This is a genomic window from Sphingomonas sp. BE138, from assembly GCF_031456125.1.
Classification (GTDB): domain Bacteria; phylum Pseudomonadota; class Alphaproteobacteria; order Sphingomonadales; family Sphingomonadaceae; genus Sphingomonas.
Genome location: NZ_JAVDUC010000008.1, coordinates 54,372 through 110,326 on the forward strand (window position 1 = coordinate 54,372; position 55,955 = coordinate 110,326).

Consider the following 55,955-nt stretch of genomic DNA (forward strand, 5'->3'; position numbering starts at 1 on the left):
GGGAACGCCGAACTTGTTCTCCTTGCGCCCGGTCGAGATCTTGGCGTGGGTGCCGGCATCGACGTCGGGGTTGACGCGCAGCACCGCGCGCGCGGTCAGCCCGCGTTCGTGCGCGAGTTGCGCGAGGACGACGCCCTCTTCCTCCAGCTCGAGGTTGAACTGGCCGATCCCGGCCTCCAGCCCGCGCAGCAGCTCCGCACGCGTCTTGCCGACGCCCGAGAAGACGATCCCGTCGGCCGGGATGCCCGCCGCGAGCGCGCGCGCCATCTCGCCGCCCGAGACGACGTCGGCGCCATAGCCCTCGGCGGCGACGACGCGCAGCACCGCGACATTGGGGTTGGCCTTGATCGCATAGGCGAGGTGCACGTCGGGCACGCCCGACAACGCGTCGCGAAAGGCGCGCGCCTGGGCACGGAAGGCGGCCGCCGAATAGACGTAGACGGGGGTGCCGACCTCATCGGCGATGCGGGTCAGCGGCACCCCCTCGCACCAGAGGGCACCGTCGCGGTAGTGAAAATGGTCCATGGTCGGTCGTCCGGAAATCAGCGTGGGGGAAGGTCGAAGGGATCGGGCTCACGTTTCTGCGAGCTTCTCAACACTTCGCCCGTGCGCTGCGGACGCGCCTGGACCGAGGGGGTGAGCAGGTCGGCGACGACCGGCTGCTGCGGCGCGCCGTACGGCGTCACCGGCAGGGACTGTCCGGCGGCGGGCTTGAGCGCCTGCGTCGAGCCGCACCCCGCCAGCGGGAGCGCGGCGACCGCCAGCATGGGGATCAGCAGCGCCTTCATGCGCGTGCGGCCCGAATCGCGGCGCGGACGTTATCCGGCGCGGTGCCGCCGAAGCTCCGGCGGCTGGCGACCGAGGCATCGACCGACAGCACGCCGTAGACCGCTTGCGTGATCCGCGCGTCGATCGCCTGCAGATCGGCGAGCGGCACCTTGTCGAGCGTGCAGCCCAGCGCCTCCGCCCGCGCGACCGCGCGGCCGGTGATGTGGTGCGCCTCGCGGAACGGCACGTCGGCCTCGCGCACCAGCCAGTCGGCGAGATCGGTCGCGGTCGCGAAGCCGCTTTCAGCGAGCGCACGCATCCGGTCGGTACGGAAGGTCGCGCTTTCGATCATGCCGGTCATCGCCGCGATCGAGATCGCGAGCAGGTCGTGACATTCGAAGACCGGCGGCTTGTCGTCCTGCATGTCCTTCGAATAGGCGAGCGGCAGGCCCTTCATCGTCACCATCAGGCTGACGAGACAGCCCGAGATGCGGCCCGCATGGCCGCGCACCAGCTCGGCGGCGTCGGGGTTGCGCTTCTGCGGCATGATCGAGCTGCCGGTCGACCATTGGTCGCTCAAGGAGACGAAACCGAACGGCTGCGACGCCCACAGCACGAACTCCTCGGCCAGGCGGCTGAGGTGGAGCGAGCATTGCGCGGCGGCCATCAGGTAATCGAGCGCGAAGTCGCGGTCGCTGACCGAATCGAGGCTGTTGCGGGTCGGCCCGTCGAACCCGAGCGCCGCGGCCGTCGCGTGGCGATCGACCGGAAAGCCGGTGCCCGCCAGTGCCGCCGCGCCCAGCGGGCACAGGTTGCCGCGCGCGCGATTGTCGCGGAAGCGGCTGACGTCGCGGGACACCATCTCGTGATAGGCCATCAGGTGATGGCCGAGCGTCACGGGCTGCGCGGATTGCAGGTGGGTGAAGCCGGGCATCACGCTGTCGGCATGTTCCTCGGCGCGCGTCAGCAAGGCGGCGTCGAGCGCATCCAGCGCCGCCAGCACCTGGTCGGTGGCGTCGCGCACCCACAGGCGGAAGTCGGTCGCGACCTGGTCGTTGCGGCTGCGCGCGGTGTGGAGGCGACCGGCGGCGGGGCCGATCGCGGCCGACAGCCGTGCCTCGGTCAGCATATGGATGTCTTCCATCGCCAGATCGTCGGGGACGCCGGCGTCGGCATAATCCTCGGCGACCTGATCCAGACCGGCGCGGATCGCGGCGGCGTCGTCGGCGGAGACGATGCCCTGTTCGCCCAGCATCGTCACGTGCGCGCGGCTGCCGGCGATATCCTGTTTCCACATGCGCTTGTCGAAGGGGATCGACGCGTTTATCTCGCGCATCACCGCAGCCGGGCCTTCGGCGAAGCGCCCGCCCCACATCTGGTTGGAACCGCTCATGGCATCCCGCGTCGCGATCGTCTGTCTCCTCGGTACCGCGCTGGTGATCGCCGCGTGCGATAGGGCCTCGCCCGGCAACGAGCAAGCCAACGGGCAAGCGGGGGCGCAGGCCGAGGTTGCGGCGAGCAGCGACGAAGTGCCGGCGACGAACGCGCCGAAAGCCGACAAGATCGACCGCAGCCACAAGGGCGAGACCGCGCCCGACGTTTCCTTCACCCCCGCCGCGGGCGGCGCGGCGACGACGCTGGCGGCATTCAAGGGCAAGCCGGTGCTGGTCAACCTGTGGGCGACCTGGTGCGCGCCGTGCGTGAAGGAGATGCCGACGCTGGAGGCGGCCGCCGCGACGCTGGGCGACAAGGTGCCGGTGCTGGCGATCAGCCAGGACATGGAGCCGGCGAAGGCGACCGCGTTCCTGGCGGCGCGTACGTTCACGCATCTGCGCCCGTACCTCGATCCCAAGCTGGGGCTGAGCACCGGATACGGCGCGAACCTGCCGACGACGATCCTGTACGGCGCGGACGGCAAGGAGATCTGGCGCGTGACCGGCGACATGGACTGGACAGGGGCGGAAGCGAAGACGCTGCTGGCGGAGGCGGCGTAGCGCCGCCATCTCGGCAGGCCGTTCGCCCCGCCTCCATCGTCATCCCCGCGCAGGCGGGGATCCAGAACCTTTGACGTTTGTGGCTGCACGACAACCTGCGCGTCTGGATTCCCGCCTCCGCGGGAACGACGAGGAGGCTGCGGGAATGACGAAAGAGAGACCGACATGACCCGCCCCGTCTCCGGCAACAGCACCGCTCCCGCGCTGGTCGCGGTCGTCGTCGCGAATGCCGCGCTGGCGTTCGGGCCGCTGTTCGTGCGCGTCGCCGATACCGGGCCGGTCGCCGCCGCGTTCTGGCGGATGGCGCTGGCGGTACCGGTGCTCGCCGCGATCGCGATCGCGACGCGCCGCCCCGCCGCCGGCGACGCGCCGTCGCGGCGGATGTGGCTGTTCGTCGCGCTCGCCGGGGTCGCCTTCGCCGCCGATCTGGGAACGTGGCACCTCGGCATCCTGCACACGACGATGGCCAACGCCACCTTGCTCGGGAATTCGGCCACCTTCCTCTTTCCGCTGTGGGGGTTCCTCGTCGCGCGGGCGTGGCCGACGCGGATGCAGGGTGTCGCGCTGCTGCTGGCGGCGGCGGGGGCGGGGTTGCTGATGGGGCGGTCGTACCAGCTCGACCCGCGGCACCTGGCGGGCGACCTGCTGTGCGTGGTCGCAGGCGTGCTTTATGCGCTCTACTTCATCCTGATGAGCGACGTGCGCCGCGCGCTGGCGCCGTGGCCGGCGCTCGCGCTGTCGTCGCTGGCCTCGCTGCTGCCGCTCCTCGGCTATGCGCTGCTGCTGGGGGAGCGGGTCGTGCCGGGGCACTGGACCCCGCTGATCGCGCTGGCGGTGGTATGCCAGCTGATCGGGCAGGGGTGCATGATCTATGCGCTGGGCCGGCTGTCGCCACTGGTGATCGGGCTGGCGCTGCTTATTCAGCCGGCGGTCGCGGCGGCGGTGGGGTGGGTCGGGTTCGGCGAGGCGCTGGGCGCGCCCGACTTCGTGGGGATCGCGATGATCGCTGCGGCATTGGTGCTGGTGCGCGATCCGCGCCGCGATGCTACGAAGCCGCCACCCGCCAACCCGGTGCCGGAGGAGATGCGATGACCCCTGACCTTACACCGGGCGACGTGACCCCGGACGACCTGACGCTCGACGAAGTGCGCGCGCGCCTCGCCCCGGCGATCGCCGCCAACGCCGCCTTCGACGGGTGGAGCGACACCGCGCGCGACCTCGCCGCCGAGCAGGAGGGCGTCGATCCGGACGTCGCACGCGTCGCCTTCGCCGACGGGCCGGTGGCGATGATCGACGCCTGGTTCGCGCATGTCGATGCCGCGATGGCGCGCGCGCTGCCGCCCGAGGCACTGGCGGCGATGAAGATCCGCCAGCGGATCACCGCGCTGGTCGAGGCGCGGCTGGCGGTGCTGGCGCCCGACCGCGAGGCGCTGCGCCGCGCGCGCGCGATCCTGGCGCTGCCCACCAACGTCGCGCGCGCGGCGAAGCTCGGCTGGCGCAGCGTCGATGCGATGTGGCGGCTCGCCGGCGACACCGCGACCGACTACAATCACTATACCAAGCGGGCGATGCTGCTGGCGGTCTACACCGCGACGACCACCGTCTTCCTCGACGACGACAGCGAGGAGCAGGCGGACACGCGCGCGTTCCTTGGGCGGCGCATCGACGACATCATGCGCTTCGAGAAGACCAAGGCGCAGTTCGCGCGTCGCGCCAACCGGCGGCCGAGCCTGAGCCGGTTCGTCGGGCGGTTGCGCTACCCGGTGGTGTGATCGCGAATTGATAATCAATCTCACTGCCATTATAGAGGCGGGGTGACCACGCCCATCAGCCTCGAAACGCTCCCGCGGCACCAGGCCGCCGTCGTTGACGATATCGACTGGACGCGGCTCGCCACGCCCGAGGCGCGGCGGCTGCGCGAACTGGGGTTCGACCAGGGCGTGCCGGTGCAGGTGCTGCACCGTGCGCGGCTGGGCGGCGGACCGGTCGCGTGCCGGATCGGGCGGATGACGGTGGCGCTGCGCCGCGCGGTGGCAGGCGCGATTCGCGTGTCGGTCGACCCGCTGCCCGCCGAGTGAGGCGGCGGTCGCCGCTCCGCTGATGGAGATGCCCCCGCTGGTCGCGATGGTCGGCAACCCCAATGCCGGCAAGAGCGCGCTGTTCAACGCGCTGACCGGTGCGCGGCAGAAGGTCGGCAATTACCCCGGCGTCACCGTCGAGCGGCATTCGGGACGCCTCGCGCTCGACGACGGCCGCCCGGTCGAGCTGGTCGACCTGCCCGGTGCCTACAGCCTGGAGCCCTCCTCCCCCGACGAGCGCGTGACGCGCGACGTGCTGCTCGGCGCGCAGGCGGGCGAGCGGCGTCCCGACGCGCTGGTGGTGGTGCTCGACGCCGCCAATCTCGACAACCACCTGCGCTTCGCGATGCAGCTGATCGCACTCGGGCTGCCGGTCGTTGTCGCGCTCAACATGGTCGACCTAGCCGAGCGCGACGGGCTGGTGCTCGACCCCGAAGTGCTGGCGCGCGAGCTCGGCGTGCCGGTCGTCCCCACGGTCGCGGTGCGCCGGCGCGGGATCGACGTGCTGCGCGCGACGCTGACCGGGCTGGTCGGCAGGCCCGCCGCCGCGCCGGCCGCGGCCGAATCGATCGACGACATCCGCACGCTGCAACGCCGCGCGCGACAATTGTCGAAGGCGGCGACGATCAGCGAGACGCCGACGCGCCGCTGGCACCATGCGCTCGACGGCGTCGCGCTCCACCCGGTGTTCGGGCCGATCCTGCTCGTCGCGCTGCTGTTCGTGATGTTCCAGGCGGTGTTCAGCTGGTCCGAAGCGCCGATCGGCTGGATCGAGAACGGGTTCGCCGCGCTGGATGCCGCGATCGACGGGATGATGGCGCCCGGCTTCCTGCGCTCGCTGCTGACCGACGGCGTCATCGCCGGCGTCGGCGCGGTGGTCGTCTTCCTGCCGCAGATCCTGATCCTCTTCCTCTTCATCCTCGTGCTGGAAGCATCGGGCTATATGGTCCGCGCCGCGTTCCTGATGGACCGGTTGATGGCCGGCGTCGGCCTGTCGGGGCGCGCGTTCATCCCGCTCCTCTCCAGCTTCGCGTGCGCCGTCCCCGGCATCATGGCGACGCGCACGATCGACGACGAAAAGGACCGGCTGACCACGATCCTGATCGCGCCGCTGATGACCTGTTCGGCGCGGTTGCCGGTCTATACGATCATCATCGGCGCGTTCATCCCGGCGCGGCAGGTGGCGCCGTTCGTCGGATTGCAGGGACTGGTGCTGCTCGGCCTGTATCTGATGGGAATCGTCGGCGCGTTCGTCGCCGCGCTGCTGCTGCGCCGCACCGTCACCAAGGGCGAGTCGTCGGGCTTCATGATGGAGATGCCCAAGTACCAGCTGCCGCGCTTGCACGACATCGCGATCGGACTATGGAGCCGCGCGGCGATCTTCCTGAAGCGTGCCGGCACCACCATCGCGCTGACGACGGTGGTGCTCTGGGCGCTGCTCAGCTTCCCGCAGGCGCCCGCCGGCCAGAGCCAGACCGAATATTCGATCGCCGGACGGATCGCGAGCGGGCTGGAGGTCGTCGTGCGGCCGATCGGCTTCAACCACGACATCGCGCTGGCGCTGATCCCGGCGATGGCGGCGCGCGAGGTCGCGGTCGCGGCGATCGGTACCGCTTATGCCATTGACGACACGGAGGATGCAGCGGGAGCCAGGAGCCTGGTCGACCATCTGCGCGGGCGCTGGTCGCTGCCGACCGCGCTGGCCTTCCTGATGTGGTTCGTCTTCGCGCCGCAGTGCATCAGCACGATTGCGGTCACCCGGCGCGAGACGAACGGGTGGAAGTGGCCGGCGTTCATGTTGGCTTATCTGTTCGTGACCGCCTATGTCATGGCCGGAATCACGTTTTGGCTGGCGACGTTCGCCGGCCTCTAAGAGGGCTTCATGGCAGGCAGCGTCAACAAGGTCATTCTCGTCGGCAATCTCGGGCGCGATCCCGAGTCGCGGTCGTTCCAGAACGGCGGCAAGGTGGTGAACCTGCGCATCGCAACGTCCGAATCGTGGAAGGACCGCAACAGCGGCGAGCGCAAGGAAAAGACCGAGTGGCATTCGGTCGCGATCTTCAACGAAGGGCTGGCGAACGTCGCCGAGCGCTTCCTGCGCAAGGGCAGCAAGGTCTATATCGAGGGCCAGCTCCAGACGCGGAAGTGGCAGGACCAGCAGGGGCAGGACCGCTATTCCACCGAGGTGGTGCTGCAGGGCTTCAACTCGGTGCTGACGATGCTTGACGGCCCGGGTGGCGGTAATGGCGGCGGCGGGGGTCGCGACGACTTCGGCGGCGGCGACGACTTCGGTGGCGGCAGCGGCGGCGGTTACGGCGGCGGCGGATCGCGCGGCGGTGGCGGATCCCGCGGCGGCGGATCGGGCGGCAGCTCGGGCGGCGGTGCGCGCTCGGGCGGCGGCGGCAGCTATGGCGGCGGCTTCGCGGACGATCTCGACGACGACGTGCCGTTCTAGGATCCACGGCGATGAACGCGCCCTCCGCCACGCTCGACGGTTCCGTGCCGGCCGACCCCGGCCTGATCGACGAGTCGCAGCGGCGCGCCACGATCGATGCCTATAACCTCGTGGCGCTGCGCCGCGCCGCCGCGCTGAAGCAGATCACCGACTTCGCGGCCACGTTGTGCGACGCGCCGATGGCGTTGGTGTCGCTGGTCGAGGAGGACGAGCAATCGTTCCTGTCGGCGACCGGCACCGACCTGTGCGGCACGTCGCGCGCGATGTCGTTCTGCGCCCATGCGATGTGGCGCGACGACGTGATGGTCGTGCCCGACGCGACCCAGGACGAGCGGTTTCGCGACAATCCGCTGCTGGTCGATCCGGGCGTGCGCTTCTATGCCGGGGCGCCGCTGGTCACCGACGAAGGCGTGCCGCTGGGCGCGCTCTGCGTGCTCGACACCGCCTCGCGCCCGGACGGTTTGACCGCGGTGCAGCTCGAAGGATTGCGCGTGCTGGCCGCGGCGGTGATGGCGCGCGTGCACGGCTCGCGCGATCATGCGGTGACGCGCGCGGCCAAGGCCGATGCCGCCGACAGCGAGACGCGGTTTCGCGTTCTGGCCGACACCATGCCGCAGATGGTGTGGTCGACGCTGCCCGATGGCTATCACGATTATTACAACGCACGCTGGTACGACTTCACCGGCATGCCCGAGGGTTCGACCGACGGCGAGGCATGGAACGGGATGTTTCACGCCGCCGATCAGGATCGCGCCTGGGCGGCGTGGCGCCGCTCGCTGGCCACGGGCGAGCCGTATGAGATCGAGTACCGGCTGCGCCACCGCGACGGCACCTATCGCTGGGTGCTGGGCCGCGCGCTGCCGATCCGCGCCCGCGATGGGGCGATCACGCGCTGGTTCGGGACCTGCACCGACATCCACGAGCACAAGCTGGCGATGGAGGAGCGCGAGATCGTCAGCCAGGAGCTGAGCCACCGCATCAAGAACATCTTCTCGGTCGTCGCCGGGCTGATCCATCTCACCGGGCGTACGCACCCCGCGCTTGCCGAGTTGATGACCGAATTGCGCCAGCGCATCACCGCGTTGGGCCGTGCGCACGATTTCGTGCGGCCGCACAGCGACCGCTCGCGTCCGGCGCTGCGCCAGGACAGCCTGCACGGATTGCTGGAGGAACTGTTCGCCCCCTATCAGGCGCGCGCCGGCGAGCGGTTCGCGATCGAGGGCGCGGACGTCACGGTCGACGACCGCGCCGCCACGCCGCTGGCGCTGATCTTCCACGAACTGGCGACCAACGCGAGCAAGTATGGCGCGCTGTCGGCTCCGGGCGGGCACGTGGCGCTGACCATCGCGCATGACGGCGACGACGTGCTGCTGCGCTGGTGCGAGCGTGGCGGTCCGGCGATCCCGGGGTATCCTGAACAGCAGGGGTTCGGGTCGCAGCTGATCGAGATGAGCGCGGCGCGGCAGCTGGGCGGCGCGGTGACCCGGCGCTGGCCGGAGGACGGGCTGGAAGTCGATATCCGGGTGCCGCAGGTGGCGTTCAGCCGGCCGGCAACCACCGGATGAAGTCGGCATTGTCGGACGTGGCCCCGGCCTCGGCCGCGGTGTGCGCGGCGGCGAGGATCGCTTCCTCGTTGAACGGCTTGCGTACGTAGCCGAGCGCGGCGTCACGGTTGGTGATCTGCCCCGGATTGGCGGTGACGAACACCACCTTCACGCCGTAATCACGCGCGATCTGGTGCGCGATGTCGGGCCCGGTCGGTCCGTCGCGCAGATTGACGTCGACGAAGGCGAAGCGGCATCCCGGCGCTGCCCGTAGCGCGGAAGGCGCGTCCGCCGCGATCGCGGCGACCTGATAGCCGGCATCCTCCAGGATCCGCTCGAGATCCAGCGCGACAAAAATATCGTCTTCGACAATCAGCGCAGTCTTCGTCATAGGTCGGTCCCGGCAGCGCGCACCTTAACCCGCGTCAAGATTGCTTTGTTCCCGGCGCAGCAGGAACACCGCATGCTCGGCGAACATATTCGCGGCGGCACCGCCGGTGCGCTTGTCCCCGGAGAGGAACCACGCCCCCTCGACGATCACGCCGCGCTCGGCCAGATGCGCGCGGAAGTCGTCGATCGTCAGGTGATGGATGTTGGGCGTGTCGTACCAGCGTTCGGGCAGCAGCCGCGTCACCGGCATCCGCCCGCCCCATAGCAGCGACAGGCGCACCCGCCAGTGCGCGAAATTCGGGAAGCTGACGAAGGCGTAGCGGCCGATCCGCAGCAATTCGTCCAGCACCCGGTCGGGTGCGCGCGCGGTCTGCAACGTCTGGCTCAGGATCGCATAGTCGAAGCTCTGGTCGGGATAGCCGGCCAGGTCGACGTCGGCGTCGCCCTGGATCACCGACAGCCCGCGCCCCACCGCCGCGGCGACGTTGCCGGGATCGATCTCCAGCCCGCGCACGTCGACCTGGGCGTCGTCGCGCAGCGCCGCCATCAGCTCGCCGTCGCCGCAGCCGACGTCGAGCGCGCGTGCGCCGCGCGTCACATGCGCGGCGATGATCGCCAGATCGGGACGCAGGCTCATGCGCCGGCGCTCAGGAAGCCGTGCATGACGCGGTCGAGCTCGGGCGAATCGAGCAGGAACGCGTCGTGCCCGAACGGGCTCGACAATTCGACGAAGCTCGCCGGTGCCCCCGCCGCCATCAGGGCATGGACGATGCTGCGCGATTCGGCGGTGGGATAGAGCCAGTCGGTGTCGAAGCTGACCAGGCAGAACCGCGTCGCGGTGCCGCGGAAGGCGTTGGCGAGCAGCCCGCCATGCTCCTCGGCCAGATCGAAATAATCGAGCGCGCGGGTGATGTAGAGGTAGCTGTTGGCGTCGAAGCGGTCGGTGAACGCCAGCCCCTGGTGCCGAAGGTAGCTTTCGACCTGGAAATCGGCGTCGAAGCCGAACGACTTCTGCTCGCGCGCCTGCAGCCGCCGCCCGAACTTCTCGGTCAGCCCGGCCTCCGACAGATAGGTGATGTGCGCCGCCATCCGCGCCACCGCCAGCCCGGCGGCGGGCGGATCGCCGTCGTAATAATCGCCGCCGCGCCAGTTCGGATCGGCCATCACCGCCTGCCGCCCGACCTCGTGGAAGGCGATGTTCTGCGCCGAATGGCGCGCGGTCGAGGCGATGACGACGCATTTGGCGACCCGCTCCGGAAAGGTCGCCGCCCAGCTGAGCGCCTGCATCCCGCCCATCGACCCGCCGACCACCGCCGCCAGCCGCTCGACGCCGAGATGATCGAGCAGCAGCGCCTGCGCCCGCACCATGTCGCGGATCGTGATGACCGGGAACGCCATCGCATACGGCCGCCCGGTCGCGGGATCGATGCTCGCCGGTCCCGACGATCCCATGCACGATCCGAGCACGTTGGTGCAGATCACGAAGAAGCGGTCGGTGTCGATCGGCTTGCCCGGTCCCACCATGCGTTGCCACCAGCCCGGCTTGCCGGTGCGCGGGTGCGCGCTGGCGAGATGCTGGTCGCCGGTCAACGCGTGGCAGACCAGCATCGCATTGCTGCCGTCGGGCGCCAGCGTGCCGTAGGTTTCGTACGCGATCTCGACCGGCGCGAGCAACGCACCGCCGTCGAGCCGCAGCGGCCCGGGCAGCACGACGCGCCGCGACAGGCCGAACCGCTGATCGAGCGAGGAAGGCGTGGTGAGCATCGAGCCCCGGCCTTTACCCGGCGCGCGGGTGGAGTGTCGAGATGGCGATCGGCGACGGCACCGCGATCGCTGCGTCCTGCCCGGCCGGCTTTCAGATCCACGTTGCGCAGTTCACCCGGCGCGTTGACCAATCGGTAAGGACTGCTGCCTAGCTCCCGGGCGAGGGCACGGAGGCCATATGGGACTATTGGATTCACTCGCCGGCTTCATCGACAACGAAGGTCTTGCCGAGGCGTTTGCGGTCAAGCCCGACGATCCCGCCAAGGCGCGCCGTCCGCTGCTCGAGGGCATCCAGCGCACGCGCGAACAATATGCGGAACGCACCCCGGGCAGCGTCAAGGCCGGGGGGCGGTGGTGGCAGGTCCAGAACGGTATCGTCGCCTTCACCGTGAAGCTGCCGGGCGGCCCGCTGCCGCTCAACGGATCGGTGACGAACCACCTGCCCGAGGCCATGTTCGCCGCGTTCCTCGACAAGCTGGAGCAGGCAGTGGAGGCCGGCGAGCTCGACGATGCGTTGAAGGTGCATCAGGAGGAACGCGCCCGCTCGCAACCCGCGGGCGGGGGCGCTTCCCGCCGGAAGGAGCGTAGCGGCGAGCGCCACCCCGGCAACGACCGTGAGGATTGGGACACGCTCACCTGGGCGCAACGCCAAAAGGTCAACGCGCTCTACCGTGAAGGCAGGAACCCGGACGGCAGCGTGATCGCCGATGTCGGCTACAAGCCCGACGCGCCGCTCTGACGCGACGAAGGGGGCGATCTGCATCACCGCCCCCTTCCCCCGCGCCCGCCCGCACGCTACCCGCGTCGGCCATGACGAACGCGCCCGTACCCAAGCCCTGGATCATGGACATCGCCCCCTACATCCCGGGGCGCTCGACCACCGACGACGGTCGGACGGTCGCCAAATTGTCCTCGAACGAAAATCCGCTCGGCACCTCGCCTGCCGCACGTGCGGCCTTTGCCTCGGCCGCTGACACGCTGGAACGCTACCCCGACGCCAGCGGGGCGATCGTGCGCGAGGCGATCGCGGCGCGGTTCGGGCTCGACGCCGCCCGCATCATCTACGGCAACGGATCGGACGAGATCCTCCACCTTGCGGCGGGTGCCTTCGCCGGGCCGGGCGACGAGGTAATCTTCGTCCGCTACGGCTTTGCGGTCTACGAGATCGCGGCGCGGCGCGTCGGCGCGACCCCGGTGATCGCGCCCGACCGTGATTACGCCACCGACGTCGACGCGATCCTCGCCTGCGTCACCGAGCGAACCCGCCTGGTCTATGTCGCCAACCCCAACAACCCGACCGGCACCTTCGCGCCCGCCGCCGAGATCGCGCGGCTCCATGCCGCGCTGCCGGCGCACGTGCTGCTGGTGCTCGACCAGGCCTATGCCGAATATCTCGCCGACGCGGACGACGACGGCGGGCTGGCGCTGGCGAAGACCGCACGCAACGTGCTGGTGACGCGCACCTTTTCCAAGATCCACGGGCTCGCCGCCGAGCGGATCGGCTGGGGCTATGCGCATGCCGACATCGTCCAGGCGCTGCACCGCATCCGCCTGCCGTTCAACATCACGATCGGCGGACAGCGTGCCGCCGTCGCCGCGATCGAGGATCGCGCGTTCGTCGAGCACACCCGCGCGCACAATGCCGAGTGGCGCGCATGGTTCGCCGGCGAGATCGGCAAGATGGGCAATGCCGGGCTGCGCGCGATCCCCAGCGAAGCGAACTTCGTGCTGGTGGTGTTCGAGGGCGAGCTGACCGCCGAGACCGCGTACAAGGGGCTGATGGACGCGGGCTATATCGTCCGCTGGCTTCCCGGTCAGGGGCTCGCGCAGGGGCTGCGGATCACGATCGGCACCGAGGAGGAGACGCGCGGCGTCGCCGCGGCGCTGCGCGCGCTGGTCGAGCGGGGTGCGGCGCCGGCACATGCCACCGCCCCCGATATCGGACCGGACGGGGGCATCGAGCGCGGCTGATGCTTCCGTTCTCGCGCGTTTCGATCATCGGCCTCGGGCTGATCGGTTCCTCGATCGCGCGCGCGGTGCGGCAATATATGCCGACCGTCCGGCTGACCGGGCATGACGCAGACGCGACCGTGCGCGAGACCGCGCGGCGCATCGACCTGCTCGACGACGTCGCCGACCATGCCGGGGCGGCGGTGACCGATGCCGACCTGGTCATTCTGTGCGTGCCGGTCGGCGCGATGGGCGCGGTCGCCGCAGAGATCGCCGCGGACCTGCCCACCGACGCGATCGTCAGCGACGTGGGCAGTTGCAAGGGCTCGGTCGCGCAGGCGCTCTCGGCCGTGCTGCCCGCCGCACGCGTCGTTCCCGCGCACCCGGTCGCGGGCACCGAGCAGAGCGGGCCGGAGGCGGGGTTTGCGACGCTGTTCCGCCGCCGCTGGTGCATCGTCACCCCGCTGGCGGACAGCGACGAGGCGGCGACGGTCCGGGTCGAGGAATTCTGGCGGCGGCTGGGCGCGGATGTCGAGCGGATGGCGCCCGATCACCACGACCTGGTGCTGGCGGTCACCAGCCATTTGCCGCACCTGATCGCCTATACGATCGTCGGCACCGCGGACGACCTGCAACAGGTGACCCAGTCGGAGGTCATCAAGTTTTCCGCGGGCGGATTCCGCGACTTCACCCGCATCGCCGCGTCGGACCCGGTGATGTGGCGCGACGTGTTCCTGTCGAACAAGGAAGCGGTGCTGGAGATGCTCCAGCGGTTCAGCGAGGACCTGAGCCAGTTGCAGCGTGCGATCCGCTGGGGCGACGGCGACGCGCTCCACGACCGCTTCGCGAAAACGCGCGCGATCCGGCGGTCGATCGTCGATCAGGGGCAGGATGATGCGGCGGCGGACTTCGGGCGCAGGCACGACTGAACTTCCGCTCCTCGTCCGTTCGTGCCGAGCCTGTCGAAGCACGTGCCCAAGGGGGCGCCCTTCGACGAGCTCACAGCGAACGGAGTAGATCGCTCAGATCAGCGCCAGTTCGCTCAGCTTCCCAACCAGCGCAGGGGGCATCGCGGCCAGCCCGTCGGCAGCGTCACCCCCAAGGTCGACCGGCGCATCGCCTGCCTCCAGGTACCGCCAGCCCTGATGCGCGCGGCGCGGTTGCGCCAGCACCAGCCGCAAGTCGGGGTCGATATGGATCGCGACCCGTCCGCCCTCCGCGTCGCCGAACGCCAGGATCGGCGAGCGTGCGACCAGCTGGTGCTTGATGATCCAGTAGAGCGATCCCTGCCCCGCGACCTCCGCGTGGCGCTTGGGCAGGTAGCGCGTGGTCAGGAACACCGGCCCGGCGACGGCGCGCGCCCGCAGGCGCTCGGCGAGCAGGTCGACGCTCGCCGCCCCGAACGCGACCTTGGTGAGATGAAGCGGCATGGAGCCGGCGATGTGGGTCGCAGCCCCTCGGGCCGCAAGATCAGCGCAGCGGCGTCGCGACCAGCCGCGCGATCTTCGCCTTCATCGCGCGGATCGTCGCGGCGGGCAGCGTCTGCAGGCTGCTCATCGAGATCGCGCGCGGGTTCACCGGGCGGCCGTTCTGCCACACTTCCCAATGCAGGTGCGGGCCGGTCGAGATGCCGGTGGACCCGACATAGCCGATCACCTGCCCGCGCCGCACGCGCGCGCCGGTGCCGACCGCGAAGCGGCTCATATGGCCGTAGCCGCTCGCCAGCCCGCCGGCATGCGCCAGCTTGACGAAATTGCCGTACCCGCCCGAGCGCCCCGCGAATTGCACCACCCCGTCCATCGCGGCGTAGATCGGGCTGCCATAAGGCGCGCCGATGTCGGTGCCCTTGTGCATCCGCATGAAGCCGAGCAGCGGGTGCATCCGCATCCCGAAGGTGGAGGTGACGCGTCCGGCGACCGGCATCCCCATCGTGCCCTGCCGCTCCACCTGCCCGCCGGGATCGGTCAGCGTCCCGCCCTCGCCCCCGTCATCATCGGCGCGGTCGCCCCAGCGCACCAGCGTGACCTTGCGGCGGCCCTGGTCGAGCCCGGCATATTGCAGCGCGCCGACCTCGACCTCGCCGGTCGCGGCGCGCTGCTGGTCGGCGACGATGTCGAACGTGTCGCTGGCGGCGATACGCTCGATCGGCATATGCGCGCCGAGCGCCTTGAGGTAGCTCTCGACCACCCGCGCCGGCACCCCCGCCGCGCGTGCCGAGCGGTAGAGGCTCGCCCCGACGATCCCGCGGACGTGGAGCGGGGTGCGGTCGATCGCGATCGGGCGATGCACGACGGTCAGGCCGTCGCCGGCGCGCAGCACCGTCATGTTCAGGTCGAACGCGGCGCGGAAATCGAGCTTTTCGAGCGGCCGCGGCTGGTACTTCGTCGGCCGCCGACCGAGCGTCAGCGACAGCACCGTGCCCGGACGCGGCGCCGCACCGCCGACCAGCGCCGCGACGCGCGCCGCCTCGCGCCCGCCGACCCCGGCGCGCTGCAAGGCACCGGGCAGCGTGTCGCCGTCCGCGATCGCGGCGGTCAGCTCGATCTGCGGCCGCTCGGGCGTTTCGGCGAGCGGGCGCACCAGCGCGCCGGCCGCCATCCGCCGCCCGGTGGTGGCGCCGAGCGCCAGCGGCGCGAACGACTGCGTCCGCGCTTCCTCGAACGCCGCCTCCGTCATGGCCGGCGCGCCCGCCCCGACGATCGGCCGCCATCCGGGCGACAGCCACCACGCGCCCGCGCACAAGGCGGTGCAGGTGGCCAGGCCGCGCCACCACGTCCGGCTGCCGATGTCGCGGCCCAGATCGGGTACCCAGTCGGTCTGCGTCGCGCCGACGCGCACCCGCTCGCGCAGCCGCTCGCGCAACGGATGCTGCGCCGGTGCCGCGGGGAAGCGCGTCGCGGCAGCGCCCGCGCCGCCGGCGCCCGCGCCGCCGGCGCCCGCCCATTCCAGCCCCTGTTGCTCGCGCAAGAACACGTCGGCCTTCAGCCCCGCTACCGAAAAAGCCCGCCGGTCCGGCGGCCTGTGGTTCGCCCAGCGTTGTGGACGCGATTCGCTAAAGTCAAATTAACCGCCGCCGCCGGAGCGTCGCGCTGCGGTGAGACGTTCGTCGCCAGCGGCGAAGTGGCGACTGCTGACATGCGACGATTGCAACCGCGCGCCGCGCATCCGATGTAGGGCGGGTCATGGTGGCTTTCGACCGACCCCGCGTGACCGCCGTGCTGGGTCCGACCAACACCGGCAAGACGCATCTCGCAATCGAGCGGATGTGCGCGCATTCCAGCGGCATGATCGGCTTTCCGCTGCGACTGCTGGCGCGCGAGGTCTACGACCGCGTCGTCGCGATCAAGGGCGCGGACCGCGTCGCGCTGATCACCGGCGAGGAACGGATCGTGCCGAAGGACGCGCGCTGGTTCCTGTGCACCGCCGAGAGCATGCCGCTCCAGCGCGAGGTCGCGTTCGTCGCGCTGGACGAGGCGCAACTGGGCAGCGACCGCGAGCGCGGGCACGTCTTCACCGACCGCATCCTGCGCGCGCGCGGCCGCGAGGAGACGATGATCCTCGGCTCGGAAGCGCTGCGCCCGGTGCTGCGCGCGCTGGTGCCCGGCATCGAGATCGTCGAGCGGCCGCGTTTCTCGACGCTCAGCTATGCGGGCGCCAAGAAGCTGTCGCGGCTCCCGCGCCGCTCGGCCATCGTCGCCTTCTCGGCGGAGGAGGTCTATGCCACCGCCGAGATGCTGCGGCGCCTGCGCGGCGGGGCGGCGGTGGTGATGGGGGCGCTTTCCCCGCGCACCCGCAACGCGCAGGTGGCGATGTTCCAGGCCGGCGAGGTCGACTATCTGGTCGCCACCGACGCGATCGGCATGGGGCTGAACCTCGACGTCGGTCATGTCGCCTTCGCCGGGCTCCACAAGTTCGACGGACAGCAGCGGCGCCGCCTGCGCGTCGCGGAGATGGCGCAGATCGCCGGCCGCGCCGGGCGTCACCAGCGCGACGGAACGTTCGGCGCGCTGACCGAGGAAGGGCCGGATGCGTTCGAGCCCGAGGAAGTCGCGGCGATCGAGGGCCATCGCTTCCCCCGGCTCGACTGGCTCTACTGGCGCAACGGCACCCCCGACCTGTCGAGCATCGAGGCGCTGGTCGCCAGTCTGGCCGAGCGCCCCGACGATCTCGCGCTGCGCGCCGCTCCCGAGGCGCTCGACCTCAAGATCCTGAAGCGGCTTGCCGAGGAGCCGGGCGTCCGCGACCGTGCGCGCGGCGGCAACGTCGCACGGCTGTGGGCAGCGTGCGGCATCCCCGATTTCGCCAAGCTCGGGCTCGACCCGCACGCGCGCTTCGTCGGGCGCGTCTTCGGCTATCTCGCGCACGGCCATATTCCGCACCAGTGGTTCGCCGACGAGGTCGCTCGGCTCGACCGTACCGAGGGCGACGTCGAGACGATCGCCGGGCGGATCGCCGCCATCCGCAGCTGGGCCTATATCGCGCAGCGCCCCGACTGGCTCGCCGATCCGCAGCACTGGGCCGAACGCACGCTGGCGATCGAGGAGCGGCTGTCCGACGCGCTCCACGCCGGGCTGACGCAGCGCTTCGTCGACAAGCGCACCACCGCGCTGGCGCGCAAGATCGGCGGCGGGGTCGGCGCGTTGCCGGTCGAGATCGACGCGCAGGGCGAAGTGACGATCGACACCCACACGATCGGGCGGCTCGACGGCTTCCGCTTCGTCGTCGCTCCCGATGCGCGCGCGCACGACAAGCGGCTGCTGCTCGCCACCGCCGAGAAGCGGCTGGCGGGGGAGCGCCGCCGCCGCGCCGAGGCGCTGATCGCCAGCACCGACGCGCAGTTGGCGCTGGTCGAGGGCGGCGCGATCGCGGTCGACGGGCTGGCGGTCGCGCGGCTGGCGCGCGGCACGTCGCTCGCGCGCCCGCAAGTGGTGCTCGACGACGCGCTCGACTGTCTCGACCCTGCGCTGCGGACGCGGGTGACCGAGCGGCTGCGCCGCTGGACCGCCGCCACGATCGCGGCGACGCTGCCCGCGGTCACGGCGCTGGCCGACGCCGCGCGCGCCCCCGACGCGGGCCCCGCGCTGCGCAGCATCGCCGCGGCGATGGAGGCCGGCGCGGGCTTTGCCGAACGCCTGCCGTTGCGCGACGCGATCGAGGCGCTGTCGAGCGGGAACCGTCATTGGCTGCGGCGGCAGCGGGTGACGATCGGCGCGCTCGACCTGTTCGACCCGCGCCTGCTGAAGCCGGCGGCGCAGGCGTGGCGCCGTGCGTTGCTCGCCGCCGCGGGCACGACCCCGCCGCCGGCGCCCCCCGCGGGCGCCACCGCGCTCCCGCGCGGCGCGTCCGGCGCGGTGCCGATCATGGGCTTCCGCCCGCTGGGCGGACAGGCGGTGCGGATCGACCTGGTGGAGCGGATCGCGCGCGCCGCGCATGACGCGCGCGGACCCGGCGGGCGTACGCCGTTCGCACCCGATCCGGCGCTGGCGGTGTCGATCGGGCTGGAGCCCGGCACGATCGCGCGGCTGATGGCCGAACTCGGCTTCCGCCCGGTTGCCGCCACCGACGACGCGCCGCCGCGTTACGTCTGGCGCGGCCGCGCGCGCGCCAAGGTCGCCGCTCCCGATCCTGCCAACGCCTTCGCCGCGCTCGCCGGGCTGGTCGGACGATGAGCGACGCGGAGACGATGCGGCTCGACCGCTTCCTGTGGTTCGCCCGGCTCGCCAAGACCCGCGACGTCGCGCAGGCGCTGGCGTGCGACGGGCATCTCCGGCTGGACGGCCGCGCGATCGACCGCGCGCATGCGCCGGTGCGCGTCGGCAATATCCTCACCTTCTTCCACGGCGGGCGCGTGCGCGTGCTGCGCATCGAGGCGCTGCCGCGGCGGCGCGGCCCCGCACCGGAGGCGCAGGGCTGTTATCAGGAACTGGCACTCGCTGCGCCGGTTTCTGACCCGCAAGCGTTGACGAGTGCGCCAAGCGGCGCGAAAGCGGCGCCCGAGAATTAGGGAATAGCCGACCATGACCTATGTCGTCACCGACGCCTGCATCCGCTGCAAGTACATGGACTGCGTGGAAGTATGTCCGGTCGACTGCTTCTATGAGGGCGAGAACATGCTCGTCATCAACCCGTCGGAGTGCATCGACTGCGGCGTGTGCGAGCCCGAATGCCCGGCCGAGGCGATCCTGCCCGATACCGAAAGCGGGCTGGAGCAATGGCTGGAGCTGAACAACACCTTCTCCGCCCAATGGCCCAACGTCACCCGCAAGCTCGACCAGACTCCGCCCGACGCGGACGAGATGAAGGGTGTCGAGGGCAAGTACGACAAGTTCTTCTCGCCCGAACCCGGCAAGGGCGACTGACGCCGATGCGGATGTCGCGGCGCGCGCTGCTGGCCGGCGGCGCCGCGGCGCTGGCGCCGCTGCCCGCGCTCGCCCGCGAGGCGCAGTATCCGCGCCCCGATCGCGAGGCGATGCTCCCGGTCCCCGGCGGGCGGGTCTATGTCCGCGTCAACGGCGACCTGAACGGCCCGCGCGCGCCGCTGGTACTGATCCACGGCGGCCCCGGCGGCACGCACACGAGCATGCTCGACGCACTGGCGCTTGCCGACGAGCGCGCGGTGATCCTCTACGACCAACTCGACAGCGGCCGCTCGGACTGGCCGCAGGACCCCGCCAACTGGCGCGTGCCGCGCTTCGTCGACGAACTGGAGGCGATCCGCCTGGGGCTGAACGTCCCGCGATGGCACGTCTGCGGGATCAGCTGGGGCGGGACGATCGCGCTCGAATATGCCGCCCGCCGTCCGCGCGCGCTGGTCAGCACGGTGCTGGGCGGACCGTTGATCGCGACGCGCGCATGGATCGCCGACGCCGACGCGCTCCGCGCCGAGCTGCCGCCCGCGACCCGCGACACGCTGCTGGCGTGCGAGCGCCTGCCGCCACCCGCACCCGCCGCGTGCGACGCGGCGACCGCCGTCTTCTACCGCCACTACAATCGCCGCGAGGACGCGCCGCCCGCGATGCGCGACGCCGCGCGTGCGCCGGGCAATCGCGGCTCGAACCAACGGCTCTACGAGACGATGTGGGGCAAGAGCGAGTTCGTCGCGACCGGTACCTTGCGCGATTACGACGGCACGCCGCTGCTGGCGACGCTGGACGGCGCACGCACGCTGTTCATGGTCGGGCAGTATGACGAGGCGCGCCCCGTCACCGCGCTGGGCTTCGCCGCGCGCGTGCCTGGCGGAGCGGAAGTGGCGGTGATCCCCGGTGCCGCGCACGGCACGCTGTCCGATCGTCCGGCGGAGACGACCGGCGTGCTGCGCGGCTGGCTGCACCGTCATGACACGCCCGCCTTGTAAAAAAGTTCCAGCTTGTCAGCGCCGCTGCCCTAAACAGGCTGGAAATTTTATTGCGGATCGATTATAAACGTCCGGCACGGGCGCTTCCTTAGCGTCCGCCGGAGACGTCCAACTTTATCGCCCCAGCCCGACCTTCAATCGCGGCGCTTGCGCCACGGGTCGGGTCCATTGGGGCCACAACATTGGAAAGGCCACCCATGGCTGCCAAGGCTCTGCATTTCGATGTCGGCGACTATGTCGTTTATCCCAAGCATGGCGTCGGGCGCGTCATCGAGTTGCAGAAACAGGAAATCGCCGGAATGCAGCTGGAGCTGTACGTCCTGCGGTTCGAAAAGGAGCGCATGACGCTCCGCGTCCCCACCAACAAGGCCGAGTCGGTCGGCATGCGCAAGCTGTCCTCGGACAAGACGATGCGCGAGGCGATGGAGACGCTCAAGGGCAAGCCCAAGGTGAAGCGCACCATGTGGTCGCGCCGTGCGCAGGAATATGAGGCGAAGATCAACTCGGGCGACCTGGCGTCGATCGCCGAGGTGGTCCGCGACCTGTTCCGCGCCGACGACCAGCCCGAGCAGAGCTATTCCGAGCGGCAGATCTTCGAGGGCGCCTGCAGCCGCCTCGCGCGCGAGCTCGCCGCGATGGAGCAGATCGACGAGCCCGCCGCGCAGGAAAAGATCCTCGAGATCCTCCGCAAGGCCGCGGCCATCTACAACAAGGAGAAGGTGCCCGCCTGACGCGGTCACCACCCCTGTTGCGTGCGGAAGGGGCGGCCGGCGACGGTCGCCTCTTTTCGTTTGTGCGCCCCGCCGCCGTGTATTAATGATGCAATACACAATCGAGGGAGATGCGCGATGCGTTGGGCGGCCTTGCTGGCGTTGGTTCCGCTGATGGCGTGCGGTGCGGGGGACGACGCGGATGCCGCGCCGGCGCAGGGCACCGGCAGCACGCGCAGCTACGACCTGCGCGACTTCACCGCGGTGCAGCTGGCGGGCAGCGACGATGTGGACGTGCGCGTCGGCGGCGACTTCTCGGTCCGCGCCGAGGGCGATCCGGCGATCCTCGACAAATTGCGGATTTCGAAGAAGGGCGACCGCCTGATCGTGTCGCGCGACTGGACCACCGCGCGCGGCGAGGCGCGCATCCATGTCACGCTGCCGGTGCTGACCGCCGTCGCCCTTAACGGATCGGGCGACCTGTCGGTCGATCGCGTGCGAACCCAGCGCTTCGAGGCGGCGCTTGCGGGGTCCGGCGACCTGCGGCTGGCGCAGGTCGAGGCGGGCGACCTGTCGCTGTCGATCGCCGGGTCCGGCGACATCGCCGCGGCGGGCGCCGCGCAGACGCTGCGCGTGAGCATCGCGGGCTCGGGCGATCTGAGCGCGGGGTCGCTGGTGGCGACGCGCGCCGAGGTCCGCGTTGCCGGATCGGGCGATGTCCGTGCCACGGTGCGCGGACCGGCGACGGTCTCGTCGGTCGGCTCGGGCGACGTCGATCTCGGCCCCGACGCGCGCTGCACCGTCCGCAAGGCGGGGTCGGGCGAGGTGCGGTGCGGCGGCTGATCGCGCCCGTTGTTCTCGCCGCCGCGCTGCTGTCCGCGCCCGCGCAGGCGGCCGAGCGTCGTTGGCCGGTCGGCAGCGTCGAGCGGGTGCGCGTCGAGGCGCCGGTCAAGGTGCGGATCGTCACCGGCGGCGGGAATGGCGTGCGCGCGACCGGCGCCGATCGCGCGGTGCTCGATGCGCTCGACCTGCGTACCGATGGCGCGACGCTGACGATCCGCGCATTGCGCAAGGGACCGCTCGCCGCCGGGATGCCCGCCGAGATCCTGGTCGCGACGCCGCGGCTCGACACGCTCGCGCTCTTCGCCCCCGCGACGGTCACCGTCGACGCACTGCGCGGCGCGCGTGCCAGCGTCTCGGTGGCGGGTGCGGGCGACGTCACGATCGCGCGGGTCGACGCCGACACCTTCGTGGCGACGCTGGTCGGCGAGGGCACGATCACCGCCGCCGGCCGCGCGCGCGAGGTGCGGCTCGCCGGCAACGGCCCCGGCACGCTCGACGCAGGCCGGCTGCTGGCCGAGCGCGCGCAGGTCCAGGCCGCCGGCGACATCATCATCCGCGCCGCCGCGCGCTCGACCGCGCAGGTCACCGCCGGCCCCGACGCGCAGGTCAGCGTCGAAGGCCGCCCGCAATGCACGATCCGCGCCGCGAAGCCGGCCGCCGTGCGCTGTTAGGTCAATCCCCGTCCGGCCCCAAGGCCGGGTCGACGTCGCGTGGCCGCACGAACCGGATCAGCCGCCCCCGACCCGCCGCCACCGCGCCCCAGTCGTCGCCGTCGAAGGTGATCTCGGCAAGCGTCGCGGTCGGATATTTCTCCTCCACCGCATCGCGCAGCCCCCCCGCATCATCGGGCACGAGCAGCATCGCCAGCTCCTCCAGCCCCGGATTGTGCCCGATCAGCAGCAGTGACCCGGTTTCGTCCGCGCCCTCGTGCACCACATCGAGCAGGGTCGCGGCCGACGCCAGGTACAACCGCCGGTCCCACGCCGGCGACAGCGCACGTCCCAGCCCGCGTTCGATCTCCGCCGCCGTCTCGATCACCCGCACCGCCGGCGAGGCGATGACCCGGTCGAAGTGCAGTCCCAGCGCGCGGACGTGCCGCCCCATCGCCACCGCGGCACGACGCCCGCGCGCGTTCAGCGGCCGGTCGAAATCGCGCGCCACCGGATCGTCCCAGCCCGACTTGGCGTGGCGAAGCAGCGTCAGCGTCTTCACGGGGCGATGGTCTCCATCAGGCGTCGAGGGCGGCGTCATGCCCCATGTTAGGCACGGTGGAAAGCCGCCGCTTCACTCTTTCGACCGCCTCGTCGAGCGGCACGCGCGTCACCGGCACGCCGGGCGGAAAGGCGTCCAGCAACCGCGACGGCATCGCCGCAGACAGCAAGACGAACAGCCCGGCATCGCTCCCGCGCCGGATCAGCCGTCCGAACGCCTGCGCCAGCCGCGCGCGCACGATCCGGTCGTCATAGGCGCTCCCACCCCCCGCCAGCCGCCGCGCGGCATGCAGCACGGTCGGCTTGGGCCACGGCACGCCTTCCATCACCACCAGCCGCAACGAATGGCCGGGCACGTCGACGCCGTCGCGCAGCGCGTCGGTACCGAACAGACTGGCGTGCGGATCGTCGCGGAAGATATCGACCAGCGTGCCCGTATCGACCGGATCGACATGCTGCGCATGAAGCGGCAGCCCGGCGCGCGCCAGCCGGTCGGCGACACGCGCATGGACCGCGCGCAATCGCCGGATCGCGGTGAACAGTCCCAGCGCGCCGCCTTCGCTCGCCTCCACCAGCCGCGCATAGGCGTTGGCGAGCGCGGGGATGTCGCCGCGCTTCACGTCGGTGACGATCACCACCTCGGCGCGCGCGGCGTAATCGAACGGCGACTCGACCTGGAAGCGTCCGGCCGCGCGCGGCAGATGCGGCGCGCCGACGCGCGCCTCGGCGGTGTCCCAGTCGCCGCCCGCGGTCAGCGTGGCGGAGGTGACCAGCGCCCCGTGCGCGCCCTTCAGCACCGTCTCCGCGAACGGCAGCGTCGGGTCGAGCCAGCGGCGGTGCAGCCCGATGTCGTATTCGCGCCCCTCGACGCGGTCGACCGCCAGCCAGTCGACGAATTTCGGATCCGCCGGTCCGCCGACCCGCGCCAGCAGCGCCAGCCACGACGCCACCGTCTCCGCACGCCAGCCGAGCGACGCGATCGCCCCCTCCACCCGCGCACGCGCCTGTCCGTCGAGCCAGTCCGGTCCCTCCGCCAGCACCGCCTCCAGCCGCTTGCCTAGCGCCACCATCGGCCGCACCAACGCGTCGAGCGCGTGCGCGGCGGGGGCGGCGGCCTCGATCAGCTCGGGCGAGGGCTCGGCCAGTTCGGTCTCCAGCCCGTAGCCGGCATCCGCCCCGCGCTCCTCCGCGCGCGCATAGGCGAGCCCGCGGACCGCGCCCAGCAACGCCTCGATCGCCCCGAACGGCTGCCCCTCGGCGACCCGCGCCAGCCAGCCGTCGGAGGCGAGCGCCTGCGCCGCGCCGACGATGTCCGCCACCGCTTGCCCGCCCTGCTCGTCATAGCTGGCGACATCCGACAGCCGCGCCTGCAATCCGCGCCGCCGCCCGCGCGACGTCCCCTCCGGCCCGACGATCCAGCGCCGCAGCTCGATCGTCTCCGCCCCCGTCAGCGCGGTGCCGAACATGGCATCCGCGGCATCGAACAGGTGATGCCCCTCGTCGAACACGTAGCGCGTCGGGCGCGTCGCCAGTTCGCGCCCGCGCGCCGCGTTGACCATCACCAGCGCATGGTTGGCGATCACCAGATCGGCCTCCGCCGACGCGCGCGCCGCACGCTCGATGAAGCATTTGCGATAATGCGGACACCCGGCATAGACGCACTCGCCCCGCCGGTCGGTCAGCGCCGCCGATCCGTTGCGCCGGAACAGCGCCACCAGCCAGCCCGGCAGGTCGCCGCCCACCATGTCGCCATCGTCGGTATAGGCGGCCCAGCGCGCGACCAGATGCGCCAGGATCGCCGCGCGGCCGGCGAACCCGCCCTGCAACGCATCCTCGAGGTTGAGCAGGCACAGGTAATTCTCGCGGCCTTTTCGGGTCACCACCTTCGCCTTGCGCAGCCGCCGGTCCGGATACAGCCGTCGCGTCTCGTGCCCCAATTGGCGTTGCAGCGCCTTGGTATAGGTCGACACCCACACCGCCCCGCCCGCCTGCTCCGCCCACAGGCTGGCGGGTGCGAGATAGCCCAGCGTCTTGCCGATCCCCGTGCCCGCCTCGGCCAGCATCAGGTTCGGGGTTTCGCGCGCTATTCGCGGGGCGAAGGCGGCGCCGGCCGCGGCGGCATAGGCGCGCTGCCCGGCGCGCGGCTCCGCTCCCTGCCCCGTCAGCCGGTCGAGCCGGTCGAGCACCGCGCGCTCCTCCAGCGTTACGCTGCGCGGCGCGGGGCGCGGCGCGACCTCCTCCCATTCGGGCAGCTTGGCGAACAGCCAGCGCTCGTTCTGCGCCGGCTTGGCGATGCGGGGGCTCACCAGCGGCGCCCATGCCCAGCGCGCGCGCATCAGCGATTGTGCCGCGGTCCACGCCCCCTCGCGCTCGGGCCACTCGCCCGCGGTCACCGCCAGCATCCGCTCGGCGGCCGCGCGCAGGAACCCCGCGACGTCGTCGTCGCGTGCTGGCGGCGTCATGCCGCACGCATCCGCCACGCCTTTCGGTGTCGGCACCATGAAGCGCGCCGGGTGCAGGAAGGCGAACAGTTCGAGCAGGTCGAGCCCCGACAGTTCGGCATAGCCCAGCCGCTGCCCGATCAGCGGCGCGTTGAGCAGGATCAGCGGCGTGTCGGCCGCCAGCCGGATCGCCTCGCCGCGCGACAACGCGCGCGTGCCGTCGTCATCCGCCACCCAGATGCCGGAATGGCTGGCATGCAGCGCGGGATGCGGAAGCCGGATCACGTCAGCGGACATGATCCTTCGGGAACGAAAGAGCAACTACCAGCCACGATCTTATCGCCCGCTCCGTTCGTACCGAGCATGTCGAAGTACGTGCCGCAGGCGAAGCGCCTCGTTCACGTGCTTCGACAGGCTCAGCACGAACCGGATGATCCGCGAAATCAGTCGCCTCTAAACACCTTTATTGCAATTGCATCGCAGCTGCGAAACGATAAAGGGTGGATTCGTGTGCCATGCTGTGCTTTAGGCTGCGGGGATTTTATCGCTGCACCTGGGAGAGCCCCCGTGAACATCCACGAATATCAGGCCAAGGAACTGCTCGCGAAATTCGGCGTCCCCGTGCCCGCCGGCTATGCCGCGATGAGCGTGGAGGAAGCGGTCGAGGTGTCGAAGAAGCTGCCGGGGCCGCTCTACGTCGTCAAGGCGCAGATCCACGCCGGCGGCCGCGGCAAGGGCAAGTTCAAGGAGCTTCCCGAGGGCAGCAAGGGCGGCGTCCGCCTCGCCAAGACCGAGGACGAGGTGCGCCACGCCGCGACCGAAATGCTCGGCAACACGCTGGTGACGATCCAGACCGGCGAGGCCGGCAAGCAGGTCAACCGCCTGTACGTGACCGACGGCGTCGACATCGCCAAGGAGTTCTACCTCGCGGTGCTCGTGAACCGCGCGTCGGGCCGTATCTCGTTCGTCGCCTCGACCGAAGGCGGCATGGACATCGAGACGGTGGCGCATGACACGCCCGAGAAGATCCACTCGATCGACGTCGACCCGGCGACCGGCTTCCAGCCGCACCACGGCCGCGCGGTCGCGGGCGCGCTGCAGCTGACTGGCGACCTCGCCAAGCAGGCGGCGAACGTCGCGGCGAAGCTGTACGACGCGTTCCTGGGCACCGATGCCGAGCAGATCGAGATCAACCCGCTCGCGGTCACCGACGACGGCAAGCTGATGGTGCTCGACGCCAAGGTCGGCTTCGACGGCAACGCCATGTTCCGCCACAAGGATCTCGCCGAGCTGCGCGACGAGACCGAGGAGGACGCCGCCGAGCTGGAAGCGTCGAAGTACGACCTGGCCTATATCAAGCTGGACGGCGATATCGGCTGCATGGTCAACGGTGCCGGCCTGGCGATGGCGACGATGGACATCATCAAGCTGAACGGCATGTTCCCGGCCAATTTCCTCGACGTCGGCGGCGGCGCGAGCAAGGAGAAGGTGACCGCGGCGTTCAAGATCATCCTGGCCGATCCGGCGGTGAAGGGCATCCTCGTCAACATCTTCGGTGGGATCATGAAGTGCGACATCATCGCCGAGGGCATCGTCGCCGCGGCGAAGGAAGTGAACCTGTCGGTGCCGCTCGTCGTGCGGCTGGAGGGCACGAACGTCGACAAGGGCAAGGAAATCCTGTCGACCTCGGGTCTTGCGATCGTCCCCGCCAACGACCTGGGCGACGCCGCGCAGAAGATCGTGGCCGAGGTGAAGAAGGTCGCCTGACCTTTACACGCATCCAGCGACAGCGGGGCGGGATCGGCATGCCGGTCCCGCCCTTCGCGTACCCGGGCCTCGGCATATCGTGATGGACATCTCTGCCGCCTGAGGCTTTATCCACCCCATGGGAACGGCTGCCGAGCTTACCTGAGCTTGATCTTTACGTAAACGTCAGGTAGCAGCCGCTGGAGATTGAGGAGAGTAGCGCAATGAAGGTGCTGGTGCCGGTCAAGCGCGTGCTGGACTATAACGTGAAGCCGCGCGTGAAGGCGGATGGGTCGGGCGTCGACCTCGCCAACGTCAAGATGAGCATGAATCCTTTCGACGAGATCGCGGTCGAGGAAGCGATCCGCCTCAAGGAAAAGGGCACGGTCACCGAGATCGTCGTCGTCTCGATCGGCGAGCCCAAGGCGCAGGACACGCTGCGCACCGCGCTGGCGATGGGCGCCGACCGCGCGATCCTCGTCACCTCGGAGACCAAGGTCGAGCCGCTGGGCGTCGCCAAGCTGCTGGCGAAGATCGTCGAGGAGGAACAGCCGAGCCTCGTGATCCTCGGCAAGCAGGCGATCGACGACGACAACAACCAGACCGGGCAGATGCTGGCCGGGCTGCTCGGCTGGGGCCAGGGCACGTTCGCATCGAAGGTCGAGCTGGGCGGCGACGCCGTCACGGTGACGCGCGAGGTCGACGGCGGGCTGGAGACGGACACGTTCAAGCTGCCCGCGATCGTCACCACCGACCTGCGCCTCAACGAGCCGCGCTACGCCTCGCTGCCCAACATCATGAAGGCCAAGTCGAAGCCGCTGGCGACCAAGACCGCCGCCGACTTCGGCGTCGACGTGACCCCGCGGCTGACGGTCGTCAGCGTCGCCGAGCCGGCCAAGCGCCAGGCGGGCGTCAAGATCGCCGACGTCGACGAGCTGGCGAACCGGCTGAAGTCGATGGGGATCGCGAAGTAACCGCAGGCGGGAAGCACTTACCCCGCCCTTCGTGCTGAGCTTGTCGAAGCACGTGTTCCGGGACGCGCCCTTCGACAAGCTCGGGGCGAACGGAAGTGAGAGGTCAAAGATGAAGACTCTGGTTTGGGTCGAACACGACGGTTCGACCGTCAAGGACGCCACGCTCTCCGCGGTTACCGCGGCGGCGAAGCTGGGCGAGGTGCATCTGCTGGTCGCCGGCCACAGCGTCGGCGCGGTCGCCGGGGCCGCGGCCAAGATCGCCGGCGTCGGCAAGGTCCATGTCGCCGACGACGCGGCCTATGCGCACCAGCTGGCCGAGAACGTCGCGCCGCTGGTCGTCGCGCTGATGGGCCATCACGACGCGTTCGTGGCCCCCGCGACCACCACCGGCAAGGCGGTCGCGCCGCGCGTCGCCGCGCTGCTCGACGTCATGCAGATCAGCGACGTGCTGTCGGTCGAGGGCGAGGACACGTTCACGCGCCCGATCTACGCCGGGAATGCGATCGCGACCGTCAAGACCGCGGACGCCAAGAAGGTGCTCACCGTGCGCGGCACCGCGTTCGAGAAGGCCGCCGCCGAGGGCGGTTCGGGTACGGTCGAGGCGGTCGCCGCGACCGGCGACACGGGTCTGGCGACCTTCGTCAACCAGGAGATCGCCGCCTCGACGCGTCCCGAGCTGACCAGCGCCAAGATCATCGTGTCGGGCGGCCGTGCGCTCGGCTCGGGCGAGAAGTTCCACGAACTCATCGAGCCGCTCGCCGACAAGCTCGGCGCCGGGGTCGGCGCCAGCCGCGCCGCGGTCGACGCGGGCTATGTCCCCAACGACTATCAGGTCGGTCAGACCGGCAAGATCGTCGCACCCGAAGTCTACGTCGCGGTCGGCATCTCGGGCGCGATCCAGCACCTGGCCGGCATGAAGGATTCCAAGACGATCATCGCGATCAACAAGGACGAGGACGCCCCGATCTTCCAGGTCGCCGACCTCGGGCTGGTGGGCGACCTGTTCACGATCGTCCCGGAATTGACGGCGAAGTTGTAGGCTCGCCCGCGAGCCGGTGCGGAGGGCAAAGCCACTCCGCAACAGCTCGACCGGCCAGCGGCGCTGCAGCGCCGTCTGACGTCGTGCGACGCGGGACATGCTCCCGCGTCGCACCCCCAAGGCCATGACCGGCAGCCGTTGCGCACCTCAGCCCCCGTCCGTACATCCGCGCGCATGCGCCCGTTCCTTCCGCTGCTCGCCCTCCTCGCCCCGCTCGTCTCCGCCGCCGCTCCCGCCGCCGCCCAGCGCGCCGATCGCGCCACCCCCGGCTGGGTCCGCGTCCGGATGGAAACCGCCGACGGCCCGATCGTCCTTGCGCTCGACAGCCGGCACGCCCCCGTCACCACCGCCAATTTCCTGCGCTACGTCGACGACGGTCGGTTCGACGGCATCAGCTTCTACCGCACCGCGCGCAGCAGGAAGGCGCCCGGCACCGGCTTCATCCAGTCGGGCATCCGCACCGACGCGCGCCGCTTCCTCGACACGATCCCGCACGAATCGACGAAGAAGACCGGCATCCGCCACCTCGACATGACGATTTCGATGGCGCGGAAAGGTCCCCCCGGCTCGGCGAACGGCAATTTCTTCATTACAGTCGGCCCGGCGGCGTACATGGACTGGAGCCCGCGCGATCCCGGCTATGCCGCCTTCGGGCGCGTCGTCGCGGGCCAGAAGACCGTCCGCCGCATCCTTGCCGAGCCGACGGGTCAGCAGATGAACGGCACGCTGATCCTGCGCCCGGTGGTGGTGGAGCGCACCATCCGCCTCGACGGCACGCCCAGGCCGACCGGCCGCCCGCGCCCGTGGCTGCTCGAGCATCGCCGCGACGGATGACGCCGGTGCCCGGCCCCGTGGTGGACCCGCTCGTGGATCCCAGCTGGCGCGCCGCGCTCGCGGCCACGCTGGCCGGCGACGACATGGCCGCGCTCGCGCGCTTCCTCGCCGACGAGGAGGCCGCCGGCGCGACGATCTTCCCCCCCGCCGCCGACCGTTTCCGCGCGCTGGAGCTCACCCCGCTGCCCGACGTGCGCGTGGTGATCCTCGGCCAGGACCCCTATCATGGCGCCGGGCAGGCGCACGGCCTGAGCTTCTCGGTCCGCCCCGGCGTCAAGCCGCCGCCCAGCCTCGTCAACATCTACCGCGAACTCGCCGACGACCTCGGCATCGCGGTCCCTGCGCACGGCTTCCTCGAACATTGGGCGCGGCAGGGCGTGCTGCTGCTCAACACCGTGCTGACCGTGGCGGCGGGGCGTGCCGCGGCGCATCGCGGGCGCGGCTGGGAGCAGCTTACCGACGCGATCATCCGCGCCGTCGCCGAGCGCGCCGCGCCGACCGTCTTCATGCTGTGGGGCGCGCATGCCCAGGCCAAGTCGGCGCTGATCGCCGCGACCGGCGCCGAGCGCCACCTGATCCTTGCCGCCCCGCACCCCTCCCCGCTGTCGGCCTACAAGGGCTGGTTCGGCTCGAAGCACTTCAGCCGCGCCAACGCCTTCCTGGCGGCGAACGGCCGCGGCACGGTCGACTGGAGCGTGCCCCCGCTGACGTAAACGCCAGCCGGGCGGTGAGCAGCACGAACACCATGAACGCCGCCTGCGCAAACAGGCGGGGCACCAGCGCGGAGGGGTCGAAGCGCATCGATATCCACAGGTTATGGATCACGTCGGTGACGATGATCGCCCCCGTCAGGACGACGCCCCAGCGCGGGCGAACGAACAGCAGCACGACGGCGGCCGGATCCAGGAACGACAGCGCGGTCCAGAACGCGGCGCTCGCGATCGGTACCCCGCCATAATCCCAGAAGAGCCCGTGATCGTACACGATCCGCCAGTGGATCAGCGTCGCGCCGGCCAGGCACAGCGCGTACGTCGCTCGCACGATCGCACCAAGGCGTTGCTTGCCGGGTCTTGTCACCATCCGCTGATGCGACCCGCGGGTGCCCGGCGTCAACGCGCCGCGCCTGCCCGCCATTGCCCCGCCCGCACCGATCCCGTAGCGCATGCCCCATGAAGCGCCTCGCCATCTACTGCGGCTCCGCCACGCCCGCCGATCCCTTCTACCTCAATCTCGCGCGCGCGGTCGGGCACACGCTCGCCACCCGCGGCATCGGCGTCGTCTATGGCGGCGGGCGGCTCGGGCTGATGGGCGCGATCGCCGATGCGGCGCTGGCGGCCGGCGGCGAGGTGATCGGCGTGATCCCGCAGGCGCTGGTCGATGCGGAGGTCGCGCACCGCAACCTCACCGAACTGCACGTCGTCACCGGCATGCACCAGCGCAAGCAGATGTTCACCGACCTGTCGGACGGCTTCGTCACGCTCCCCGGCGGCACCGGGACGATGGACGAATTGTGGGAAGCGCTCAGCTGGGCACAGCTCGGCTACCATGCCGATCCGGTCGGGCTGCTCAACGCGCGCGGCTATTACGACGCGATCGTCGCCTTCTGGGAGAAGATGGGCGAGGTCGGCTTCCTGCGCGCGCAGCATCGCGAGCTGCTGATCGTTGACGACACGCTGGAGGGCCTGCTCGACCGCATGGCCGCGCACGTGCCGACGCAGCCGATCGTGCGCATGGCCGCGTCGGATCTGTAAGGGGGACCGGTGACGCAGGACCGCGCGGCGCTGGTCGACACCGCCCGCACCTCGATCGCGCGCGGGTCGAAGAGCTTCGCCGCCGCCTCCACGCTCTTCGCACCGGTGGTGCGCGAGCGCGCGTGGCTGCTCTACGCCTGGTGCCGCGCGTGCGACGACCTCGTCGACGGGCAGGACCATGGCCACGACCGCACGATCGTCACCGATGCCCGCGCGCGTGTCGCCCGCGTCCGCGCGCTGACCGACGCCGCGCTCGACGGGCAGCCGACCGGCGACCCGGCGTTCGACGCGCTCGGGCTGGTCGCGCGGGAGACCGGGCTGCCGCGGCGCTTCGTCCACGACGTGATCGACGGCTTCCAGCTCGATGCGGAGGACTGGCACCCGCGCAGCGAGGACGACCTTTACCGCTATTGCTACCACGTGGCCGGCGCGGTCGGCTGCCTGATGGCGGTGGTGATGGGGGTCGATCCGGACGACGAGGCGACGCTCGACCGCGCCTGCGACCTCGGGCTCGCCTTCCAGCTCGCCAATATCGCGCGCGATATCGAGGAGGATGCGCGCGTCGACCGCTGCTACCTGCCCGACGACTGGCTGGTCGAGATGGACATGCCGCCCGGGCAGCATATGAAGCCGCCGTATCGCGATCGGCTGGCGGTGCTTGCGAAGCGGCTGGCGACGCGCGCGCAGGCGCATGAGGACAGCGCCCGGATCGGCACCAAGGCGCTGTCGTTTCGCTCGGCCTGGGCGGTGCTGGCGGCGGCGGGTATCTACGGCGACATCGCACGCGCGGTCGCCGCCCGCGGTCGCCACGCCTGGGACCACCGCGTCACGACCTCGAAGGCGGCAAAGCTCGCATGGATCGCCCGCGCCGGCGTGCAGGCGGCGCGACGCCAAGCGCTCCCCAACACCCCGCGCGATCCGCGGCTGTGGACCCGCCCGCGCTGATTGCTCCTCCGCCATTCTCGCGAAAGCGCCATCCGACGTCCGTCATTCCCGCGCAGGCGGGAATCCAGACGCACAGGTCCGTCGATAGAAGCTAGACGGCAGAGGTTCTGGATTCCCGCAGTCGCGGGAATGACGGAGGTGGCGGAAATGACGTGCGAAGGAGTGCGGGCCGCCGCGCACCTACACCCGGTCCAGATACGCCTGATGCATCGGCAACCCGCGCACCGCGCCCGTAACGTTCGCCGCCAGCTGTCCCAGCGTCTGCTGCAACCGCCCCGCCGGCATCATCCGCGCCACGCGGTTGTGCGCGCGCGGCGCCAGCTTCTGCCCCAGCATCACCTGCACCCACGACGTCACCGTGAACAATTCGTCGCTCGCCTGGAACGCCTGCGCGCTCTCCCGGAACAAGGCGATCCGCTCGGCCAGCGAATCGGGCAGCGGCATGTCGCGCATCCGTTGCCAGAACGGCTCGTCGCGCTGGTTGAGCGTGTAGTGCAGGATGATGAAGTCCCGCACGCCCTCGATCTCGCGCTGCGCCATGTCGTTGAAGCGTGCCGCCGCCGCCGCGCTGACGCCATCGAACGGAAACAGCTGCAACAACCGCGTCAGCGCGATCATGATCAGGTGGATGCTGGTCGATTCCAGCGGCTCGACGAACCCGCCCGCCAGGCTCAGCGCCACGCAATTGCGCTCCCACGCGCGCACGCGCCGGCCGGTGCGGAAACGGATCACGCGCGGCTCGATCAACGTCTCTCCCGTGACGCTCTCCAGCAGGCGCGCCTGCGCCGCGTCGTCGCTCAGATAGTCGCTGGCATAGACGATCCCGTTGCCGAGCCGATGCTGGAGCGGGATGCGCCATTGCCACCCCGCGTCATGCGCGATCGCGCGCGTGTAGGGCACGGCCGGCCCGGTCGCGGTCGTCTGCACCGCGATCGCACGATCGGTCGGCAACCATTGGCGCCAGTCTTCGTAGCCGACCCCCAGCGCGTCGCCGATCAGCAGCGCGCGAAATCCGGTGCAATCGAGGAAGAAGTCGCCCGCGATCCGCGTGCCGTCCTCCATCACCAGCGCCGCGATATCGCCACCCTCGCCGTCACGCTCGACGCGCGCGATCTTGCCCTCGACGCGGGTCAGCCCGTCCGCCTCGCACCGCTCGCGCAGGTAACGGGCGTAGCGTGCGGCGTCGAAGTGGAAAGCGTAGTTCAGGCCTGAGTCGCCGCCTGCGAACCGTCCCTCGCGCGCCGCCTCGTGCTCGACGCAATACCGCCCGATCTCGTCCGCCTGCCCGTTGGCGCGCGCCTCCAGCCAGAAATGGTGGAAGTCGGCCATCCAGGTGGAGCGCCCGATCGTCCCGAACGAGTGGATGTAGCGCTCGTCGGGGCGCGACCAGCCCTCGAACGAAATTCCCAGCTTGAAGCTGGCGCCGGTCGCGCGCACGAAGTCGCGTTCGTCGACGCCGATGATGTCGTGGAAGGCGCGCACGGTCGGGATCGTCGATTCCCCGACGCCCACGGTGCCGATCTCCTCCGATTCGACCAGCACGACATCGACCATCCCGCCCAGCTGCTTGGTCAGCATCGCCGCCGCCAGCCACCCCGCGGTGCCGCCGCCCGCGATCACCACCCGCCGCACTGCCGTCATCGGTTCAGCTTCCTCAGCAAATCGCCGCGCAGCCGCCGCGCGCGCGCCTCGTCCAGCGGTGCGAGCGGCCCCTGCGCCGCCGCGGGCAGATGCGCCGCGGGGCGCGCGGGGTCGCCGAACACGTAATAATCGAACAGCGCGCGCCACGCGTCCTTCTCGGCCGCCGGCCGGTCGCGCAGGCTCAGCAGCCCGTGGAGCAGCGTGTTCATCGGCGTGTCCATGAACGCCGCCGCGTCGTTCCACCAATAGTTCACCAGCACGTTGAACGGCGCCAGCGCCTCGACATGGTGCCACCACAGCGCCGGGTAGACGACCGCATCGCCCGGCTCCAGCTCGGCCACCTGCGCCGCCTCGCGCGCCGCCGCGAAGTTGGGAAAGCGCGCGAGATCGGGCGCGCGGAAGTCGACCAGCGACACCACCTGCCCGCCCGGGGTGGGCTCCAGCGGACCGGGATACAGGTTCGCGACCTGCTCGGGCGGGAACAACGTGAACCGCCGACGCCCGACCGCGCAGGCGGCGATGTTGTTCGACATGTCGTAATGCGCCTGCGCGGTCGTGCGCGTCCCGATCCAGATGCTGCGCAGCACGCGGGCGAAATCGGCCCGCGCCAGCATATTCTCCGCCGCCAGCCCGGGGAAGAACTGCTCGAGATCGGTCGACCCGATATAGAAGCTCGGCGCGCCCTCGTGCCCCTGCGCCGCCAGCATCCGCGCGAGATAGTCGTCCAGCGCCACCCGCTCCGCGACGAAATCCATCCGCGTCAGCGTGTCGTCGTAGAAATAGCGCCCGCCGCGTGTCCGCTCGGCGGTATATCCCGCGCCCGGCCGCCCGTTGTAGAAGCGCAGCAGGTAATCGACCGCCGCCTGTGCGCCCGCGCGCCCCGCCGCCACCAGCGGCCAGTCCGCGACCAGCCCGCGCACCACCACCGGCGCGCCGCCTGCGACCAGCGCCGCCAGGTCGCGCGCCGCCGGATCGTCGGCGGCGATCTCGCGCACCCGCCGGGCGGTGATCGGCGCGGTTTCCGCCGCGCTCACCGCGCGTCCTTCAGCGTCTTCAGTTCGACCAGCCGCTCGACATTGCCCAGCGACGCCGCCGCCATCGTCGCCGCGCGCAGCAGCCCGTTGCCGTGCAGCCGCTCCAGCACCGCTCCCCCCAACGCCGCCAGCGCCGCCTGATCGACCGCCAGCACGTCCGCCACCTCATACCCCCCGGCATCGCCCAGATCGATCCGCAGCGTCACGTCGCGCAGCAGCCCCGCCCCCTCCAGATCGGCGAGGATCGCGCGTTCATGCTGCGCCCCTTCGCGCAGCATGTCGAGCGCGGCGCGCACGTGCGTCAGATACGGCGCGTCGCCGCCATGGTCGCGGAATAGCGGCACGCCGTCCGCCGCCGCGACGCGCGGATCGTCGAGGTCGATCTGCACCGCGTCGTCCGAACCGGGCGCGAACGGCCCGCGCCGCTGGATCGCGGGCACGTAGCGCGTCGTCCAGCGCTCGCCCTCGACGAACAGGTTCTCTCCCGGATCGAGGCCCAGCAGCACGAACGCGCGCAACCCCGCGGTGTCCCGCCGGAAGACGATCGGGAACTCCCGCTGCGCCTCCTCGAACTCGGCGGGCATGATCGGCAGCAGGTTGGCGTGGTCGCCGAACGCCGCCCCGGCGCGCACCGCGACCGTCAGGTCGGCATGGTCGACATTGTCGAGCGTCACGAAGGTCATGTCGTGCATTCTTCCAAACGCAAAGGGCCACCGCAAGCGATGGCCCTCCACTTGGTTCCTTGATCGCGTGCGATCAGAACTTGTAGCGCGCGCCCAGCAGGATGCGCGGCTTCAGTTCCTGGGCCAGCACCAGATTGCGCTCGGTCCGGCCATAGGTCTTCACGCTCTCGCTGGTCAGGTTGATCCCTTCCAGCGTGACCGCGATCTGATCGTTGACGTCATAGCTGATGTTGACGTCCAGCGTCCCGAACGGCGCCACGAACAACGGGTTGCGGTTGCCGCCCTGGTTGGTCGCGGTCAGATACTTGTCGCGCCAGTTGTACGCGACACGCGCCGAGATGCCGCCCTTGTCGTAGATCGCGGTGGCGTTGGCGCTGTTGCCCAGCCCGGTCAGCGCGAAGATGTTGACGGTCGGGTCGGCATACGGATCGACGTTCACGTCGCCGCTCACCTTCGTGAACGACCCGGCGAAACCGAAGCCGGTATTGCCGAAGAAGTTCGTCCACGCCAGTTCGAAGCCGTTGATCTTGCCTTCGCGGTTGTTGATCGGCTGCGACACCGAGAAGTTGAACAGCGGATCGTTCGCATTGGCGGCCACGTCGACCTGCGCCAGGATCTGGTCGACGAACGTCTGCTGCAGCCCCTGGCCCTGGACGTAATTGGCATTGAACTGCTGCGTCGCCGCGGCCTGGTTCCCACCATTCTGGACGAGCAGCGCGGTGTAGGTGAACAGGTTGACGTCGCTCAGGTCGTAGCCGCTGGAGCGCAGGAACGCCGCCGCGGTGCCCGACCGCGATCCCGCCGCACCCGAGCTGGGGTCACGCAACCCGAACAGGTTTTGGTTGATGACGCCGGTGCCCAGGAAGTTGGCGACACGCTTGTCGAAGAAGCCGATCGAGACGAAGCTCGACGGCTTGTAATACCATTCCAGCGACACGTCGAAGTTGTCGGACAGCAGCGGCAACAGCCCGGCGTTACCCGTGCTGCCGGTCGGAATCCCGCCCAGCAGGGTCGGACGGCCCGGCGCACCCGCCGAGGCGGTCGCGAACAGGTTGCCATAGTCCGGCCGTGCCAGCGTGCGGCTGAACGACACGCGCGCCTTTACGTTCGTGATCGGCTCGATGCTGAAGTCGACCGACGGCAGCAGGTTGTTGTAGTTGCCGCGCTGGCGGATCGCGGTGAACACGCCGCTGGCATCGCCGCGGAAGTCGTTGTCGGCAGTCCAGACGATGTTGTTGTAGGTCTGCACCGCATCCGACACGACGCGCGTTTGCTCGTACCGCGCACCGATCACCAGGTTGGCGGGACGGTTGGCGACCTCACCGTTCCAGGTGAACTGCCCGAACACCGCCCAGACCTTCTCCTGCACCGTGTCGTCGGCGGGCGCAGACGCCACCGGCGGCGCGCCCAGCCCGGAATAATACGGGCTCAGCACGTTGTAGAGGTCGATCGCATTGCCGCGGAACGCGATCAGCGACGAACCCGACGAGTTCGGGTCGAAATGGTCGAACTTGCAGGTCAGGCAATATTGATTGACCAGGTTCGGGGCCAGCTGGCTGATGATGCCCGGATTCTGGAGGCCCCAGTCGCCCAGCGTCTGCTGCGTCTGGCCCTGCGTCGAGCGCATCTTCGAGTCGGTGTACGAACCGCCGACGTCGAAGCGGCTGCCGCCGCCCAGGTCCCAGCCCAGCCGCGCCTGGATCTGGTCGATCCGCTGCGTCTGGCGCGAAGTGATCGTGCGCGCCGGTGCGGAGCCGAGATCGCCGATGTCGAGCACGCCGTTGCAATTGCCCTTCGGGGTCGCGCCGGGGGTCGCACGATAGCAGTCGTTGATGGTCTGCGCCTGCTGCGGGAAGCCGGTGCTGAAGTCGAGGGAATGGCCCTGGATCACCGGCGCGCCCAGCGCGACCGTCGTCGCGGTGGTGCCGTTGGGGTTGTCCGGCGACGAGGTCGACACCGAATGGTGTCCGTCGACGACCAGCGTCAGGTTCGGTGCGAACTCCCACTTGGCGTTCGCACCGACCGACGCCAGCCGCGCCTTGGTCGCGGCCTGCTGCTGCTCGAAGCCCTCGTCCTTCGGGCTGGTCGGCAGATAGTCGCGCAGGAAGATCGCGGTCGCCATGTTGGGATTGTCGTCGAAGCGGACTTCGCTGAACGGGCGGTTGAACCAGTTCGTCTGCTCGCTGCGCATTTCGCGCAGTCGGTTCTGCGCGAACAGGCTGTCGACGGTGAATTCCAGCGTATCGGTCGGCTTGAACTGCAGCACGCCCTGGAAGTTGATGCGCTCGCGGCGGTTTTCCGAGAACTGGTAGCGGCTGTCGTTGGGCACCAGCACGTACGGCGCGGTCGGGCGTCCGCCATCGATCTTGGTGATCGAATTGATGTAGGTACCCGGATTGAAGAAGTCGGCGGTGGGGACGACGTTCCAATAGTTCGGATTCGACTGCGCCGAGGTCGAGTAGCGCAGCTGGTAGCTGCCGAACACCGCGGCGCCGAACGTGTCGTCGTCGTTGCGATAGTTGAGCAGGCCGGAAACCTCCGGCGTCACGCGGTGCTTCTTGTCTTCGGAATTTTCGACCGAATTGTCGTACAGCGCCTTGGCGCCGATCGAGCCGCTGACGCCCGATTCGCGCGAGTTCAGCGGCTTGCGCGTGTCGATGTTGATCGTGGCGCCGATGCCGCCGGTCGGCACCGAGGCGCGGCCGGTCTTGTAGACCTCCAGCGCACTGACGCCTTCCGATGCGATGTTCTGGAAGTCGAACGACCGACCCGCGCCGCGCGCGAACAGATTGCCGCCGCTGGTGTCGATGTTGGTGGCGGGCAGCTGGCGGCCGTTGATCGTGACGAGGTTGTAGCCGCCCGAGAAGCCGCGAACCGCGACCTGCGAGCCTTCGCCGTTCACGCGGTTGATCGACACGCCGGTAATGCGCTGCAGCGATTCGGCCAGGTTGGTGTCGGGGAACTTGCCGATGTCCTCGGCGCTGATCGCGTCGACGACGCCCGGCGAGTCGCGCTTGATCGCAATCGCGCGATCAAGGCTGGCGCGCACGCCGGTCACGACGATGTCGTCGCTCCCCGCGTCGGCGCCGGTCGCCGTGCTGGTGTCCTGCGGCGCCGTCGCGTCGCCCTGCGGTGCCGTCGCGTCGGCGGGCTGCGCGTTGGTCGGGCTGTTCGGCGTGGTGGTCGGGGCGGTCTGTGCCCCCGCCGTGCCGATCACGCCGGCGCCGATCGCCAGCGCCCACATCGACGTCGAGCGCCCGAGCGCGCCCAGAATACGGCTTCCCTTCATCATCATCCCCTCCTGCATGGCGGCAATTTGGCCGCGATGTCGCTCGCACCTTCTGCGCGATTGCTGATATCGCTATCAGGGGGCCGACCGCTGTCAATCGGGCTTACAGTCGTATCGGCAAGATGTTGCGACGGAGTGTTGCGCGAAAGACACAAGGTTTTTCAGGAGTGTGGAACAGTTTCATTCCCGCGAGGCCCATGGTTTCGCAATGGTTTGCGGGATTGGTCCTCGGAGGGATGGGAATGACGGACGGAGTGATGGTCGCGGCAGGGCGGCACATGCTGGCGGCGGCGGCCGCGCTACTCGCCGCCGCCGCGCCGGCGCAGGTCTGGCGCAGCGATCGCGGCGACGGCACCTATGCCAATCCGCCGCTGAATGCCGACTATCCCGATCCCGACATCATCCGCGTCGGCGACGACTTCTATTTCGCCAGCACCACCTTCGCCAACGCGCCGGGGCTGACGCTGCTCCACTCGCGCGACCTGGTGAACTGGGACATCGTCTCGCACCTGCTTCCGCGGCTCGACGGCTCGCCCCGGTTCGACATGGCGGATGGCGGGTCGTACCGGCACGGCATCTACGCCCCCAGCCTGCGCTATCGCGACGGCACTTTCTATGTCGCGGTCACGCCCGTGGGACAGCACACCCGCATCTACCGCAGCCGCGATCCGCGCGGGCCATGGACGCATGTCACGCTCGACCGTGCGGCCTTCGATCCGGCGCTGTTCTTCGACGACGACGGGCAGGTCTATCTCGCCACCTCGATCGGCAGCGACGGGACGATCACGCTCCACACGCTCGACCGCGACCTCACGCGGATCACCGCCTCGCGCGTCATCTACTACAACAAGGGCGCGGAGGGCTCGAAGCTGCTCAAGCGCAACGGCTTCTATTACCTCTTCAACGCCATTCCCGGCAAACTCGCGCTCACCGTGTCGCGCGCCCGCGCGCTCGATGGTCCATGGGAGACGCGCGCGCAGATCGACGACACCACCGGCGGCCACCAGGGCGCGCTCGTCGATCTGCCCCCGGGGAGCAAGGAGGGCGGCTGGTACGGCTTCGTCATGCGCGCTTCGGGGGCGATCGGCCGCGTCACCAACATCAGCCCGGTGTTCTGGCAGGACGACTGGCCGGTCTGGGGCACCCCCGCCGCTCCGGGTCGTGTCCCGGACGTCGCCCCCAAGCCGATCACGGGGCAGCCGTTCCGCGAACCCCCGTCGAGCGACGACTTCGCCGGGCGCGCGCTCGGCCGACAGTGGCAATGGAACCACAATCCCATCGACCGGCTCTGGTCGCTCGCCGAACGCCCCGGCTGGCTGCGCCTCCACGCCGCGCCGGGCACGCAGTTCTGGTGGGCGCGCAACACGCTCGTCCAGAAAGCGCAGGCGCCGCGCGCACGCGGCGAGGTGCTGGTCGACACGCGCGGGCTGAAGCGGGGCGACGTCTGCGGCTTCGGCACGCTCGGCAAGTTCAGCGCGCAGCTGTCGGTGCTCGGCGGCGTGAATAAACTGACGATGCGCGTCACCGAGGATCGCCGGAACGGTCCCCACGTCGCTATTTTGGAGCCCGGGCGTGCCCTCGCCGGCACCCGCCTGTGGCTACGCACCGATATGGACTTCCCCGCGAAGACCGCGACGCTCTCGTTCAGCGAGGATGGCCGCCGTTTCGTGTCCCTGGGCGGCCCCGTTCCGCTCGTCTTCGACTGGCAGACCGGCACCTTCCAGGGCGTCCAGTTCGCGCTGTCCTGCTACAATCCGGCCGGCAAGGGCGGCTGGCTCGACGTGGATCGCTTCACCTTGTCAAAGCCTTAGTGATGATGGTCGTGCGCGACGTTGCGCAATGCCTCCAGCACGTCGTCGGTCCGCGCCGGGTCGCCGATCGCCAGCACATGCCCCGCGCTGTCGGCGGTCAACGGGTCGCCGTTCCAGTCGCACATCCGCCCGCCGGCACCTTCGACGATTGGCGCCAGTGCCGCGAAATCATAGAGTTGCAGCCCGGATTCGCAGACGATGTCGAGGAACCCGCTCGCCAGCAGCCCGTAATTATAGCAGTCGCCGCCATAGACCGGGCCTTGCCGCGGCGCCCCGCCGCTCGCCGCGGTGACCAGCGCCATGAAATGCGGCACGTCGGCGTCCTCGAACAGATGCGGGCTGGTCGTCGCGACGATCGCCCCCTCCAGCGCCGCGCACGCGCGCGTCCGCACTGCCGCGCCGTTCAACAGCGTCGGGCGCCCCGCCACCCCCGTCCAGCGCTCGCGCTGCACCGGCTGGTCGATGATCCCCAGCACCGGCCAGCCATCCTCGACCAGCGCGATCAGCGTGCCGAAGATCGCGCGCCCCGCGGTGAAGCTGCGCGTTCCGTCGATCGGGTCGAGCACCCACTGGCGCCCGGTCACGCCGTCCTTGGTTCCATGCTCCTCGCCGACCACCCCGTCGCCGGGGCATTCGGCATCGAGCAGGCGGCGCATGGCTTCCTCCGCCTCGCGGTCGGCGCGGGTGACCGGCGAGCGATCCTCCTTCAGCTCCATGCCCGCTGGCTGGCGGAAATAGGGGCGGATGACCGCGCCGGCGGCGTCGGCGAGGCGGTGAGCGAGGGCGATGTCGGCGGGGCGTACGGGCATGACCCTGCCTATCGCGCCGGTCTGCGATGCGCTAGGAGCGATGACCATGTCCTCCGTGATGTCCGCCGCGATCGCTATCCTGCTGTCGGCGCTGGCGATGAGCGTCATCGTCGGCGTTCGCTACCTGGCCGCCAGCGGCGGGTTCGCGCTCGCCACGCGGTTGCGCCATCCACGGCTCTACGCCGGGCTTGACCCGCAAATCCGCCGGGAGATCGCGTGGAGTCTGGCGTCGTCGCTCATCTACGGCGTACCGGCCGGCATCGTCGCCTGGGGGTGGCAGAACCACGGGTGGACGCGCATCTACGACGACGTCCATGCCTATCCGCTATGGTACCTGCCCGTCTCGGTGCTGCTGTACCTCGTCGCGCACGACACCTGGTTCTACTGGACGCACCGCTGGATGCATCGCCCGCGCGTGTTCAAGCTGGCGCATGCGGTCCACCATGCCAGCCGCCCGCCGACCGCCTGGGCCGCGATGGCCTTTCATCCGATCGAGGCGGTGACCGGCGCTGTGGCCATTCCGCTACTGGTCTTCGTGATTCCGATCCATGTCGCCGCACTGGGGCTGGTGCTCGCGACCATGACGGTTATGGGTGTAACCAACCATATGGGCTGGGAAATGTTTCCGCGCTTCATGTGGAACGGCCCGGTGGGGCGATGGCTGATCACGGCGAGCCATCATCAGCGCCACCACGAACGCTACGGATGTAATTATGGCCTTTATTTCCGCTTCTGGGATCGGCTGTGCGGCACCGACGACGGGCTCGGCGACTTCGCGCGCATCCATGCGAAAGCGGGCGCTGCGAAGGGCGGCAGGCACGGCGCTGCTGGCACTGCCGCTGATCGGCGCTGCGCCGGTCGGATCGTTGCAGGTGGAGATCGCCCAGCTCCGCTCGGCCAAAGGGATGCTGCGGCTGTGCCTGACCGCCGATCCTGACAATTTCCCGAAGTGCGTCGACGATCGCGACGCGGTCACCCGCTCGGTCCCGGCCGGGCAGCACAGCATTCGGTTCGGCGGGTTGCCGCGCGGCGATTATGCGGTGGCGGTGATCCACGACGAGAACGACAACAAGAAGCTGGATACCTTCGCCGGTATTCCCAAGGAGGGCTTCGGCTTTTCCCGCAATCCGGCGATCCGCTTCGGTCCGCCGCGCTTCAACGCAGCGCGCTTCCGGCTCGATAGTGATGCCGAAGAGCAACAGGTGCGGATGCACTACATTCTCTGACCGGTCGCCACGGAGCCAAATCCTCGCCGGACGGTTGGGCGCGCAGACCAAAAGGGGAATTTACGTGCGCGTCAACCGTCTCACCACCCGTTCGCTGCTGGCCGTGGCGCTGGCCTGCCTGGCCGCGCCCGCGCTGGCGCAGAGCGGATCGTTGCCAGCGGAGCCGAACCCGGCACCCGACGCGATGGTGGTCGGCGACACTGCGACGGTCGCGGTCGCTGCGGCCTATCTTCCCGACTACGAAGGCTCGGACAATTACCGCGTCGTCCCCGGTCCCGCCGCGATCGGATCGTTCCGCAACTTCGCATTCCAGGTGATCGGCAACCGCGCCTCGATCGACCTGATCCCTAATCCGAGCGGCCCCAGCTGGGACGTGCAGGCGGGACCGATCGGGGTCGTCAACTTCAACCGCAACAACAACAACGCGATCGACGACCGGCGCATACGCGCGCTGGGCGAACGCGACATCGCGGTCGAGCTGGGCGGCTATGTCGGGCTCGGCAAGACCGGCGTCATCACCAGCCCCTATGACAAGCTGTCGGCGTCGCTCAGCTACCGGCACGACGTCAGCGGCGTGCACCGCAGCGGCATCTGGACGCCGTCGGTCAATTACTTCACCCCGCTTAGCCTGAAGGCGGGCGTGGGGCTGTTCGCCTCGGCCGAGCGCGTCGAACGCGGCTTCGCACGCACTTATTTCGACGTCGATGCCGCGCAATCGCTCGCGAGCGGCCTTCCGCAATTCCGCACCCGCGGCGGGTGGAAGCACTGGACCGCCGGGATCGCAGGCACCTATTCGCTCACCGGTAACCTGCTGAAGGGCTGGAAGGTCATCGGCGGCGTGACATACAAGAAGATGCTGAACGATTTCGGCGACACGCCGGTCGTGTCGGTCGCCGGCTCGCGCAGCCAGTGGCTCGCCGCCTTGGGCGTGGGCTATACGTTCTAGGTCGCCGGGCAGCCCGGCGCACGCTGCGCCGGAATTCGCCCAAGACCGGCTGGCGGGGGCCGCCGCCCCCGACCGACGTCGCGGCTTCGCCGCGACACCACCTGTCCCCAAACCGGCGCCCCCGAACATCCAACCGCCGCAAATATCGCAGCCGCCACGCACGCTTCCTCTTTCGCGACCGGGCCTTGCTCGCCTACGACCGCGTCATACGCGCCGCCGGGCGCAGCTGTGATGAGGAAGAGCCTGCCATGACCGATAGCGACCAGCTGATCGAGACGCTCGACGCCCGCGTGCGTCGCCGCGACTCGCGCCGCGCCTTCTTTACCGGCGCGCTGGGCGTCGCGGCCGGCGCGGCCGCGCTGGCGGGCGGCGCGCAGGCGCAGACGACGCCCGCCCCGTCGCCGACGCCCTCTCCATCGCCGTCGCCCACCCCCTCGGGCACTCCGACCCCGACCGTCACCGAAGCGGATGTGCTGAACTTCGCGCTGAATCTCGAGTATCTCGAGGCGAATTACTACGCCTTCGCGGTCACCGGCAGCGCGTTGGCCGCCGCCGACATCAGCGGCGCGCTCGGCACCGCCGGTGCTGCGACGGGCGGGCGCGCGGTTACCTTCAAGGATCCGGTCGTCCAGCAATATGCCAACGAGATCTACCAGGACGAGCTGGCGCACGTCCGCTTCCTGCGCAATCAGTTCACCGATGCGTCACGCCTCGCGCAGCCGCGCATCGACCTGGGCACCGACCCCAACGGCGCCTTCAGCGTCGCGGCGCGCGCCGCGGGGCTGGTCGTGGCGGGTCAGGCGTTTGATCCCTATGCCTCCGACGAGAATTTCCTGCTCGGCGCCTATCTCTTCGAGGACGTCGGGGTGACCGCATACAAGGGCGCCGCCCCCGCGCTGCTCTCCAGCAAACTCTATCTGGAGGCCGCCGCCGGCATCCTGGCGGTGGAGGCGTATCACGCCGCGATCATCCGCTCGGTGCTGTACCGCAAGGGCCTCGCCACGCCGTCGCTGGGGTTGATCGAGAAAACGACCGCGATCTCCGACGCGCGCGACCGGCTCGACGGCAATCCGGCGGTCGATGCGACCCGCGGGATCGGACCCGATGCCGATCAGGGGATCGCACCGGATCTCACCAATCCGAGTGCGCCGGTTTCAAACATCATGCCGCTCAACGCCAACGGCCTGGCCTTCAGCCGTTCGCCGGCACAGGTGCTCAACATCGTCTACCTCAACCCCGCGGCGGTCACGAGCGGCGGGTTCTTCCCCGCCGGCGTCAACGGCAACATCAAGACGAGCGCGGCATCGGCGTGACGCGCGCGGCACCTCCGCCGCCTTCGCTCCCGCCTTTCCGATACGCCCCGCACCAGGGAATGATGCCATGATCAAGGATTCCGTCTTCGCCGCCCTCGAACTCGCCGAGGCCCGCCGGGCCGAGCGCCGCCGCTTCCTGAAGCTGGCCGGCGCGTCGACCGCCGCGGTCGGCGGCTTCGCGCTGCTGTCCGCCTGCGGCAGCGACAACAACAACAGCCAGACGCCCGCGCCCGACCCCACGCCGTCGCCCACCGCGACCTCGACCGGGGTCGCGACCGACGTCGGCATCCTGCAACTGGCGCTGAACCTCGAATATCTCGAGGCGCAATTCTACTCCTACGCTGCGTTCGGCCAGGGGCTGCCCGCCGCCAGCACCACGGGCGCGGTCGGCGCGCAGGGCGGTGTCACCGGCGGGCGCGCGGTCCAGTTCAGCGACCCGGTCATCGCCAGCTATGCGCGCGAGATCGCCGCGGACGAGATCGCGCACGTCAATTTCCTGCGCACCACGCTAGCCGCGGCCGGTTCGACGCTGGTCATTTCGCAGCCCGCGATCAACATCGACGGCGGCGCGACCGGCGCCTTCACGAAGGCGGCGCGCGAAGCCAAGATCATCACCGATAGCCAGACCTTCGATCCCTATGCCAGCGACGAGAACTTCCTGCTCGCCGCCTACCTCTTCGAGGACGTCGGGGTCACCGCCTACAAGGGCGCCTCGCCGTTGATCGGCAGTGCGGTCTATCTGGAGGCCGCCGCGGGCATCCTGGCGGCGGAGGCGTATCACGCCGGGCTGATCCGTGCCGAACTCTACCGGCTCGGGCTGCTCGCCACCGGCACGCCGAACGCGATCACCGAGGCGAACGCGATCTCCGACTATCGCGACAGCCTCGACGGCGTCGGCACCGACAAGCTTCCCAACCTCAACGAGCTGGACGAAGGCATCACCAAAACGGTGAACGGCGCGCAGGTCGCCAACATCGTCCCCGCCGACGCCAACGGCGTGGCCTACAGCCGGAACTCCTTCCAGGTTCACAACATCGCCTATCTGACCAAGGCGGCGGCGACCGCCGGCGGCTTCTTCCCGGCCGGCACCAACAATTCGATCGCCGCGCTGCGCACCAGCGCCGCGACCGGCTGATCGGGCATCTGCGCGAGACAGGCCGCGTCCGTTACGGCGGGCGCGGCCTTTTTCGTTGGTAGTCCTCGAACACGCCCCTATACTGCCGCTTCCCCGGGGGACCGCCGATGCTGCGGTTGAGAGGAGGGTGGCAGCCCTCGACCCGCCGAACCTGATCCGGCTGACACCGGCGTAGGGAGTGGAGCGGCGTCCCCGGACCCACCGTCTTCCTCCCGGACCACGAGGAGACGACGCATGGCAGACATCCCCGCCCGCACCGAGATCGGTGTCACCACCGGCCCGATCCGTGGCAGCCGCAAGATCCACGTTGGCCCGCTGAACGTCGCGATGCGCGCGATCGACCTCGATCCGTCGTGCGGCGAGCCGCCGCTCAACGTCTACGACACTTCCGGTCCCTACACCGATCCCACCGCGCGGATCGACATCATGGCCGGCCTCGCCCCGCGCCGTCGCGACTGGATCATGGCGCGCGGCGATGTCGAGGCCTACGATGCGCGCGAGATCCGTCCGGAGGACAATGGCCAGCTCGGCCCCGACCGCTCGGGCGGCGTCCAACCCTTCCCGAACGTCAACCGCCGCCCGCTGCGGGCGAAGGCGGGCGCGAACGTCAGCCAGATGCACTATGCGCGCCGCGGCATCATCACGCCCGAAATGGAATATGTCGCCACCCGCGAGAATCTCGGGCGCGAGATGCTGAAGGAATATGTCCGCGACGGCGAGAGCTTTGGCGCGGCGATCCCGGATTACGTGACGCCCGAATTCGTCCGCGACGAGGTCGCGCGCGGCCGCGCGATCATCCCGTCGAACATCAACCACCCGGAATCGGAGCCGATGGCGATCGGCCGCAACTTCCTGGTCAAGATCAACGCCAACATCGGCAACAGCGCGGTCGCCAGCAACGTCGCGGCCGAGGTCGACAAGCTCGTCTGGTCGATCCGTTGGGGCGCGGACACGGTCATGGACCTGTCGACCGGGCGCAACATCCACGACACCCGCGAATGGATCATCCGCAACTCGCCGGTGCCGATCGGCACCGTGCCGATCTACCAGGCGCTGGAGAAGGTCGGCGGCATCGCCGAGGAACTAACGTGGGAGATCTTCCGCGACACGCTGATCGAACAGGCCGAACAGGGCGTCGACTATTTCACGATCCACGCCGGCGTCCGGCTGCCCTACGTGCCGCTCACGGCCAAGCGCGTCACCGGCATCGTCTCGCGTGGCGGGTCGATCATGGCAAAGTGGTGCCTGGCGCATCACAAGGAATCGTTCCTCTACGAACGCTTCGACGAGATCACCGAGATCATGAAGGCGTATGACATCGCCTACTCGCTGGGCGACGGCCTGCGCCCCGGCGCGATCGCCGACGCCAATGACGAGGCGCAGTTCGCCGAGCTCTATACGCTGGGCGAACTCACCAAGCGCGCCTGGGAGCAGGACGTGCAGGTGATGATCGAGGGGCCGGGCCACGTGCCGATGCACAAGATCAAGCAGAACATGGAAAAGCAGCTCGAGGCGTGCGGCGAGGCGCCCTTCTACACGCTCGGGCCGCTCACCACCGACATCGCGCCGGGCTACGACCATATCACCAGCGGCATCGGTGCCGCGATGATCGGTTGGTACGGCACCGCGATGCTCTGCTACGTCACGCCCAAGGAGCATCTCGGCCTGCCCGATCGCGACGACGTGAAGGTCGGCGTGGTGACCTACAAGCTTGCCGCGCACGCCGCCGATCTGGCGAAGGGCCACCCCGCCGCCAAGCTGCGCGACGACGCTTTGTCACGCGCGCGGTTCGAGTTCCGCTGGCGCGACCAGTTCAACCTGTCGCTCGATCCCGACACCGCGGAATCGTACCACGACCAGACCTTGCCGGCCGAGGGCGCGAAGACCGCGCATTTCTGCTCGATGTGTGGCCCGAAATTCTGTTCGATGAAGATCACGCAGGAGGTGCGTGACTTTGCGGCGAAGCAAAACGCGCCGGTCGAGACATTCGTCGCCGCGAAGGATGCCGAGGCCGGGATGGCGGAGATGAGCGAGCGGTTCAAGGAGACGGGTAGCGAGGTTTACCTGCCGGCGAAGTGAGGAGACGGCGGCCCTGTCACTTCGATAGAGCCGCCCGTCTCACCGGCTCACGCTGCCTGTCAGGGCGCGCCCATTCGCTCGAACGGCAACCGCACCCTTTTCCTGCTCGGTGCATCTACCTTGCCAGGCGGCGTCAACGTCTGTCAGCCGTTCCGGCTCGCGCGCACCAGATCCGCCCGAATAAAGCGTCGCGGCGCGTCCCACCCGATATCGGCGTTGATCGACTGGCACCCCTCACCCCAGCATCAACGCCGCGGTCGCCTTCGCACTCCCGACCACTCCCGGAATCCCCGCCCCCGGGTGCGTCCCCGCCCCCACGAAATACAGGTTCGGGATCGCATCGTCGCGGTTATGCACCCGGAAATACGCGCTCTGCGTCAGGATCGGCTCCAGCGAGAACGCGCTGCCCATGTGCGCGTTCAGGTCGTGCGCGAAGTCGGTCGGGGCGTAGCTGAACTTGGTCACGATCCGGTCGTGGATGTCGGGGATCAGCCGCCGCCCGACCTCGTCCAAAATACGCTTCTCCAGGATCGGCTTCACCGTTTCCCAATCGCCGGTGAACTTGCCGAGATGCGGCACCGGCGCCAGCGCATAGAAGGTCGAATCGCCCTCCGGTGCCAGCGAGGGATCGGTGACGGTCGGGTGATGCAGGTACAGCGAGAAATCCTCGCTCAGCATCCCATGTTCGTAGATGTCGTCGAGCAACCCCTTATAGCGCGGCCCGAACAGGATCATGTGGTGCGGAATCCCCGGCCACGTCCCCTTTACCCCGAAATGGACGACGAACAGCGACGGCGAGTAGCGCTTGCGCTCCAGCCGCGCCGCGGTCCGCCGCGCCGCCCCCGATTCGGGCAGCAGGTCGCGATAGACGTGCATGATGTCGGCATTGGCCGCGACCATGTCGACCGCCTCGCGCCACCCGCTGGCCGTCTCCACCGCGGTCACGCGGTCGCCCAGCGTCTCGATCCGCGTCACCGCATCGCCCAGCCGGATCGTACCGCCCAGCCGCTCGAACAACGCCACCATCCCCGCCACCAGCCGGTTGGTCCCGCCACGCGCGAACCACACGCCGCCGTCGCGCTCCAGCTTGTGGATCAGCGCATAGATCGCGCTGGTCGTCATCGGATTGCCGCCGACCAGCAGCGTGTGGAACGACAGCGCCTGCCGCAGCCGCTCGTCGGCGACAAACTTCGACACGATCGAATAGACCGATCGCCACGCCTGATATTTCGCCAGCGCCGGCGCCGCCTTCACCATCGACGCGAAGTCGAGGAAGGCGACATGCCCCAGCTTCTCGTATCCCTCGCGATACACGCCCGCCGAGTAATCGAGGAACTGGCCGTATCCCGCGACATCCGCCGGGTTCAGCTTCGCGATCTCGGCACGAAGGACGGTGTCGTCGTTGGTGTAATCGAAATTGGTCCCGTCGGGCCAGTTCAGCCGGTAGAAGGGCTGCACCGCGTCCAGCGTCACGTCGTCGGACAGCTTCTGTCCCGACAACGCCCACAATTCCTCCAGGCACGCCGGATCGGTGATGACGGTCGGCCCGGCGTCGAAGGTGAAGCCGTCCTGCTGCCAGTAATAGGCGCGCCCGCCCGGCTTGTCGCGCGACTCGACGATCGTCGTCGCCACGCCCGCGGATTGCAGCCGGATCGCCAGCGCCAGGCCGCCGAAGCCGGCGCCGACGACGACCGCGCGCTTCCCGGTCGACGGCATCATGCGCGGCCTCCCAGCGCCGCGATCGCACGGCCGACCGGCACCGGCGGCTTGCCCGACAGCACCCGCACCTTGTCCAGCGCGGTGGAACGCGCGGCATAGAAGCGCGCCACCAGTTCGGGCGACAGGCGATAGAAACGCTCCAGCACGCGATAGCGCTGGTCGGGGTCGGCGGCCTTGAACAGCATCAGGTCGAGCATCCGGTAGAAACCTCGTTGTCGCCACGAACGCGCGGCGTAGCGAAAAGTCAGGTCGTGAAGCGCTGCACCCGACAAGTCGCGCTGGCGGGCGATCAGCACCGCCAGCCGCGCGGCATCGGGCAGCGAATAGCCGGTGGTGGGATGGAACAGCCCCGCGCGCACTCCGGCCTTGGCGACCTTGGGCCCGGTCGAGCGCCAGTACGCCTCGAAGTCGCCGCCGCTCACCACCGGCAGCACGCCGCGTTCGCGGTGGATCACCTCGCCCTGCCAGCCCTTGTCGCGCGCATAATCGGCGACGCGCGCGGCCACCATCGGTTCGTCGAGCACGGGCGAATCGCTGTAATAGGTGTCCTCGACGAGCAACGTGTCGGGGGTGAACGGCAGCAGGTAGACGAAGCGGTAACCGTCGATCTGCGGCACGGTGGCGTCCATCACCACCGGGCGGGTCACGCCGTGCCCGCCCGCCACACGCAGCTCGTGCCCGACGAACTTCTGCCACCCGCCGGTCAGCAGCGACAGGTCGCCCACCCCGCGTGCGTCGATCACCCCGCCCGCGCTCAGCCGGTCGCCGTCCGCCAGCACCACCGCGCTCGCGCTGCACGCCAGCACGTGCCGTCCGGTCAGCAGCGCACGGCGCGGCAGCTGCGCGCGGACATGCGCGTCGAGCACCGCGGAGCGCACGGTGTAATAGGGTTGCGCCAGCGTCCGCGCGTGATCGGGAAAGCGCACGTCGTAATCGGCCCAGCCATGCGCCACCACCGGCGCGATCAGCGCCTGTTCGGCGCCGTGCAGGTCGGCGCCGAAAAACGACCAGAAATGGTTGCCGCCGATCGTCTCGCCGGCCTCGACCAGCCGTACGTCGCATGTCGGATGGCGCGACTGCACCGCCAGCGCGATCAGCGCCCCGGCCAGCCCGCCGCCGACGATCGCAAGGTCGCATTTGTGGGTCGCCGGCATGGGCCTTGCGCTATCCTATTGCCGTGCGTTGCGATAGTCCGCCGCACCGCTGGCGGAACCGTCGGCGGATGCTATGCGTGTCGGGTCTTTCTCTCCGTCCGGAGTCGTCGTCATGCGTCATCTGCTCGCCGCCGCCATCGCCCTCACGCTCGCCGCGCCCGCCGCCGCCACGCTGGCGCCCGGCGCCAAGGCACCCGATTTCGCCACCCGCGGCGCGATCGCGGGCAAGGTGGTGCCGATCCGCCTCGCCGAGCAGCTGAAGCGCGGGCCGGTGGTGCTGTACTTCTTCCCCGCCGCGTTCACCGGGGGTTGCAATGCCGAGGCACGCGCCTTCGCCGAGAAGGTCGACGCCTTCCGCGCCGCGGGAGCGACCGTGATCGGCATGTCGGCGGACAACGTGCCCGATCTCCAGCGATTCTCGTCGAGCGAGTGCGCGGGCAAGTTCGCGGTCGCCAGCGCCGGTCCGAAGGTCGTCGCGGGCTATGACGTCGCGCTCGGCCGGGAGATCAAGGGCCGCCAGGTGACCAGCCGCACCAGCTACGTCATCGCGCGCGACGGGCGAATCGCCTCGGTGTGGTCGGACATGAACCCCGCCGAACACGTCACGCGCTCGCTGGAGGCGGTGCGGAAACTGTCGGCGCGCTAGGCTTGGCTGAACGGCCGAACGGCGGCGGCGTCGGACGGTGCGGTGCAGGTCGGCGCGCGGTACGATGATGTCGTGCGAAGGACGGTGCACCCCACCGGCGCTGTTCGCCGGCGATCTTAATTTTCGCCGCGATTTCGATAGGATACTCGCGGTTATCATATCTTAGGAGTTCCGCCGCTACATCCCCGTTCCGTCGGTTGGGGTTTTATGGGGCGGATGATGGCGAGCAAGGCGGTCGATGTCGGTCAGGCGAACGGTGGTGACCGCCTGTTCGCGCGCATCGGCGCGTTTCTCGCGGCGCATCGGCTCAGCCCCGATCCCAGCCACTACGCCTTCGCCTATGAAGTCGTCGTCAACACCGGCGGTGTCGTGGCGCAGCGGGTGGCGTCGCTGACCGATGGCGGCGTCCGTCTGACCACGCAGGACATCACGATGCTCGGCGGCATCGCGGTCGCCGGAGCGCCGGTTGACTCCGGCGCCGATGACGAATCGGCGATGACCGGCGACGTCGATACGCATCAGGCGCTCATGGAGCGGATGATGCTCCAGCTCGACGGTTTCGACGACACGATGCGGCTGGTCCATGCCGAGGCGAACGATTTCGGGCGCGACCTGCAACGCTCCGCCGACACGATGCGCGATATGGGCGCCGAGGCGGGGATCGAGGCGATCGGCAAGCTGACCGCCGACATGATCGCGCGCGTCCACCAGGCCGAATCGAAGCTCGACCAGGCGCTGCGTGAAAGCGAGGAGCTGCGCACCGCGCTCGACGAGGCGCGCGGCTCGGCGCGCACCGACCCGCTCACCGATCTGCCCAACCGCCGCGCCTTCGACGAAGCGTTCGCCGCGCTCCACCGCGACACGCCGGTCACCGTCGCGATCTGCGACATCGACCACTTCAAGCGCGTCAACGACAATTTCGGTCATGCGGTCGGCGACCGCGTGATCCGCATGGTCGCGCAGACGCTGGCGTCCGAAAAGGGCATGATGGTCGCGCGCTACGGCGGCGAGGAATTCGCGCTGCTGTTCGAAGGCACGCCGATCGACGAAGCGACGACCGTCATCGAGCGCGTCCGCACGACCATCTCCGAACGGCGGCCGCGCGTCCGGGAGACCGGCGAGCCGATCGGGACGATTTCCTTTTCGGCCGGTGTCGCCGAGGGGCGCGTCGGTGAGGGACGCGCCGCATTGATGGCCCGCGCCGACGCCGCTTTGTACCGTGCCAAGGATCAGGGGCGCGCACGCACGATCAGCTCGGAACCCGGCAACTCGTAATCCGCGCCGCAATCTGGCGGATCGTCCCGTGCCGATCTGGCGCGCTACGCCAAGTCGACCGGCAATCCCGGCCCGCTTGCTCTTGAAAGTGACTTGGCACGCGTCGTGCAAAGATCCTGGCATGGGCCGGAACGCTCCGGCCCGACGCTCAGGAGTTGATCACATGACCATTCGTTTTGCCGCCCTTCGCCAGTCGCTGCTCTCGGTCGCTTGCGCCGTCGCCGTCGCCGCCGTGATGGTCAGCGCCGCCGTCCCCGTCTCGCCGATCGCCTGAACCGGAGTATCTCGCATGTCGACCTATCCCACGCTCGCCCGCTCGCTGCTGCTCAGCGCCGCCGCCTTCGCGACCACCGCGCTGCTGCTCTACGTCGACGCCGCCGCCGCGCTCGTCTGACCGCGGCGGGAGCGCGCCGCCCGCCGGTGCGTTGCCGCTCCATGGACCTCGACCGCTTCGTCGCCGCGCAGGCCGATCATTACGCCATCGCGCTTGCCGAACTCACCCGCGGCACGAAACGAAGCCACTGGATGTGGTTCATCTTCCCGCAGATCGCGGGACTCGGCCACAGCGCCACCGCCCGCCATTACGCGATCCGCGACCTCGCCGAGGCGCGCGCCTATCTCGCGCACCCGCTGCTCGGTCCCCGCTATCTGGAGAGCACGGCCGCGCTCATCCCGCACCGCGGCCGCCCGGCCGAATCGATTCTGGGCGGGATCGATGCGGTGAAGCTTCGCTCGTCGTTGACGCTGTTCGACCGCGCCGGCGCGCCGCCGGTCGTCGCAGAGACGCTGGCGGCCTTCTTCCACGGCCCGGATGCCGCGACGCTGCGGCTGCTGGAGGGCTAGCGCCCCTGCGCGCGCCAGCGCTGGACGGTGCGCGCGATCATCTGCTCCTCGCCGCCGGTGTTGCGCCAGAGTTCGGAGAAGACCGGATCGTCCGACGCCGGCCGCCGCCCGTCCTCCAGCGCATCGAAGGCGACGCGAATCGGGATCCCCACGCCCTCCCCGCACACGATCGCCTCGCGGTTGCGCAATGCGGGCAGCGCGTCGAGGAAGCCGCGCGCGCCTTCGGGCATCGCCGCGCGCACGAAGGCCTGATCGCGCTCGTTGTTCAGCCGCATCGCGATGATCGTGCCGCATTGCGACAGCACGCCCTCCGCCAGGTCGGACGGCCGCTGCGTGACGAGGCCCAGCGCCACGCCGTACTTGCGCCCCTCCTTGGCGATTCGCCCCAGGATCTGCGCCACCGATCCGCGCGCTTCGGCGTCGGCGGGGACGTAGCGATGCGCCTCCTCGCAGACGAGCAGGATCGGGCGCTGCGGCTCGCCGCGCGACCAGATCGCGAAGTCGAACACCATCCGGCTCAGCACCGCGACCACCACCGAGGTGATCTCGCTCGGCACCCCCGACACGTCGATGATCGAGATCGGCTTGCCGCCCCCCGGCAGCCGGAAGATGCGCTGCACGAACGCCGCCATCGTGTCGCCGACCATCATGCCGGAGAACATGAAGCCATAGCGCGGGTCACCGCGCACCTCGTCGATCTTGTTCTTCAGCCGCAGATAGGGCGAGGTGTCGCCGGCGCGGTCCATCTTGCCCATTTCCTGCTGCAGGATCTGCATCAGATCGCTCAGCAGGTACGGGATCGGCGCATCGACGGTCAGCTTGGCGATCTCCTGCCCGGCGCGGCTCTTGGCCTTGGCGGCAAGCAGGCACTTGGCCAGGATGTCGGCATCCACCTGCCGCGTGGTGCCCGAGGAGGTGACGAACACCTCGCAATGTTCGTCGAAGTTCATCAGCCAGTACGGCATCTGCAGGTTCGAGACGTCGAACAGCGCACCTGAATCGCCGAACGCGGCGCCATATTCGCCGTGCGGGTCGATCATCACGACATGCCCCTGCGGCATCAGCGAGCAGATGCGGTGCAGGATCAGCGCGGCGGCAGTCGACTTGCCGGTACCGGTCGACCCCAGCAGCGCGAAATGCTTGCCGAGCATCGCATCGACGTACAGCGAGGCGCGCACGTCACGCGTCGGGTGGACGGTGCCGATCTCGATCGCGGCGCGCCCCGTGGTGGCATAGATCTCGCGGATCTCGGCACCCGTCACCGCGAGCACGTCGGTGCCGGGCGTCGGATAGCGTGTCACGCCGCGGCGGAACCCGCGCAGTTGGCCGCTCGCCGGGTCCTCATCGCCCTCCCCCAGGAAGTCGACGTCCGCGACGACCGGATCGCTCGCACCGCCCGCCAGTCGCAGCGCGCGAATCGTCGCGATCAGCCAGGTCGCGGCGACGCGCACCTTCACCTGCCCGCCGACCTGCCCCGCCATCGGCAACGCGCCGTCCTTGTGCGCCTGCAACGCGGCAAGCGCGCCCGGATCGAGCAGCAGCTGGCCCTGACCGCCGGCGA

The 55,955-nt window shown here is 69.8% G+C and carries 53 protein-coding genes and 1 riboswitch (2 of these 54 cut by a window edge); of the genes, 34 read left to right on the forward strand and 19 right to left on the reverse strand.

What is annotated here, in order from left to right:
- The 3 genes in view from lysA to argH are tightly spaced (at most 17 nt apart) and all read right to left on the reverse strand, a layout consistent with a single transcriptional unit that may run on beyond the window.
- Positions 1-525, reverse strand: partial view of a diaminopimelate decarboxylase gene (gene lysA, locus J2Y58_RS11705; protein WP_310103238.1) — the start only. The gene continues 732 nt to the left of window position 1, outside the view; the window shows 525 of its 1,257 coding nt (coding positions 1-525); the start codon lies at positions 523-525; the stop codon falls past the left edge of the window.
- 17 nt (positions 526-542) lie between these two features.
- A complete protein-coding gene (locus J2Y58_RS11710) occupies positions 543-788 on the reverse strand; it encodes a hypothetical protein (RefSeq protein WP_310103241.1) in 246 nt (81 codons plus the stop codon).
- Complete coding sequence (gene argH, locus J2Y58_RS11715) at positions 785-2,143, reverse strand: argininosuccinate lyase (RefSeq protein ID WP_310103513.1); 1,359 nt, start codon at positions 2,141-2,143, stop codon at positions 785-787. The genes J2Y58_RS11710 and argH overlap by 4 nt, the downstream gene beginning before the upstream one ends.
- A gap of 16 nt (positions 2,144-2,159) precedes the next feature.
- On the opposite strand from argH, the gene J2Y58_RS11720 reads away from it, so the two are divergent.
- The 7 genes from J2Y58_RS11720 (at position 2,160) to J2Y58_RS11750 (ending at position 8,860) form a co-directional block, all read left to right on the forward strand.
- Positions 2,160-2,762 (forward strand): TlpA disulfide reductase family protein, encoded by a 603-nt coding sequence (locus J2Y58_RS11720; RefSeq protein WP_310103244.1) that lies wholly within the window; start codon positions 2,160-2,162, stop codon positions 2,760-2,762.
- A 165-nt stretch (positions 2,763-2,927) separates the two neighbouring features.
- Positions 2,928-3,854: a DMT family transporter gene (locus J2Y58_RS11725; RefSeq protein ID WP_310103248.1), complete on the forward strand. Its 927-nt coding sequence runs from the start codon at positions 2,928-2,930 to the stop codon at positions 3,852-3,854.
- Complete coding sequence (locus J2Y58_RS11730; RefSeq protein WP_310103251.1) at positions 3,851-4,534, forward strand: COQ9 family protein; 684 nt, start codon at positions 3,851-3,853, stop codon at positions 4,532-4,534. Before J2Y58_RS11725 ends, J2Y58_RS11730 begins: the two co-directional genes overlap by 4 nt.
- Before the next feature lie 42 nt (positions 4,535-4,576).
- Positions 4,577-4,840: a FeoA family protein gene (locus J2Y58_RS11735; RefSeq protein WP_310103253.1), complete on the forward strand. Its 264-nt coding sequence runs from the start codon at positions 4,577-4,579 to the stop codon at positions 4,838-4,840.
- 22 nt (positions 4,841-4,862) lie between these two features.
- Positions 4,863-6,713, forward strand: a complete 1,851-nt coding sequence (locus J2Y58_RS11740) for a ferrous iron transporter B (RefSeq protein ID WP_310103257.1) — start codon at positions 4,863-4,865, stop codon at positions 6,711-6,713.
- Positions 6,714-6,722: 9 nt separating this feature from the next.
- The gene (gene ssb / locus J2Y58_RS11745; protein ID WP_310103260.1) at positions 6,723-7,295 is read left to right on the forward strand and encodes a single-stranded DNA-binding protein; all 573 of its coding nucleotides are present in this window, start codon (positions 6,723-6,725) and stop codon (positions 7,293-7,295) included.
- Positions 7,296-7,306: 11 nt separating this feature from the next.
- Positions 7,307-8,860, forward strand: a complete 1,554-nt coding sequence (locus J2Y58_RS11750; RefSeq protein ID WP_310103262.1) for a PAS domain-containing protein — start codon at positions 7,307-7,309, stop codon at positions 8,858-8,860.
- On the opposite strand, the gene J2Y58_RS11755 is transcribed toward J2Y58_RS11750, so the two are convergent.
- From J2Y58_RS11755 to J2Y58_RS11765, 3 genes are read right to left on the reverse strand one after another with little or no spacing between them, the layout of a single operon-like run.
- Positions 8,835-9,230, reverse strand: coding sequence for a response regulator (locus J2Y58_RS11755; protein ID WP_310103266.1), 396 nt, complete (start codon positions 9,228-9,230; stop codon positions 8,835-8,837). The genes J2Y58_RS11750 and J2Y58_RS11755 overlap by 26 nt on opposite strands.
- 24 nt (positions 9,231-9,254) lie before the next feature.
- Positions 9,255-9,866 (reverse strand): methionine biosynthesis protein MetW, encoded by a 612-nt coding sequence (gene metW / locus J2Y58_RS11760; RefSeq protein ID WP_310103269.1) that lies wholly within the window; start codon positions 9,864-9,866, stop codon positions 9,255-9,257.
- A complete protein-coding gene (locus J2Y58_RS11765) occupies positions 9,863-10,993 on the reverse strand; it encodes a homoserine O-acetyltransferase (protein WP_310103274.1) in 1,131 nt (376 codons plus the stop codon). The genes metW and J2Y58_RS11765 overlap by 4 nt, the downstream gene beginning before the upstream one ends.
- 178 nt (positions 10,994-11,171) lie before the next feature.
- On the opposite strand from J2Y58_RS11765, the gene J2Y58_RS11770 reads away from it, so the two are divergent.
- The 3 genes from J2Y58_RS11770 (at position 11,172) to J2Y58_RS11780 (ending at position 13,872) form a co-directional block, all read left to right on the forward strand.
- Complete coding sequence (locus J2Y58_RS11770) at positions 11,172-11,732, forward strand: hypothetical protein (RefSeq protein WP_310103277.1); 561 nt, start codon at positions 11,172-11,174, stop codon at positions 11,730-11,732.
- A 71-nt stretch (positions 11,733-11,803) separates the two neighbouring features.
- Entirely contained in the window at positions 11,804-12,964 is a 1,161-nt protein-coding gene (hisC, locus tag J2Y58_RS11775) for a histidinol-phosphate transaminase (protein ID WP_310103279.1), read from the forward strand.
- Positions 12,964-13,872: a prephenate/arogenate dehydrogenase family protein gene (locus J2Y58_RS11780; RefSeq protein ID WP_310103281.1), complete on the forward strand. Its 909-nt coding sequence runs from the start codon at positions 12,964-12,966 to the stop codon at positions 13,870-13,872. The genes hisC and J2Y58_RS11780 overlap by 1 nt, the downstream gene beginning before the upstream one ends.
- 93 nt (positions 13,873-13,965) lie before the next feature.
- On the opposite strand, the gene J2Y58_RS11785 is transcribed toward J2Y58_RS11780, so the two are convergent.
- Both J2Y58_RS11785 and J2Y58_RS11790 read right to left on the reverse strand, forming a co-directional pair.
- Positions 13,966-14,373 (reverse strand): DUF1489 domain-containing protein, encoded by a 408-nt coding sequence (locus J2Y58_RS11785; RefSeq protein ID WP_310103283.1) that lies wholly within the window; start codon positions 14,371-14,373, stop codon positions 13,966-13,968.
- Between the two features lie 40 nt (positions 14,374-14,413).
- Positions 14,414-15,916 carry a M23 family metallopeptidase gene (locus J2Y58_RS11790; protein WP_310103285.1) on the reverse strand — a complete coding sequence of 501 codons (1,503 nt, stop codon included), beginning with the start codon at positions 15,914-15,916 and terminating at the stop codon, positions 14,414-14,416.
- Positions 15,917-16,125: 209 nt separating this feature from the next.
- Between J2Y58_RS11790 and J2Y58_RS11795 the strand changes: the two genes are divergently transcribed.
- From J2Y58_RS11795 to J2Y58_RS11825, 7 genes are all read left to right on the forward strand, one after another.
- Positions 16,126-18,612: a helicase-related protein gene (locus J2Y58_RS11795; RefSeq protein ID WP_310103286.1), complete on the forward strand. Its 2,487-nt coding sequence runs from the start codon at positions 16,126-16,128 to the stop codon at positions 18,610-18,612.
- Complete coding sequence (locus J2Y58_RS11800) at positions 18,609-18,947, forward strand: RNA-binding S4 domain-containing protein (RefSeq protein WP_310103288.1); 339 nt, start codon at positions 18,609-18,611, stop codon at positions 18,945-18,947. Before J2Y58_RS11795 ends, J2Y58_RS11800 begins: the two co-directional genes overlap by 4 nt.
- Before the next feature lie 13 nt (positions 18,948-18,960).
- A complete protein-coding gene (fdxA, locus tag J2Y58_RS11805) occupies positions 18,961-19,302 on the forward strand; it encodes a ferredoxin FdxA (RefSeq protein WP_058754475.1) in 342 nt (113 codons plus the stop codon).
- Between the two features lie 5 nt (positions 19,303-19,307).
- On the forward strand, positions 19,308-20,297 hold the full coding sequence (locus J2Y58_RS11810; RefSeq protein WP_310103291.1) for a proline iminopeptidase-family hydrolase: 990 nt from the start codon (positions 19,308-19,310) through the stop codon (positions 20,295-20,297).
- 197 nt (positions 20,298-20,494) lie between these two features.
- Positions 20,495-21,028, forward strand: a complete 534-nt coding sequence (locus J2Y58_RS11815; protein ID WP_294197714.1) for a CarD family transcriptional regulator — start codon at positions 20,495-20,497, stop codon at positions 21,026-21,028.
- A 117-nt stretch (positions 21,029-21,145) separates the two neighbouring features.
- A complete protein-coding gene (locus J2Y58_RS11820) occupies positions 21,146-21,850 on the forward strand; it encodes a head GIN domain-containing protein (protein ID WP_310103294.1) in 705 nt (234 codons plus the stop codon).
- Entirely contained in the window at positions 21,838-22,521 is a 684-nt protein-coding gene (locus tag J2Y58_RS11825) for a GIN domain-containing protein (protein ID WP_310103296.1), read from the forward strand. Before J2Y58_RS11820 ends, J2Y58_RS11825 begins: the two co-directional genes overlap by 13 nt.
- A 1-nt stretch (position 22,522) precedes the next feature.
- On the opposite strand, the gene J2Y58_RS11830 is transcribed toward J2Y58_RS11825, so the two are convergent.
- Together J2Y58_RS11830 and J2Y58_RS11835 are read right to left on the reverse strand one after the other, a co-directional pair.
- Positions 22,523-23,062: a histidine phosphatase family protein gene (locus tag J2Y58_RS11830; RefSeq protein WP_310103298.1), complete on the reverse strand. Its 540-nt coding sequence runs from the start codon at positions 23,060-23,062 to the stop codon at positions 22,523-22,525.
- A 16-nt stretch (positions 23,063-23,078) separates the two neighbouring features.
- Positions 23,079-25,799 (reverse strand): ATP-dependent DNA helicase, encoded by a 2,721-nt coding sequence (locus J2Y58_RS11835; protein ID WP_310103300.1) that lies wholly within the window; start codon positions 25,797-25,799, stop codon positions 23,079-23,081.
- 270 nt (positions 25,800-26,069) lie between these two features.
- On the opposite strand from J2Y58_RS11835, the gene sucC reads away from it, so the two are divergent.
- From sucC to ung, 5 genes are all read left to right on the forward strand, one after another.
- Positions 26,070-27,269, forward strand: coding sequence for an ADP-forming succinate--CoA ligase subunit beta (sucC, locus tag J2Y58_RS11840; RefSeq protein ID WP_310103301.1), 1,200 nt, complete (start codon positions 26,070-26,072; stop codon positions 27,267-27,269).
- A 203-nt stretch (positions 27,270-27,472) separates the two neighbouring features.
- Positions 27,473-28,222, forward strand: coding sequence for an electron transfer flavoprotein subunit beta/FixA family protein (locus J2Y58_RS11845; protein WP_310103303.1), 750 nt, complete (start codon positions 27,473-27,475; stop codon positions 28,220-28,222).
- Positions 28,223-28,331: 109 nt separating this feature from the next.
- Entirely contained in the window at positions 28,332-29,261 is a 930-nt protein-coding gene (locus tag J2Y58_RS11850) for an electron transfer flavoprotein subunit alpha/FixB family protein (protein WP_310103305.1), read from the forward strand.
- A gap of 174 nt (positions 29,262-29,435) precedes the next feature.
- Positions 29,436-30,095, forward strand: coding sequence for a peptidylprolyl isomerase (locus J2Y58_RS11855; RefSeq protein ID WP_310103307.1), 660 nt, complete (start codon positions 29,436-29,438; stop codon positions 30,093-30,095).
- Entirely contained in the window at positions 30,092-30,808 is a 717-nt protein-coding gene (gene ung / locus J2Y58_RS11860) for a uracil-DNA glycosylase (RefSeq protein ID WP_405053096.1), read from the forward strand. The genes J2Y58_RS11855 and ung overlap by 4 nt, the downstream gene beginning before the upstream one ends.
- On the opposite strand, the gene J2Y58_RS11865 is transcribed toward ung, so the two are convergent.
- Positions 30,735-31,259 carry a hypothetical protein gene (locus tag J2Y58_RS11865; protein WP_310103309.1) on the reverse strand — a complete coding sequence of 175 codons (525 nt, stop codon included), beginning with the start codon at positions 31,257-31,259 and terminating at the stop codon, positions 30,735-30,737. The two genes, ung and J2Y58_RS11865, sit on opposite strands and share 74 nt — an antisense overlap.
- Positions 31,260-31,264: 5 nt before the next feature.
- Here J2Y58_RS11865 and J2Y58_RS11870 point away from each other — a divergent pair, with 5 nt between their 5' ends.
- Together J2Y58_RS11870 and J2Y58_RS11875 are read left to right on the forward strand one after the other, a co-directional pair.
- Complete coding sequence (locus J2Y58_RS11870) at positions 31,265-31,846, forward strand: TIGR00730 family Rossman fold protein (RefSeq protein WP_310103311.1); 582 nt, start codon at positions 31,265-31,267, stop codon at positions 31,844-31,846.
- A gap of 9 nt (positions 31,847-31,855) precedes the next feature.
- Positions 31,856-32,791, forward strand: a complete 936-nt coding sequence (locus J2Y58_RS11875; RefSeq protein ID WP_310103313.1) for a phytoene/squalene synthase family protein — start codon at positions 31,856-31,858, stop codon at positions 32,789-32,791.
- 180 nt (positions 32,792-32,971) lie between these two features.
- Here J2Y58_RS11875 and J2Y58_RS11880 read toward each other — a convergent pair whose 3' ends face one another.
- The 4 genes from J2Y58_RS11880 to J2Y58_RS11895 all read right to left on the reverse strand — a co-directional run bounded on the left by J2Y58_RS11880 (position 32,972) and on the right by J2Y58_RS11895 (position 39,441).
- Positions 32,972-34,432, reverse strand: a complete 1,461-nt coding sequence (locus J2Y58_RS11880; RefSeq protein WP_310103314.1) for a tryptophan 7-halogenase — start codon at positions 34,430-34,432, stop codon at positions 32,972-32,974.
- A complete protein-coding gene (locus tag J2Y58_RS11885) occupies positions 34,429-35,466 on the reverse strand; it encodes a cupin-like domain-containing protein (protein WP_310103316.1) in 1,038 nt (345 codons plus the stop codon). Before J2Y58_RS11885 ends, J2Y58_RS11880 begins: the two co-directional genes overlap by 4 nt.
- Positions 35,463-36,149 (reverse strand): SapC family protein, encoded by a 687-nt coding sequence (locus J2Y58_RS11890; RefSeq protein WP_310103318.1) that lies wholly within the window; start codon positions 36,147-36,149, stop codon positions 35,463-35,465. Before J2Y58_RS11890 ends, J2Y58_RS11885 begins: the two co-directional genes overlap by 4 nt.
- Positions 36,150-36,222: 73 nt before the next feature.
- Positions 36,223-39,441 carry a TonB-dependent receptor gene (locus tag J2Y58_RS11895; protein WP_310103320.1) on the reverse strand — a complete coding sequence of 1,073 codons (3,219 nt, stop codon included), beginning with the start codon at positions 39,439-39,441 and terminating at the stop codon, positions 36,223-36,225.
- A gap of 239 nt (positions 39,442-39,680) precedes the next feature.
- Between J2Y58_RS11895 and J2Y58_RS11900 the strand changes: the two genes are divergently transcribed.
- On the forward strand, positions 39,681-41,249 hold the full coding sequence (locus J2Y58_RS11900) for a glycoside hydrolase 43 family protein (RefSeq protein WP_310103322.1): 1,569 nt from the start codon (positions 39,681-39,683) through the stop codon (positions 41,247-41,249).
- On the opposite strand, the gene J2Y58_RS11905 is transcribed toward J2Y58_RS11900, so the two are convergent.
- A complete protein-coding gene (locus tag J2Y58_RS11905) occupies positions 41,246-42,058 on the reverse strand; it encodes an inositol monophosphatase family protein (RefSeq protein ID WP_310103324.1) in 813 nt (270 codons plus the stop codon). The genes J2Y58_RS11900 and J2Y58_RS11905 overlap by 4 nt on opposite strands.
- Before the next feature lie 58 nt (positions 42,059-42,116).
- Between J2Y58_RS11905 and J2Y58_RS11910 the strand changes: the two genes are divergently transcribed.
- The 6 genes from J2Y58_RS11910 (at position 42,117) to thiC (ending at position 48,757) form a co-directional block, all read left to right on the forward strand.
- Entirely contained in the window at positions 42,117-42,995 is an 879-nt protein-coding gene (locus J2Y58_RS11910) for a sterol desaturase family protein (protein ID WP_310103517.1), read from the forward strand.
- Positions 42,964-43,284: a DUF2141 domain-containing protein gene (locus J2Y58_RS11915; RefSeq protein ID WP_405053097.1), complete on the forward strand. Its 321-nt coding sequence runs from the start codon at positions 42,964-42,966 to the stop codon at positions 43,282-43,284. The genes J2Y58_RS11910 and J2Y58_RS11915 overlap by 32 nt, the downstream gene beginning before the upstream one ends.
- Positions 43,285-43,348: 64 nt before the next feature.
- Positions 43,349-44,230: a MipA/OmpV family protein gene (locus J2Y58_RS11920; RefSeq protein WP_310103326.1), complete on the forward strand. Its 882-nt coding sequence runs from the start codon at positions 43,349-43,351 to the stop codon at positions 44,228-44,230.
- A gap of 248 nt (positions 44,231-44,478) precedes the next feature.
- The gene (locus J2Y58_RS11925) at positions 44,479-45,543 is read left to right on the forward strand and encodes a ferritin-like domain-containing protein (RefSeq protein WP_310103328.1); all 1,065 of its coding nucleotides are present in this window, start codon (positions 44,479-44,481) and stop codon (positions 45,541-45,543) included.
- A 67-nt stretch (positions 45,544-45,610) separates the two neighbouring features.
- A complete protein-coding gene (locus J2Y58_RS11930; protein WP_310103330.1) occupies positions 45,611-46,678 on the forward strand; it encodes a ferritin-like domain-containing protein in 1,068 nt (355 codons plus the stop codon).
- Positions 46,679-46,762: 84 nt separating this feature from the next.
- Positions 46,763-46,874: riboswitch (TPP riboswitch) on the forward strand.
- 38 nt (positions 46,875-46,912) lie between these two features.
- Positions 46,913-48,757, forward strand: coding sequence for a phosphomethylpyrimidine synthase ThiC (thiC, locus tag J2Y58_RS11935; protein ID WP_310103332.1), 1,845 nt, complete (start codon positions 46,913-46,915; stop codon positions 48,755-48,757).
- A 234-nt stretch (positions 48,758-48,991) separates the two neighbouring features.
- Here thiC and J2Y58_RS11940 read toward each other — a convergent pair whose 3' ends face one another.
- Entirely contained in the window at positions 48,992-50,476 is a 1,485-nt protein-coding gene (locus J2Y58_RS11940) for a phytoene desaturase (RefSeq protein ID WP_310103334.1), read from the reverse strand.
- Positions 50,473-51,630, reverse strand: a complete 1,158-nt coding sequence (crtY, locus tag J2Y58_RS11945; RefSeq protein WP_310103337.1) for a lycopene beta-cyclase CrtY — start codon at positions 51,628-51,630, stop codon at positions 50,473-50,475. The genes J2Y58_RS11940 and crtY overlap by 4 nt, the downstream gene beginning before the upstream one ends.
- A 112-nt stretch (positions 51,631-51,742) precedes the next feature.
- Between crtY and J2Y58_RS11950 the strand changes: the two genes are divergently transcribed.
- The 3 genes from J2Y58_RS11950 to J2Y58_RS11960 all read left to right on the forward strand — a co-directional run bounded on the left by J2Y58_RS11950 (position 51,743) and on the right by J2Y58_RS11960 (position 54,394).
- Positions 51,743-52,276 (forward strand): redoxin domain-containing protein, encoded by a 534-nt coding sequence (locus J2Y58_RS11950; RefSeq protein WP_310103340.1) that lies wholly within the window; start codon positions 51,743-51,745, stop codon positions 52,274-52,276.
- Between the two features lie 219 nt (positions 52,277-52,495).
- On the forward strand, positions 52,496-53,551 hold the full coding sequence (locus tag J2Y58_RS11955) for a GGDEF domain-containing protein (protein WP_310103343.1): 1,056 nt from the start codon (positions 52,496-52,498) through the stop codon (positions 53,549-53,551).
- Between the two features lie 435 nt (positions 53,552-53,986).
- The gene (locus J2Y58_RS11960) at positions 53,987-54,394 is read left to right on the forward strand and encodes a DUF1810 domain-containing protein (protein ID WP_310103345.1); all 408 of its coding nucleotides are present in this window, start codon (positions 53,987-53,989) and stop codon (positions 54,392-54,394) included.
- Here the strand turns inward: J2Y58_RS11960 and J2Y58_RS11965 are convergent.
- On the reverse strand, positions 54,391-55,955 hold the 3' portion of the coding sequence (locus J2Y58_RS11965) for a helicase HerA domain-containing protein (RefSeq protein WP_310103348.1). It continues 109 nt past the right edge of the window; the window shows 1,565 of its 1,674 coding nt (coding positions 110-1,674); the start codon falls outside the window, past its right edge; it ends in the stop codon at positions 54,391-54,393. The genes J2Y58_RS11960 and J2Y58_RS11965 overlap by 4 nt on opposite strands.

Bases quoted from the DNA above. Each gene is read 5' to 3' on its own strand.
- J2Y58_RS11710 (WP_310103241.1), bottom strand. From the start codon at position 788: ATGAAGGCGCTGCTGATCCCCATGCTGGCGGTCGCCGCGCTCCCGCTG.
- argH (WP_310103513.1), bottom strand. From the start codon at position 2,143: ATGTGGGGCGGGCGCTTCGCCGAAGGCCCGGCTGCGGTGATGCGCGAG.
- J2Y58_RS11720 (WP_310103244.1), top strand. From the start codon at position 2,160: ATGGCATCCCGCGTCGCGATCGTCTGTCTCCTCGGTACCGCGCTGGTG.
- J2Y58_RS11725 (WP_310103248.1), top strand. From the start codon at position 2,928: ATGACCCGCCCCGTCTCCGGCAACAGCACCGCTCCCGCGCTGGTCGCG.
- J2Y58_RS11730 (WP_310103251.1), top strand. From the start codon at position 3,851: ATGACCCCTGACCTTACACCGGGCGACGTGACCCCGGACGACCTGACG.
- J2Y58_RS11740 (WP_310103257.1), top strand. From the start codon at position 4,863: ATGGAGATGCCCCCGCTGGTCGCGATGGTCGGCAACCCCAATGCCGGC.
- ssb (WP_310103260.1), top strand. From the start codon at position 6,723: ATGGCAGGCAGCGTCAACAAGGTCATTCTCGTCGGCAATCTCGGGCGC.
- J2Y58_RS11750 (WP_310103262.1), top strand. From the start codon at position 7,307: ATGAACGCGCCCTCCGCCACGCTCGACGGTTCCGTGCCGGCCGACCCC.
- J2Y58_RS11755 (WP_310103266.1), bottom strand. From the start codon at position 9,230: ATGACGAAGACTGCGCTGATTGTCGAAGACGATATTTTTGTCGCGCTG.
- metW (WP_310103269.1), bottom strand. From the start codon at position 9,866: ATGAGCCTGCGTCCCGATCTGGCGATCATCGCCGCGCATGTGACGCGC.
- J2Y58_RS11765 (WP_310103274.1), bottom strand. From the start codon at position 10,993: ATGCTCACCACGCCTTCCTCGCTCGATCAGCGGTTCGGCCTGTCGCGG.
- J2Y58_RS11770 (WP_310103277.1), top strand. From the start codon at position 11,172: ATGGGACTATTGGATTCACTCGCCGGCTTCATCGACAACGAAGGTCTT.
- hisC (WP_310103279.1), top strand. From the start codon at position 11,804: ATGACGAACGCGCCCGTACCCAAGCCCTGGATCATGGACATCGCCCCC.
- J2Y58_RS11780 (WP_310103281.1), top strand. From the start codon at position 12,964: ATGCTTCCGTTCTCGCGCGTTTCGATCATCGGCCTCGGGCTGATCGGT.
- J2Y58_RS11785 (WP_310103283.1), bottom strand. From the start codon at position 14,373: ATGCCGCTTCATCTCACCAAGGTCGCGTTCGGGGCGGCGAGCGTCGAC.
- J2Y58_RS11795 (WP_310103286.1), top strand. From the start codon at position 16,126: ATGGTGGCTTTCGACCGACCCCGCGTGACCGCCGTGCTGGGTCCGACC.
- J2Y58_RS11800 (WP_310103288.1), top strand. From the start codon at position 18,609: ATGAGCGACGCGGAGACGATGCGGCTCGACCGCTTCCTGTGGTTCGCC.
- fdxA (WP_058754475.1), top strand. From the start codon at position 18,961: ATGACCTATGTCGTCACCGACGCCTGCATCCGCTGCAAGTACATGGAC.
- J2Y58_RS11810 (WP_310103291.1), top strand. From the start codon at position 19,308: ATGCGGATGTCGCGGCGCGCGCTGCTGGCCGGCGGCGCCGCGGCGCTG.
- J2Y58_RS11815 (WP_294197714.1), top strand. From the start codon at position 20,495: ATGGCTGCCAAGGCTCTGCATTTCGATGTCGGCGACTATGTCGTTTAT.
- J2Y58_RS11820 (WP_310103294.1), top strand. From the start codon at position 21,146: ATGCGTTGGGCGGCCTTGCTGGCGTTGGTTCCGCTGATGGCGTGCGGT.
- J2Y58_RS11835 (WP_310103300.1), bottom strand. From the start codon at position 25,799: ATGTCCGCTGACGTGATCCGGCTTCCGCATCCCGCGCTGCATGCCAGC.
- J2Y58_RS11845 (WP_310103303.1), top strand. From the start codon at position 27,473: ATGAAGGTGCTGGTGCCGGTCAAGCGCGTGCTGGACTATAACGTGAAG.
- J2Y58_RS11850 (WP_310103305.1), top strand. From the start codon at position 28,332: ATGAAGACTCTGGTTTGGGTCGAACACGACGGTTCGACCGTCAAGGAC.
- J2Y58_RS11855 (WP_310103307.1), top strand. From the start codon at position 29,436: ATGCGCCCGTTCCTTCCGCTGCTCGCCCTCCTCGCCCCGCTCGTCTCC.
- ung (WP_405053096.1), top strand. From the start codon at position 30,092: ATGACGCCGGTGCCCGGCCCCGTGGTGGACCCGCTCGTGGATCCCAGC.
- J2Y58_RS11865 (WP_310103309.1), bottom strand. From the start codon at position 31,259: ATGCGCTACGGGATCGGTGCGGGCGGGGCAATGGCGGGCAGGCGCGGC.
- J2Y58_RS11870 (WP_310103311.1), top strand. From the start codon at position 31,265: ATGAAGCGCCTCGCCATCTACTGCGGCTCCGCCACGCCCGCCGATCCC.
- J2Y58_RS11880 (WP_310103314.1), bottom strand. From the start codon at position 34,432: ATGACGGCAGTGCGGCGGGTGGTGATCGCGGGCGGCGGCACCGCGGGG.
- J2Y58_RS11890 (WP_310103318.1), bottom strand. From the start codon at position 36,149: ATGACCTTCGTGACGCTCGACAATGTCGACCATGCCGACCTGACGGTC.
- J2Y58_RS11895 (WP_310103320.1), bottom strand. From the start codon at position 39,441: ATGATGAAGGGAAGCCGTATTCTGGGCGCGCTCGGGCGCTCGACGTCG.
- J2Y58_RS11900 (WP_310103322.1), top strand. From the start codon at position 39,681: ATGACGGACGGAGTGATGGTCGCGGCAGGGCGGCACATGCTGGCGGCG.
- J2Y58_RS11905 (WP_310103324.1), bottom strand. From the start codon at position 42,058: ATGCCCGTACGCCCCGCCGACATCGCCCTCGCTCACCGCCTCGCCGAC.
- J2Y58_RS11910 (WP_310103517.1), top strand. From the start codon at position 42,117: ATGTCCGCCGCGATCGCTATCCTGCTGTCGGCGCTGGCGATGAGCGTC.
- J2Y58_RS11915 (WP_405053097.1), top strand. From the start codon at position 42,964: ATGCTGCGGCTGTGCCTGACCGCCGATCCTGACAATTTCCCGAAGTGC.
- J2Y58_RS11925 (WP_310103328.1), top strand. From the start codon at position 44,479: ATGACCGATAGCGACCAGCTGATCGAGACGCTCGACGCCCGCGTGCGT.
- J2Y58_RS11930 (WP_310103330.1), top strand. From the start codon at position 45,611: ATGATCAAGGATTCCGTCTTCGCCGCCCTCGAACTCGCCGAGGCCCGC.
- thiC (WP_310103332.1), top strand. From the start codon at position 46,913: ATGGCAGACATCCCCGCCCGCACCGAGATCGGTGTCACCACCGGCCCG.
- J2Y58_RS11940 (WP_310103334.1), bottom strand. From the start codon at position 50,476: ATGATGCCGTCGACCGGGAAGCGCGCGGTCGTCGTCGGCGCCGGCTTC.
- crtY (WP_310103337.1), bottom strand. From the start codon at position 51,630: ATGCCGGCGACCCACAAATGCGACCTTGCGATCGTCGGCGGCGGGCTG.
- J2Y58_RS11950 (WP_310103340.1), top strand. From the start codon at position 51,743: ATGCGTCATCTGCTCGCCGCCGCCATCGCCCTCACGCTCGCCGCGCCC.
- J2Y58_RS11955 (WP_310103343.1), top strand. From the start codon at position 52,496: ATGGCGAGCAAGGCGGTCGATGTCGGTCAGGCGAACGGTGGTGACCGC.
- J2Y58_RS11960 (WP_310103345.1), top strand. From the start codon at position 53,987: ATGGACCTCGACCGCTTCGTCGCCGCGCAGGCCGATCATTACGCCATC.